Raw genomic sequence first — 57,032 nt, 5'->3', positions numbered from 1 at the left:
CGAACGGGTTGCCGTCGCGGTCGCCGCCGATCCAGGAGCCGAAGCGCAGGGGCACCTGGCGTTCCTGCAGGTCGGCGCCGTGGGCACGCAGCTCCTCGCGCAGATCCCCGAGGAAGCCGGGCATCGTCTGGCGGTAGAGCTGGCGCAGGTAGTAGAGCACGTTGCGCGACTCGTCCTGCGGGGTGGGCCGCTGGCGGCGCAGCTCGTCGGTCTGCCACAGCGACTCGATGAGCTCGGAGAGGCGATGGTCCTGCAGGCGCCTCTCCGAGGTGCCCTCGACCGTGTCCTTCTCGAGCAGATCGGAGAGCTTGCGCAGTTTGGTGAGGACCGCCCGGCGCGAGGCCTCCGTGGGGTGCGCGGTGAAGATCAAGCGCACGTCCAGGGAGTCCATGGCCTCCTGCAGCCCGTCGGAGCCGACGGACTCGTGGACCGCCGCGACGGTGCGCGGGACCCACGATTCGGCCGTGGGGCGCTCGCGCAGGGCACGCACGCGGTAGACCTGCTCGGCGGCATTGGCCAGCAGGAAGTACTGCGCGAACGCGCGGGTGAGGGCAGTGGCCTGCTCGAGCGGCAGCTCGGCCAGACGCTCCTGGACGTCCTGGGCCTCGGCCTCGGAGTGGGCCGACTTGGCGTCCTTGGTCAGCTTGCGGACCTGCTCGACGAGTTCGAGCATCTCGGGACCGTGCTGATCGGCGAGAGTGCGACCGAGCAGGGTCGAGAGTCGACGGACCGTCGCGCGCAACGGGGCATCGATATGGGGATCATCGCCGACGACGGGGAACTCGCTCGTCAAGGTCGGTACGGCAATGGCATCGGAATCTGGCACGGGGCCTCCTGGGTCGGCGGCGCAGCTCAGCGGCCGCCGACAGCTGGGGCGACCGCTTCGGCGCGGAACGAACGGGCACAGACTATCGCGCTGGACGAGCAGAACTCGTCACGGCCCGATCTGCGGACGGGACGGCCGGAGGATCCGCGGCGGCGAGGCGTAGGGCGGGACGCCGCGGATCCCTCGGTGGACGGCTCAGAGCACCGCGCGCAGGAAGTCCTGCGTGCGCTGGCTCTCCGGCGAGCTGAAGATCTTCTCCGGCGCTCCCTCCTCGACGATCCGTCCCTCGTCGAACATCATCACTCGATCCGAGACGTCCCGGGCGAACTGCATCTCGTGAGTCACGATCAGCATGGAGATGTCGGTCTCCTCGGCGATGTCCTTCAGCACGGTGAGCACCTCCCCCACCAGCTCGGGATCCAGCGCCGAGGTGACCTCGTCCAGCAGCAGGACCTCGGGGTCCATGGCGAGCGCACGCGCGATCGCCACGCGCTGCTGCTGGCCGCCGGAGAGCTGCGAGGGGTTGAAGTCCCGCTTGTCCGCCATGCCGACCTTCTCCAGCAGAGCCTCTGCCTTGGGGATCGCCTCGGCCTTGGACAGGCCCATCACGTGGAGGGGCGCTTCGATGATGTTCTCCAGCACCGACATGTTCGGGAACAGGTTGAAGTGCTGGAACACCATCCCGATCTGGGTGGTCGTACGACGGCGGACCTTGTCGGGGACCCTCTGGCGCTTGCCGCCCCTGTCCTCGTACTGCAGCGGATCGCCGCCGACGAAGACGTACCCGCCGGTGAGCTCCTCGAGCGTCATCACCAGGCGCAGGATCGTCGTCTTGCCGGAGCCGGAGGGCCCGATCAGGGTGACGCGCTCCCCCTTGGCGACGGTGAAGTTGAGGTCGTTGAGCACGGTGTTGTCACCGAACTTCTTGACTACGTCGCGGAATTCGATATGCGGAATTCCGGGCTGTCCAGCATTGTCAGCGTTGTCAGGCAAGTTTCTTCTCCAGTCGTCGGATCAGGAGGGACGTCGGGTAGCTCGCGACCAAGAAGATCAGGCCGGCCAGGGTGATCGACTCGGTGTAGCGGAACGTATCCCCTCCGTAGGTCTGGGCGACCCGGACCATCTCCGGGATGTAGATGACCACGAAGAACGGCGTCTCCTTGAACATGGAGATCGCGTAGTTGCCCAGGGCCGGCAGGGTGTTGCGGATCGCCTGCGGGATGACCACGGCCCGCCAGGTGCGCGCAACGGGCAGCGACAGCGCGGTGGCCGCCTCCCACTGCCCCTTGGCGACCGAGTCGATGCCGGCGCGGTACACCTCGGCCATATAGGTCGTGTAGTGGATGCCGAGCACCCAGATGCCGATCGCGAGCGTCGATTCGATGTAGGGCGACAGCACCAGGTTCGCGAACACCAGCTGCACCACGAGCGGGGTCATCCGGATGAACTCCACGACCCAGGTCACCGGGTTGCGGATGATGGTCGGCGCGATCCGTCGGATGATCGCGACGACCAGGCCCAGCACGACGGCGATGAGCGTGCCCAGCACGGTCGCCAGCAGAGTGATCTTGAATCCCTGCAGAAGCAGCGGGAAGACGGTCGCGGCGTGGTTCCAGTCCCACCATGACGGGTTCATACGAGAGCACCTCCCTTGACGACGCTGCCCGGGGCACGGAACAGCATCCCCCAGGACTTCGACAGGGCCGGTCCGCGACCGATCTTGTGCTTCGCCCTCACCTCGAGGGCATTCATGATGATCACGATCACCCAGGCGAGGAGGTAGTAGGCCAGCAGGGCGAACAGGAAGGCGAACCAGGTGCCGGTCTGATCACGGACCTGCTCCACCCGGAAGTAGAGGTCGTACAGCAGCACGGTGCTCACGATCGCGCTGCCCTTGAGCAGCTGGATCCAGAGGTTGGACAACGACGGGAGCATCAGGGCCCACGCCTGCGGGATGATCACGCGGAACATGCCGCGCATCGGGCTCAGGCTGAGCGCGCTGATCGCCTCGTACTGGCCGCGGGGCACCGAACCGATCGAGCCGCGCACCACTTCGGCGCCGTAGGCGCCGTAGTTCAGCCCGAGCGCCAGGACGGCGACGACCAGCGGGGCGAGCCGCCAGCCGAACGGATAGGGCAGCTGGGGAAGCACGAACGCCAGCCAGAAGAGCTGGACGACGAGCGAGGTGCCGCGGAAGAACTCCACGAAGATGCGCGCCGCGATGCGCACGGCGGCGTACTTCGCGACCTGCGCGATGCCGAACACGATGGCGATGACCAGGGCCAGCAGCCCGCCCAGGGCGGTCGCCAGAACGGTGGCCTGGATGCCGTCGAGGATCTGCGGCATCCGGGCCACGAGGATCTCAAGATTCGGTCCGAGCTTCTCGAAGAAACCGATCACACCATCCATCGGTGGATCACCTCCTGGTCATGCGCCGCTCCGGCGCGTCCCGAGAAGGAACGCGCCGGAGCGGGATCGACATGAGGATCGGGCATCACTGCAGGGAGGAGAGATCGCCGTCGCAGAGGATCTCCGCGGTCATCTCCTTCGGCGGGAGCTCCTCCTCCGTGAACCCGAAGTCGCCCACGATCGAGAGGTAGCGCTCCGGATCGCTGATGATCTCCGCGAGCTTCTCGTTGTAGGCATCGAGCAGGGAGGTGTCCGCCTTGCGGAACACGGTGCCGCCGGCGCCGACCTGCTTGACCCCGTCGATCTCGGCCACGAAGCTGTCGGTCACCTCGAGGTCGTTGTTCGAGTTGTCGGCCAGCCAGTTCAGCGAGATCGCGGTGAGTGCGAAGGCATCGGCGTTGCCGCTGTTGATCGCGTCCACGCCGTCCTGCGGGCCGCCGACCTCGATGCTGTCGAGGTCGAGGTCCTTCGCGTAGGTGCTCTCGATGGCGCCGCTCATGGTGGCGACCTTGAGGCCGGAGTCGACGAAGGACTGCATGTCCTTCAGACCCTCGGGGTTGCCCTTGGGCACCATGAGCGCGGTCGTGTACTGGAACTCCGGCTCGCTGAAGGCGGCCTCGGCGCAGCGCTCCGGAAGGATCGACATGCCGGCGCTGACCGCGTCGAACTGCTGGGAGTTCAGGCCCGGGATCAGCGAGTTCCAGTCGGTGAGCTTGCCCTCGACCTCGTCGATGCCCAGCTCGCCGAAGATCTCACGGTGCATGGCCACGGTCGCACCGGTCAGCTCGCCGTTGTCATCGAAGCTGTACGGGGCCTCACCGGCGAAGCCGACGGTGATCTTCCCGGCGTCCTGGAGCTTGCTGAGCAGGTCGCCCCCGCCGCCGTCGCTGGTGTCGCCCCCGCCCGTGCTGGTCTGGCTGCAGGCGGCGAGGCCTCCACCCAGCGCTGCGGCGGACAGGACGAGTCCGCTTCCTCGGAAGAACGATCGACGGTTGTACATATTGGGACTCCCTCTCGCTGGGCGACGGACCGTCGGACGGTGGCGCATGCTCGACGGCGTGCGCGGTGTCCGACAATCTGATGTCTGGATATCGGATTCCGGACAAGCGTATAGGCGTCGCCGATCCTCTGTGCACAGGACCACCATTCGTAACGGGGTCGTGACCCCGAGGTGAACGCCGACCACGGCCCGCACGCCTCTCGCCGCGCCGACGGGAGTGAGGCGAGCGACTGGCGAGGCCCGGAGGGAGGCGTTCGGGCCTCCGCCCGTTCTACGATGACGCCACGCGAGGACCGTGCGGTCCGCGCCGGAACAGGAGGACGGCGATGACCTTTCGCCAAGAACGCGTGCAGCTGCCGATGATGCAGCCGCTGCGACGGCCCTCGATCATCGATCAGGCCGAGCTCGAGCTGCGCAACGCGATCTACTACGGCGACCTGCGCCCGGGTGATCCCGTGCCCGAGGTGCAGGTGTCCCGCCAGATGGGCATCTCCCGCTCCTCGCTGCGCGAAGCCTGCCAGCGTCTGGTCCGCGACGGTCTGCTCACGCAGGTGCCCGGCCGCGGCCTGTTCGTCACCCACATGGATGCCGAGACCATGTCGGACTTCATCGACTACCGCCTCGGGATCGAGATGCAGGCGGCGACCATCGTCGCGGACCGGATCACGGCCCTGCGCAGAGCCGGGGACGACGCCGGGGCCGACCGACTGGTCGCGCCTCTGCGCGTCTGCATCGAGCGCTCCCGGGCGGCGCTGGCCGCCGAGGAGGTCATCGAGGCGGGCAATGCCGATCTCGATCTGCACCAGCAGCTCGCGGAGATCGCTCAGAACCGGTTCCTGGGCGCGGCGATGAACACGATCGTCATCCTCACCCGGATGGGCAGCTTCTCCGACCCGCTCGGCTTCGGTGTGCGCGCCGATCTCACGAGCATGCACGAGTCGCTCCTGGACGCGCTCTCCCAGGGAGACGGCTCCCGGGCGCGCGCGCTGCTGCGGGAATCCCTGCAGGAGCTCGCGAGCAGGCTGCGCAGCGGTGTCCAGGCCGACGTGGTGCGCGACCCCGACCTGCTCGAGAGCTCCGGCCCGGAGTGGACGACCCTCGCGGAGACCCCCGAGTGAGCACGACCGCCGACTGCGTCGGCTGAGAGCCGGGTCCAGCCCGGGTCGCCCTGAACCAGGCGCGTCCACCCAGAACCGGCCGGCACGGCACGGCACGGCACGGCACGGCACGGCACGGCACGAGAACGGCCCCTGAACTGCGATCTGATCGCAGGTCAGGGGCCATTCTCCTCGGCGGAGACGAGAGGATTTGAACCTCCGAGGCGATTTTGGTCGCCTACTCCCTTAGCAGGGGAGCGCATTCGGCCGCTCTGCCACGTCTCCTGGCGCCCCGCACTGAGCAGGGCACGCCGGAACAGCATACGGGAGCACGGCGGGTGCTCCAAAGCGGAAGCGAGCAGATCACGTCACATTGACGGATCGAGAGCTCCCGGACCGTCCCGTCGGCCGTCTCAGAGGCCCAGCTTCTCCTGCAGCAGCGCGATGTGCTTCGGGGTTCCCACGCGGTACTTCACGAAGGTCAGGATGCCCTCGGCGTCGATCGCGAAGGTCGAGCGGATCGTGCCCTGGACCTTCTTGCCGTACATGTTCTTCTCGCCCCAGGCGCCGTAGGCCTCCATCACCTGATGGGACTCGTCGCCGGCGAGCGTGTAGGGCAGCTCCTGCTTCTCCACGAAGCGATCCAGCTCGGCGATCGGATCCGGGGAGATGCCCACCACTCGGTAGCCCGCGTCGAGGAACATCTGGTGGTTGTCGCGCAGGTCGCAGGCCTGCTTGGTGCACAGCGAAGTGTTCGCGGCCGGGTAGAACCAGAGCAGCGCCGGTGCGCCGCGCAGCTCGGACAGGCTGACTCGCCCTCCCCCGGCGGTGGGCAGATCGAAGTCGGGGGCCTGGTCGCCGAGGGCGAGCTTCACGGGTGCGGCGGTCATGTCTCTCCTGAGGATGCGTCGGATGAGGGCGGGGCGGGCTGCGCCGGACGGACTGCGGGCAGCAGGATGTGCGCTGCGGACTGCGCGCACGATCCGGGTCGAGGCTATCGGGCGGCTCCTGCGCGATCGCCGGAGCGGAAGCGCCGATGCTTCAGATAGGTCTGGCGGAACAGCCGCTCGGCGTGGCGGTCGCCGAGCAGCAGCAGCTTCCCGGGCGCCGACGGGATCGACTCGGTGTCGTAGCTGAGGGTGCCGTCCTCGTCCCCCACGGCGACGATGTGGCAGCCCGTGCGGCGGTGCACCTCGGCATCGCGCACGGACCGTCGCACCAGGGAGGAGGGCCGCGGCACGAGGAACAGCTCGTTGCCCTCGGCGACCAGCACCCGGTGGCTGAGTCCGGCATGGTTCCACAGGTCGGTCGCACCGATCGTCGCGTAGGACAGGACCCCGTCCGCTCCCGCCCGGTAGAGGGTCGCGACGTTGCGCTCGTAGGTGGCGCGGGAGACGACCTGCAGCTCGGGCCGCAGTCGTCGGCAGAACAGGGTGAGGTAGACGTTCAGGTCGTCATCGCGCGGGGTGACGAGCACGGCGGACGCGCTCTCCAGGCCTGCCCGGCGCAGGATGCGCTGATCGGCGGCGTCGCCGTCGATGACGCGGTAGCTCGCGGTGCCCTCGAGGGCGGAGTAGGAGTTCTCCACCCGCCCGGGCAGCTGCTCGACGATCGTGTTCGGCAGTCCTTGCGCGGTGAGCTCGCGCGAGGCGGAGCGTCCCACCCGGCCGCCGCCGAGGATGATCACCGGGTCCTCGGACTGCTCATGGACCTGGAACTGCTCGTCGTAGGCGGCGAGCTCCGGTGCCTCGCCGGCAAGGATCAGCACGGTGGAGTCGGTGATGGTCGACTCGGGCTTCATCGGGCGCAGCCTGCCCTTGCGCAGCAGCGCCAGGATCCGCACGCAGCAGCGCAGCTCGCCGATCGCCTGCTCCAGGGTGAGCCCCACGAGCGCGGTGCCGCGTGCGGCGGCCTCGGCGATGATCGTCTCGCCGAAGCTGCCGATGCGATGCACGCGGCCGGTCGTGCCCAGAACGCGCCCGGCCATCTCCCGACCCAGCACGGCGCCCAGCTCGAGCACGTGGTCGGAACCGGCCAGGGAGAGCACGTCGGTGGAGACCGGCTTGCTCGCGGTGACGGCGACGGGGACGTCCCCGGAGACCTGGCGGACGGTGAAGGCGACGTTGGTGTTGGCCGTGTCCGAGAGCGTCGAGGCCACCAGGCGGGCCCGGTCGGCACCGGCGTTGCGGTAGGTCTGTGCGGAGTCCAAGGGGCCGACGACGACCTGTCGACCCTGGTCATGCAGCAGCCCCGCTTCGACCGGGTCCTCCACCACGAGCACTGCGGGCACCCGCGAGCGCTCGGCGCGAGCGGCGAAGGCCTGGGTGACGGCGTCCGACCCCACGAGCAGGACGTGATCGCGCAGCAGGGCGGGAACCTTGCGCGGCGTGCGGGCCATGCGGCGGCGGTCCAGCCACGGGGTGACGACGTACTGGATGACGAAGAAGGGCAGCAGCACCAGCATGTAGACGACGCCGCTGAGCAGCACGATGATCGAGAGCAGACGGCCCAGATCTGACTCGAACGTGACATCGCCGTAACCGAGCGTGGACATCGTGGTGATGGTCCAGTAGACGGCGCTGATCCAGGAGAAGTCATGACCCTCGAGGCGCATGACCCCGAGGAACGCCGCGGCGTAGACGACCACCATCAGAGCACCGACCGCCACGATCAGCAGCCCGGCGCGCGACCGACGACGGGGGCCCGGGGCCCGTTCAGCGCGGCGGCGCACAGCCTCCGACAGCTCCATGGCGATCCTCTCGACCAGATCCGGCACCGACGCGAACCGTCGATGCACCACGCGGAAGCGTAGGCCCGCTCCCCGGCAGGAGGCCACCGTCGCGAGCCCGGTGCGGCCCAGAGCACCATGCTCCGCAGCTCACACCGGTGAGGACTCTCTCCCCGGCAAGCTCTGGCAACGCCCATCGGTGCAGATCATAGCCATTTTCAGGGCGTTCGTCCGACCGGACGGCGAGAACCTTCGTGCACGAACCACAGTAAGTTCCCCAGAGGAATTTACCCGGGATCGTCGGCAGTGTGACGCGGCCCGCTGCTGACCCGTCGGCCCCCGCTTCCGGCCCGTCACACCCCATCTCCCCGTCACCCCCGCTGCCGACCCGTCGACCCCTCGGAGGACCCCATGGCCCTGCTCCACGTCCTGTGGATCGCCCTCGGCATCGCGCTGATGCTGTGGCTGAACATGAAGTACAAGCTCAATGCGATGCTCGCGCTGCTCCTGGCGGCACTGTTCACCGGTGTCGCAGAGATGGTCTCGGTCTCCGCGGGCTGGCTGCCCGGGGACGCGATCACGCTCGGCTCGCTGCTGGAGACGATGACCACGGGCTTCGGCAGCACGCTGGGGTCCCTCGCGATCCTCGTCGTCTTCGGCGCAGTGATCGGCAAGCTCATGGTCGATTCCGGGGCCGCCACCCAGATCGCCCAGACGCTGATCGCCACGCTCGGCGTGCGGTGGGTGAAGGTCTCCCTGGTGGTGTGCGGACTGGTCTTCGGGTTGGCGATGTTCTACGAAGTCGCTTTCATCGTGCTCGCACCGCTGATCATCGCGGTCGCCCATGAGGCGAAGCTGCCCTTCATGAAGCTCGCGATCCCGGCGGTCGCGGCCACCACGACCGCGCACTCGCTGTTCGTGCCGCAGCCCGGCCCGGTGGCCCTGGTCGATGCCTACGGCGCGGACAACGGCATGGTCTACATCTACGGGATCCCCGTCGCGATCGTGACGATCGCCGTGACCGGTTGGGTCCTCCCCCGCTTCCTGGGCACTCTCGACTTCGCCATCCCCGAGATCATGCAGGCCGACGAGGCGGTCGCCCCGGAGGACCGCCCGAGCTTCGCCGTCTCGCTCCTCACCCCGCTGATCCCCGTCGCGATCATGGTGGGCGCGACGGTCGCGAACATCTGGCTGGTCGAGGACACCCTGGCGTACGACATCGTGAACTTCGTCGGATCCTCCGAGGTGGCGATCACGATCGCGATGATCGCTGCCTTCGTCCTGTTCGGCACCGCGCAGAAGCGGGACTTCAGCTGGGTGATGGAACGGTTCGAGGAGGCCGTGAGGGCCATCGCCATGGTCGTGCTGATCATCGGTGCCGGCGGCGCTCTGAAGGAGGTCATCATCGACACCGGCATCGGCGACTTCATCGGCACGCTGATGACCGGGGTGGATGCCAACCCCTACGTCATGGCCTGGTTGATCACGGTGCTGCTGCGACTGGCCACCGGTCAGGGCGTGGTCTCCGCGATGACCGCCGCAGGCATCATCGGCGCTGCGGTCATCGACCCGTCCACCGGCGCGATGACCGGCGGGATCGACCCGGCGCTCCTGGTGCTCGCCACGGCGGCCGGCTCCAACACCTTCACCCACGTCAACGACGCAGCGTTCTGGCTGTTCAAGGGGTACTTCGGGCTCTCCGTCAAGGACACTCTGAAGACCTGGGGCCTGTTCCAGCTGTGCAACTCGCTGGTGGGGCTGGGCATGGTGCTGCTGCTGTCGGTGTTCGTGGGCTGAGGACCGCGACCGTCGAGCGGCCGTGCACGGCCGGCGCCCGCGCTGCGGGCTCCCGACGCCGGGGACCTCTCCGCTCGGAGTGCTCGGGTCGCTCATGGGCGACGGCTACTCGCGCACGACGACCTTCGCGGTCGATCCGCGCGGGACGAACCGGGTGGGCAGGCCGAGCCGGGCGTGCGCCGAGGAGCCGCCGTCGGGGCCCTCCGCCCCGTGCTCACCGTCTCCCCCGTCGGCCCGCGCTCCCGCGTGCACGTCTCCGTCGTGAAGCAGGTCGACGGCTGCGACCCCCATGTCGTAGCGCGGCACCTGCACGGTGCTCAGTCCGGGCGTGACCAGCGCTGAGAACTCGATGTCGTCCCAGCCCACCACGCTGATCTCGCCGGGCACGTCCACTCCGAAGCCGCGCAGACGCTCCATCAGGGCGAGCGCCATGAAGTCGTTGTAGACGAGGACTGCGGTGACCTCGGTGAGCAGCAGGGCCTCGGCGCCGCGCCGGCCGCCCTCGACCGTCGGCGCGAAGGAGCCGATGTCCGTCCACTCCATGCCGATCTCCTGACACACACGCTCGATCACCGTGCGGCGCACGGAGTCCGAGCGGCTGATGCTCGGGCCGCCCACGTAGCCGAGGTGGCGGTGGCCCATGCGATGCAGATGCCGGATGGCGGAGGGGATGCCGGGGACGGGATCCGCGAAGACCCCCGGCAGCACCGGGGAGACCCGGTTGACCAGGCTGAGCGGGACGAGCCTCGCGGCCTCGCGCAGGACGCCCTCGTCCATCCGGCTCGAGCACAGCACGATCCCGTCGACCTGAGGCGCGAGGGTGCGCACGAGCGGCAGCTCGCCGTCCGGCGCTTCCCCGGCGTCGGTGATCAGCAGCTGGGCGCCGAGCTGATGAGCGCGCGCCTGAGCACCCTTGAGGACCGCCGGGAAGAACGGGTTCTCGAGGTCCGGCACGATCACGCCGTACACTCCGGACCGGCCCGTGATCAGGGCGCGGGCGCTGCGGTTGGGGCTGTAGCCGATCTCCGCCGCGGCGGCGAGCACCTTCTCCCGCGTGGCCTCTCCGACCAGGTCCGGGCGCTGGAAGGAGCGGGAGGCGGTCGCGATGGAGACCTCCGCTCGCGCCGCGACATCCTTCAGGGTCATGGCCATATGGGTCCTCTGCGTGTCCTCTGCATCTCGTCTACGTGCCGTCCAGCGGCCGCCTGCGTGCCTCGTGCCGCTGCCGTCGCTGCTGCCGTGCAGTCCGGTCCGCTCCGCGTCGCGCCGGACTGCGGACTGCGAACTGCGGACTGCGGAGTGCGGAGTGCGGAGTGCGGACTGCAACTTTTGCACCACTCCGGAATCCTAGTCCACGGACGACCCCTCCACGTGGAAACTGTGGATGCAATCGTTTACGCTGTAGAGACGGCCCTGCGCACCGGCAGGGCACTGGAATCACGCACTGACCCGCCGCCGCCGTTGTCGCAGCCCCGAAGGAGCACCATGAGAGCACTGCAGGTGACCGAACCGGGCTGCGCCGAGGTCGCCGAGGTCGAGGCGCCCCGCCCTGGCCCCGGCGAGGCTCTGCTCCGCGTGCGCTACGCGGGGATCTGCGGCTCGGACATCCAGACGTTCCGCGGCACGCAGCCGTTCGCCAGCTACCCCCGCGTGCCCGGTCACGAGTTCTCCGCCGAGATCCTCGAGATCCACGGCGCTGACGACGCTCGCGACGCTGGCGACGCTGACAACGCCGCCCGGTCAGCCCGGTTCGCTCCCGGAGACATCGTCACCGGCGTGCCCTACTTCGAGGACGACACCTGTTATTCCTGCCGCCGCGGACTGGTCAACGCGTGCATGCACAACGAGACGATGGGCGTCCATCGCGACGGCAGCTTCCAGGAGCTGATCACCATGCCGCTGGACCGGCTGCACCGGGCCGACGGCGTGGACCCTCGGGACCTGGCGCTGGTCGAGCCGTTCTCCATCGGCTATCACGCCGTGCTGCGGGCCGGCGTGCGCGAGGGCGAGCGGGTGCTGGTGCTCGGCGCGGGCGCGATCGGTCTGTTCACGATGCTCTCGGCGCGCACCCGCGGCGCACGCGTGTGGGTCGCCGATGTCGTTCCCTCCCGGCTCGAGCTGGCCGCATCCCTCGGCGCCGAAGGCACCGTCGACCTCTCGTCCACCCCGCTCGCGGACGTGATCGCCGGCGCGACAGGCGGGGACGGCTTCGACGTGGTCTGCGAGGCCACCGGGCTGCCGGTCTCCTTCCTGAATGCGATCGAGGCGGCCGCCGTCGGCGCGCGACTGGCGCTGATCGGCAACGGCACGGCCGAGGTGACCTTCAATCAGTCGCTGCTGATCAAGAAGGAGCTGACGGTGCTGGGCTCCCGCAACAGCCGGGACGTCTTCCCCGCACTCATCGAGCTGCTCAGCACCGGGCAGGTGGACGTCTCCCCGATCCGCACCGCCATCGTGCCGTTCACCGAGGCCCGCACCGCGCTCGAAGAGGCTGCCGGCGGGTCCACCAGCGAGGTCAAGGTGCTCCTGGAGTTCCCGAACGGCCCCTGAGCGATCGCCTGTCCCCCTCCGCCCGCATACCCGCTCCTCGCGGCCCGCGCTGCATCCCGCGCCTGCCGCGCATCCCCCACCTCGATCCCGACCACCCCACCGAAACGGAGAACCCCATGACCCTGCGCAACGATTCCCTCGAGGCGAGCATCCGCTACGACGGCTCCGCCCGTTCCCTGCAGCTCGTCGCCTCCGCGGCCGACGCCCTGACCGCCTTCGAGGGCCAGGCCTCGGCGGCCGGCGACAGCCACGTGCTCACCGGGCCGCTGTCCACCGCGAACGCCCGCGCGCTGCAGACTGCCTTCCCGGCTCTGCGCCCCCAGAAGATCAGCGGCCACCGCACCTCCGTCGGCACCGGTGACCGCACGGGCCTGGCCACCCCCGGGCAGGCCCGCGCCTTCGCCACCCAGGGTCCCGGCGTCATGCCGGTCCTCGCCCAGCAGTCGATCCGCGAGATGGACCGTCTGGGCCGCAGCGCCCGGTCCGTCATGGACGACGCCGTCTTCGGCCTGGTCGAGGCCGGGTGGGAAAGCGGCTTCGGCGCCGACTGCGACCACATCAAGACCACCGAGGGCATCGACCGCGGTCTCGAGGCCGGCTTCGTGATGTTCACGCTGGATCCGGGCGATCTGGTCGCCGACGTCACCGCCGGAGTCTCCGCGGCCGACGCCGAGGCCCTCCCCTGGGACCAGCTCGAGGACTCCCTGGAGGACCTGAAGAAGCGCTATGTCGGCATGACGCTGGACGTCGGCCACTCCCAGATCGAGGTCACCGAGCAGGACGTCCTCACCGCCGCCGTGAAGTACGGTCGCGCGGTCGTGGAGTCGATGCGCCTGTACCGCCACGTGACGGACAATGCGCAGCACGAGGTCGAGATCGAGTTCGCCGTGGACGAGACGAAGTGGCTGACCACCTTCTTCGAGCACTTCTACCTGGCCTCCGAGCTCAAGCGCCTGGGCGCCTCCTGGTTCAGCTTCGCACCGCGCTATGTCGACGGCTTCGAGAAGGGGCTGGACTTCCTGGGCGACACCGAGGAGCTTCGCCTGAACCTCGAGGCGCACCACGCGATCTCCGAGCAGTTCGGCGGCTACAAGATCTCCCTGCACTCCGGCTCGGACAAGTTCTCGATCTACCCGCTGTGCGTCGAGGCGACCCAGGGCCTGGTGCACCTGAAGACCTCCGGCACCAGCTACCTGTGCGGTGTCGAGGTGGTCGCCGCCCACGATCCGGAGCTGTTCTCCGCCATCTGGGACATCTCCCGTGCCTCGTACGTGAAGGCCCGCGCGAGCTACCAGGTCTCCGCGCACGAGGACCGCACCCCCACCTCGCTCGCCGGGGTGGACCTGCAGGAGCTGATCCGTTCCTCCGATGCGCGTCAGATCCTGCACGTGGGCTACGGCGATTCGCTCAACGGCACCGACGCTGCGGGCGCCTCGATCCACGACCGCTTCCTCGCGGTCGTCACCGAGAACCAGGCCCAGCACAGCGACGTCCTCGCCGCTCACATCGGCCAGCACCTCGCCCCCTTCGCGGCGGCACCGACCGGTCGCTGAGTCAGCCTGTCCGGAGCCCGGTGCGCAGCGGAGACGCTGCACACCGGGCTCCCTGCTCCGGGTTCCGGATTCCGAGCTCCGCGGTCCGGGTTCCGGGTTCCGGGCTCCGGGCTCCGGGGTCCGGGGTCCGGGTTCCGCAGCCACCCGGCGAGCAGCGACTGGTCCGTGATGTGATCACGCACCGGCCGCTGCGATGCGCGGGCACGGCGCAGCGGGTGCCAGGATGGAACCTCGGATCTCGAGAGGAGCAGCGCATGCTGGGAGCTATCGTCGGCACGGCCTTCTGGTGGGCGGTGTACCTGGTGGTGTTCCGCCGCGACCGCCGACGGGTGCGCAACGGGGTGCTGCTGCTGATCGCGCTGCACTCGAGCATCTCGACCCTCGCACGCCTGATCTCGACCGCCCTTCCGCTGGGCGATCTGCTGGTGCTCGCCGGCGGCGGCCTCGCACTGCTGGGCGTGCTGGTGCTCGGTGTCTTCATGATCTGCAACGGACTGACCATGGTGCGCAAGGAGGGCCGCTCACTGGGCAACCTGCTCTCCGGGCTCGTGGGGATCGCGCTGCTCGCGGCCCCGGTCGCCTCGGCCTCCCTGGTGGTCACCCTGAACCCGATCGGTATCGGCGCCGGAGCCCTGCTCGCCCTGCTCTCGCTGCACATCGGGCTCGCATTCCTGGTCTTCCTGTGCGCCTCGGTCCCCTACCAGCTGTTCCCTCGGCAGCTGGACACCGAAGGGATCATCATCCACGGCTCGGGCCTGATCGACGGGCAGCCCCCGAAGCTCCTGCGCAACCGGCTCGACCGCGGCGTCGCCGAGCGCGAGCGTCTGCTGAGCAAGGGCCTGGACCCGCTGCTGATCCCCTCGGGCGGCCGCGGCGAGGACGAGCCGCGCGCCGAGGGCGAGGCCATGGCCGAGTATCTCCTGGAGGACGCCGGGATGCCGGCGGACCGGGTCCATGCCGAGACCGAGTCCCGCACCACCGAGGAGAACCTGGTCTTCTCCCATCGGATCCTCGATGCCACCGGCCACCAGGCTCCGTACATCGTCACCACCAGTCGCTACCACGCCTTCCGGGCCGCACTGCTGGCCCGGAAGCTCGGCTTCGCCGACGAGGCGATCGGAGGACCGACGGCGTTCTACTTCGTCCCCAGTGCCACGGTGCGCGAATTCCTCGCGATCCTCTCGTACCGCAAGGTCTGGCTCACGGTGCTGTTCCTGCCGTCGATCGCGTTCGTGATCCTGCTGGTGCGCGCGGCCCTCCTCAACGTCTGAGGCACGCGACGCTCACTGCCCGGCATTTCGGCACCTGTCCACGCGGCCCCAGCTGTCCTGCCTCCCGGCTCCCTGCTGTGCTGGGTCCCGGGGCTCACGTCCGCGCGATCACCCCAAGATCGGTGCGCACCCACCAGGCGCCGCTGTCGCGACGCTCCTGCGCCGACGCATAGCGGTACTCGAAGTACCTCACCCGCAGGCCCGTCGGCGGCGCCCCGTCGAAGGGATCGGTGCGCAGGAGCCGACGGATGTCGGGATCGCCGTCCAGCAGCTTGCCCAGCAGCGCCATGAACCAGTCCTCCGCGCCGGGCCGCAGCGCGAGGAACCACATCTGCCAGTCCAACCGCAGGTGGTAGGGCGCGAACTGCCGGGATCGGCGGCGCACGTCCCCCGGTTTGCCCCGGAACTCGTAGGGCCGCCAGGCCTCCTCGTCGGCCGTCTCCGGAGCGGGATCCTGGGTGCCCTCGATGACGACCTCGTACCGCCGCGTCGTCATCGATCCGAAGGCGCCGTAGGCGTTGACGAGGTGGAAGCGGTTGAAGCTCGCGTTCATCAGCTGGTGCGAGGAGAAGAGGTTCAGCAGCGGCTTCCAGCTCAGCACCGCCAGCACGATGCACACGGCGAGGATCAGCAGATGCCACCACAGCGGCGAGTCCGTCGGCCCGGAGCTTCCCAGGCCGCCCCAGCCCCACCCCGGGAACGGGCCGCCGACCAGCCAGCGCAGGAACGAATCGCTGACGGCGGAGAACGCCACCAGGATCGTCAGCCAGTTCAACCACGCGTAGTTCCCGGTCAGGACGAGGAACAGCTGGGAGAGGATCACCAGCGACGCCCCGATGGAGGCGACCGGCTGCGGCAGCAGGATCAGCCAGATCGCGCCGAGCTGCACCGCGTGGCTGCCGAGCACCTCGAGCCGGTGCCACCAGCGCGGCCTGCGGTGGGCGAAGCGGCTGAGCGGACCGGGCATGGGCTGGGTCTGATGGTGATGGTCCATGGCGGTGAGGTCCCGCCAGGCGGAGTCGCCGCGGATCTTGATCATCCCGGCGCCGAACTCGAGGCGCAGCAGCATCCAGCGCAGGAACCACAGCACCAGCAGCGGCGGTGCGACCTCCTGGGAGCCCAGAAAGCCGACGACGGCCCCGCACTCCAACAGCATCGACTCCCATCCGTAGCCGTAGAAGGTGCGGCCGACGGAATGGATGGACAGGTACAGCACCCACATCAGGAGGAACACCGGGATGGTGCTCCAGGCGGGCCCCTGCTGCGGCAGCCCCAGCATCACGCTGACCCCGAGCAGCATCCCCACCAGGCACATCACCCGCAGCAGACGATCGCTGTAGGGCGTCAGTCGCCAGCGGAACAGGGTCGGGCCGCCGCGCCCGGCGGTGCGGGCGAGGTAGTCGGGAGCGGGCAGCAGTCCGCGCTCCCCCAGCAGGGCCGGGAACTGGTTCAGGGTGGACAGGAAGGCGAGCACGAACACGGCGGCGACACCGCGGAGGATCACCTCGCGCGCGATCGTGTAGTCGTGCCCGTCCAGGAACCCGAGCCAGCTGGTCCACTCCATCGCGCTCACCTCCCCGAGTGCGGCGTCCGCCTCCGAGCATGCACCGCCGGGCGCGGCCTGTCACGCCGCGCCCCGGTCAGAAGAGCTGCGGGCCGAGCGCGGTCCACGCCCACCAGGTGCACACAGCGAGGACCACCACGTAGCCGGTGATCCACAGCCAGCCCGGGATCGGCGTCAGCTGGGCCAGCTGGGCGGGGTCGTCGCCCCGGCCGCCGCCGGTGATCACGGCGCCCAGATGCTTCCAGGCCCCGATCAGCAGGAACACGCCGATCACCAGGGTGACCAGGGCGGTCACCGAAGGGCTCCCCCACCACCAGGTCGCGCCGACGGCCAGGGCGGAGAGGAGCACGGCCAGCACCGTGTGCACGGAGCGGGTGAACACGAGCGAGAGCACCAGCACCACCAGGGCAACGAACAGCGCCGTGCTCGCCCAGCCCTGCAGGGCGACCTGGACCAGCACCGCGCCGAGGAGCGCGGGCGCGGGATATCCCGCCCAGGTCGAGGCGATCCGGCCGAACCCGCGCCGCGGCCCCACCGTCACCGCGTGCCCGGACATGTCGCCGCTGACCACGAAACCGGTGAAGCGCCGGCCCATCAGCATCCCGATGATCGCGTGCCCGAGTTCGTGCACGATCGTCACCGCAGGTCGCGCCAGGCGCCACAGCGTCGGGACCGCGACCACCACGAGGGCGGCGGCGAGCGCGAGCAGCACCCACCAGCCGGGGTCCGGCGCGGTCGTGGGCGTGATGCGCTCCCACACCGCCCGGGCGAGATTCTGCAGATCCATGCCGCCATGGTGGCAGGTGCGCCCTCGGGACGCCTGGGAGCCGGTGCGCGGGGCACGGCGAGATCCACGGGATCGCCCGTCCGTCGCCTGCGGCCTGCGCAGCATGCTGCGTGCCAGACTGTGCGGATTCGTCGATGATGACTCGAGAGATCAGGTGGCCTGCACGATGACGGACCTCGACCCTGCCCTCGCCCGCTGGATCACGGCCCCGGCCGAGGATCCCCAGAACCCCCTGCTGCGCACCACCTTCGAGCTCTCCTCGCCGCCGCTGTCCGCGCGCCTGCTGGTGACCGGCCTGGGCGCCTTCCGCGCCTTCGTCGGTGAATCCCCGTTCCGCAGCTCGCGCCTGGACCCGGGACTGACCGACCCGCGCCGCCGGGTGCTGGTCTGCGAGGCGGAGGTCTCCTCGCTGCTCGGCGTGGGCGAGAACGTCCTGGGCATCGCGCTGGGCCGCGGCTTCCACGCCATGGACACCCTGAATGTGTGGCGCTGGGAGCAGGCGCCCTGGCGCGGGCCCGTGCGCGCCTGGGCGCATCTGCGGATCGAGCAGGCCGACGGCACGTCACGGGTGATCAGCACCGACGAGAGCTGGCGGACGGCCCCGGGCCCGGTGCTGCACGACTCGATGTACGAGGGCGAGGTGTTCGAGGGCCGGGAGGATCCGACGGCGTGGCTGCGGGCCGACTTCGACGACTCCGACTGGGAGCCGGTGCTCGTGGACCGGCCGCGGACCGGAGCGCGCCGCACGGCACCGATCCCGGAACCGCGGATGCAGCTGCAGGTCCAGGAGCCGGTCGTGATCCAGGAGGAGATCACCCCGGTCGTGGTCCCCGGCGGTGAGCGGGTGGTGCTCGACATGGGACAGGTGATCGCCGGCTGGTGCCGGTACGAGCTGACGGGGCAGGATCCGCTCGAGTTCACGGCCGTCCACGGCGAGAAGCTGCGCGCGGACGGCAGCGTCGATGCGGACAACGAGCACATCCACGCCGAGCGCTTCCAGGAGGACAGGGTGCGCCTGAGCATCGATGCCCGCTCCTTCGAGCCGCAGTTCAGCTACAAGGGCTTCCGGTACGTGGAGCTCTGGTCCCACCTCGGCTCGTTGCAGGACCTCCAGGTCACCGGCCTTCTGGCCCATGCTGATCTCGAGGTGGCGAGCATGCTGACCAGCAGCGACGAGTACCTCGAGCGCTTCGACGCGGCGATGCGGGCCTCGCTCGCGAACAACATGCACCACGTCCCCACCGACACCCCGATGCATGAGAAGAACGGGTGGACGGGGGACGCGCTGACGGGTCTGCGTGCGATGACGGCGAGCTTCGACATGCGCCGGATGCTGCGCAAGTGGATCGCGAATCAGGTGGACGGTCAGCGGGCCGACGGCTCGCTGTCGGTGATCGCCCCGAACCCCGGCTGGGGCTATGAGGAGCTCTCCCCGGCCCCGGAGTGGACCACGCTGCTGCCGGTGCTGCTGGACGAGCTCGCCAGCGAGTACGGCGAGGTCGATGTGGTGGGCGAGCACGCCCAGGCCGCTGCCGCCTACCTCGCCCATGAGTGGGATCGGCGGGATGAGGACGGTCTGATCAGCGGTGTCCTCGGCGACTACCTGACGCCGGGCAGTCCCGGGCCCGCCCCGGAGGACAAGCGCCTCAGCGGCAGCCTCTTCGTCGCCCAGGGTCTGCGCGCCCTCGCTCATGCCCTCGAGCTGGTCGGCGCCGACGCCGAGACCGAGCCGGATGCGGCCGTGGGTGCCGTGGCGAACAACCCCTGGACCACGGAGGGCCCGGCCACCGCAGCACCGTCGGGCGCTCCCGACGCCTCGACCTCGGCAGCGCCCGGTGCTCTGCTCTCCCCCGACCAGCTGCGCGAGCAGGCTGCGACTCTCGAGGAGGCGGTGAACACCGTCTTCCTCGACAGCGAGCGCGGCCGGTACCGCGATCCGGGCGAGGACAGCTATCGCCAGACCAGCAATCTGCTGCCGCTGGCCTTCCACATCGTGCCGGAGGCGCAGGTCGAGGCGGTGGTGGCTCATCTCGTCGCCGACATCGAGGCGCGCGGTGATCACCACGACTGCGGCCACATCGGGGTGCGGTACCTGCTGCCGGTGCTCTCGGAGCACGGGCACGGGGCGCTGGCGATGCGGGTGCTCAGCAACCCCACCGCGCCGGGCTGGAAGGCCTGGTTGGACGCCGGGAACTCGACGTTCATGGAGATGTGGCAGGACCCGCGCTCCTGCTCCCACTACTTCATGGGCACTCCGGCCACCTGGATCCATGAGCACGTGGCCGGTCTGCGGCGCGGTCCCGAGGGTTGGCAGGAGTTCGTCGTCCAGCCCGATCCCGAGGTGTCGGTCGGTCGCATCGACCTGATCCGCGCGACGATCTTCGGAGAGATCCGGTTGGAGGTGGATCGTGGGGCGTCGACCATGACGCTCGCAGTGCCCCCGGGCACTCGCGCCCAGGTGCGGCTCCCGGACGGGGAGCGGACGCTCGATGCCGGGCAGCACACGATCAGGTGGTGAGCCGCAGCAGGTGGTGATCCTCGGGCGACCAGCGGCTGTACGCCGGCCGGCCGGACAGGCGACGCGGACAGACGACGACGCCCGCCGGGCCCGGCATGCAGCCGGACTCGACGGGCGTCGAGGTCTTGACCGGGATCCGCTCAGCGGACCCGTCGGTCGTCAGTGCCGATCAGAGATCGGCCGAGGCGCTCAGATGCCGCGGATGTTCACTGCCTGCATGCCCTTGGGGCCCTGCTCGGTCTCGAACTCCACGCGCTGGTTCTCCTCCAGGTCGCGGCGGCCGGTGCCCTGAATCGCGCTGAAGTGCGCGAAGACGTCGGCGGAGCCGTCCTCGGGGGCGATGAAGCCGTAGCCCTTGTCGGAGTTGAACCAGGTGACGATGCCAGTAGCCATGGCGATATTCCTTCGTTGTCGTGAACCACGTTCGTGGCCCGGGTATCCGTGGCGACGGCGCCGCCCCGGATGGGTCGCACCCCAGGCGTCACAGCGACCGATACGGTCACCGCTGCCCGAAAGGGGTGCATGTGCGGCCTCGAGGGCCGCCTGAGCCGCGGCCAGCGACATGAAGTCGCCGATGCGGCCGAATGAGGGCCCGAAGGCCGTGTGGGCCGGTGCGTCAGCAGCAGGGCTGACGACATGACCGGCGAACTCCCCGGCGAGCGTGGCGACATGGACGTCGTCATCGGCTCGGAGCCAGGAGAGGGTGGGGTGCGCTGCAACGGCCAGGGATGCGGCCATCGGCGCGGACGAGAGGGGTGACGTCGCAACGTCGTCAAGCGTGGGCAGTGCGGAGGCGGTGATGAATACTCAGTTTCGTAGGTGGTTCTGCGCGACCGTCGTCGGTCGCCTCCGAAAGAGGCATCCAGCGCCGTGCGGCCCTCCGCCCCAGCACCCGTGCTCCACCACCCGAGGGTGTGGCGTGTGCTGTCCCGCCGGAGCGGAATCGTGCGAACGACTACGAGGAGACTACGGCATGCCGGGGATGCTCCGCTCCCCGATGTGACCCACCCTACGGGCGGCACGACGTCCCGACCCCTGGCGGCACCCTCTTTCACGGCACTGGCCTGCACAGTCAGTGTCGCGCGCACCATGCGATCCGCGCCCTCGGGGCACGACGACCGCTCGGTCCGTCGACCGGGTGCTCGCCGGTCGGCGCTCATTCCTCCCAGCCCACCTCACCGGCGTCCTTGTCCGCTCGCCATCCCCTCCAGACCGGATGACGCAGCCGGCCGTCCTCGGTGCGCTCGGTGTACTGCACCTCGCCGACGAGGTCCGCGCGCACCCACTCGGCGTCCCGACGATCCGCAGCGGGGATGTCCGGGACCGGCGGGGTCTTCCGGGTCCGGGAGCGCAGCGTGCTCGCGATCTGCTCGAGGTCGTGATCGGTGAATCCGGTGCCGACCCGGCCGGCGTAGCTCAAGGTCCCCTCCGCATCCGGCACGGCCAGCAGCAACGATCCGATGCTGCCCGAACGCTCACCCTTTCCATGACGCCAGCCGACGACCACCACCTCCTGGTGCCGCGCGTTCTTGATCTTGATCCAGGTGCGCGATCGTCTGCCTGGCTGGTACACGCTCGCTTCCTTCTTCGCCATGACCCCTTCGAGCTGCAGCCGCTGGGACAGCTCGATCGCATGCTCGACATCGCCGTGATCAGCATGGGGCAGCTGCACGTGCTCGGAGGGCTCGACCGTCTCGAACAGGGCGTCGCGACGCTCGCGGTACGGGCGGCGCAGCAGCGATTCGCCTCCCCGGACCAGCAGGTCGAAGAGCATCACGTGCACCTCCACGTCCTGGCGGACCCGCTGGACGTCCCGCTCGCGGGTGAGGCCCAGCCGCTGCTGGAGCCTGGAGAAGGACGGCCGGTCCTTGCTGTCCAGAGCGACCACCTCACCATCGAGCACGGTCTCGCCCGCGGCGAGCACGTCGGCGTCGACGGCCGCCGACAGCTCGGCGAGCTCGGGGAAGGTGGCCGTGATGTCCTTGCCTCCGCGGCTGGTCAGGCGCAGGCCGTCGCGGGTGAGGGTGGCGATGACGCGCATCCCGTCCCACTTCATCTCGAAGGCCCACTCCTCCTCGTCGCGGATGTCCTCCCGGCTGCCGAGGGTGGCGAGCATCGGGGAGATCGGCTCCTCCGTCCCCGGCGTGCCGGAGCCGGAGGCCGAGGCGCCGGGGCGGGACGACGTGCCTCTCCGGCCGGAGGATCCGCGCCCATCGGGGCCGGAGGGGCGGCCGCTGCCGCCGGATGCCGGACGGCTTCCCGTCGTCTCATCGGCGCCCGGCTGCTCCTTCATCAGGTGCAGCAGCCAGTTGGCCTGGGCCTTCTCCTTCGCTGCGGAGGTCTTCGCCCTCCCCATCCCGCCGCTGTGGATGAAGGCGAACCGTCGCGGCACGCCGCCCAGGCCCCCGTCGTCCCGCCCGTGGCAGACGGCGATCACCTCCTTGCCCTCCCGCCACTTCTCGACCTCGATGGTGCCGGTGTCCCAGAGGATCACGTCCCCGCCGCCGTACTCGTCCTGCGGAATGGTTCCCTCGAAGGTCCCGTACTCGAGCGGGTGGTCCTCCGTCTGCACGGCGAGGCGGTTGACGTCGACGTCGAGCGGCGGACCCTTGGGCACGGCCCAGGAGACGAGCACACCGTCGTGCTCGAGGCGGAAGTCCCAGTGGAGGCTGGAGGCGTGATGCTCCTGGATGACGAACATGGGGGCCTCGTCGTCCAGCGCGCGCTGCGCCGCCTCGGCGCCGACGTCGGGCTCCGGCACGGGCTCGGGGGTCTTCCCGGGATCGCGTTTGGAGCGGTAGACCTCGAGCCGGTCCCGAGCCCGCTCCGCCGACGGGCCGGGCTCGGCGGTGGCCCCTGCACCTGTCTCGGCGCCGAGCGGCGCCAGCGGGTCCGTGCCCTCGTCGATCCGGTCGAGCACCTCGGTGAACTCGAGCTGGGCGAGGTCCGAGCTCTCGATCTCCTCCCAGCTACGCGGGGCGGCGACCGTGGGCCGCAGCCGTCCGCGCAGCGAGTACGGAGCCACGGTGGTCTTGTGCCCGTTGTTCTGGGACCAGTCGACGAGCACCTTGCCCGTCCGCTGCGTCTTCTTCTGGGTGCTGACCACGTCGTCCGGATGGTCGGCCTCGAGCGCGCGGGCGAGTTCGTGGGCGACCTGGTCGACCTCGTCGGCGGTGCTGGCGCCGTCCAGCGGCGCGTAGAGATGGATGCCCTGGGAGCCGGAGGTCACCGGATACGCCTCCAGGTCCATGTCGGTGAGGATCTCGCGGCACCACTGCGCGACCTCCGCGCACTGCGGCAGTCCGGCGCCCTCGCCGGGATCGAGGTCCAGCACCAGTCGATCGGGGTTCACCGGCTCGAGGTCCCCATCGACCCGCCACTGCGGGGTGTGGATCTCGAGCGCCGCGAGCTGGGCGAGCCAGACCAGCACGGCGGTCTCGTCGACCAAGGGGTAGGTCGAGGTCCCCTCGCGATGCTCCAGGTCCACCCGCGGCACCCAGTCCGGCGCGAAGTCCTCGAGGTCCTTGCGGAAGAACACCTTGCCGGGATGCTCCGTCGTGCCCACGCCGTCGACCCATCGTTTCCGGGTGGCCGCACGGCGCGTGATCTGCGGGATCATCACCGGCGCAACGCGGCGGTAGTAGTCGATCACCTCGCCCTTGGTGGTGCCGGTCGAGGGGTAGAAGACCTTGTCGAGGTTCGACAGCTTCAGCGTGCGCCCGTCGATCTCGACCTTCTGCTCATCGGTAGCCATGGAGATACTGTGCCCCCGAACACACGATCCGTCACGGGGACGGTGCAGGCACGGCCTACCGATCGTTCCTGGCATGTGCCGTGAGTCCGTGATGTCATGAGGCATGCGTGCGATATGGAGCGGTGAGATCACGTTCGGGCTCGTCAACGTCCCGGTGAAGCTGTACGGCGCGACGCGCTCCCACGACATCTCCTTCCACCAGGTCCACGACGAGGACCACGGCCGCATCCGCTACGAGCGACGCTGCGAGGTGTGCGGGCGAGAGATCGACTACGAGCACATCGACAAGGCCTACGACGACGGCGACAAGACGGTGGTCCTCACGGACGAGGAGCTCGACGCCCTGCCCGCGGAGGAGAGCGACGAGATCGACGTGGTGCAGTTCGTGCCGTCGGACCAGGTGGACCCGATCCTGCTGGGCACCTCGTACTTCCTCGAGCCGGTGGGTCGCTCGGCGAAGGCCTACGTGCTGCTGCGGCGCACCCTCGAGAAGACCGAGCGCACGGCGATCGTGACCTTCACGCTGCGCACGAAGACCCGGCTCGGGGTGCTGCGGATCCATGAGGACCTGCTGGCTCTGCAGACGCTGCGCTGGCCCACCGACCTCAAGGAGGTGGACTTCGCCCCCTCGAAGTCGAAGATCTCTGCCAAGGAGATGGAGATGTCCTCCGCACTCGTGGAGCAGTTCAGCGGCGACTTCGACCCCGAGCAGTTCTCCGACGAGTACCAGGCGCAGCTGCGCGAGCTGGTCGACGCCAAGCTCGAGGAGGGGGAATCCGTCGACACCGACGAGACCTTCGGCAAGGAGCGCTCGCAGGAGGGATCCGACGAAGGCGGCAAGGTCATCAGCCTGATGGACGCGCTCGAACGCAGCGTGCAGAAGCGCAGAGGCGATACGTCGAAGTCCGGCGGCTCGACGACGAAGTCCGACGGGTCGACCAAGAAGTCCGGCCCCACGAAGAAGTCCGACGGCTCGACGAAGGCGTCGGACTCCTCGAAGAAGTCCGGAGGCACGTCGAAGAGATCCGGCGGAGCAACGAAGTCCGGCTCGTCCACGAAGAAGACCGGGACCGCGAAGAAGACCGGCACCGCGAAGAAATCCGGCAAGAAGTCCGCCTGAGCCTCCTGTCGGGGCCCTCGAGTAGCGTGACGCAGGTGAGTGAGTCACCGAGCGATCAGCGACAGGGCGATCAGCCCACGGCCATCGAGGTGCGCGGCGCCCGCGTGCACAACCTCCGCGATCTCGACGTCGACGTGCCCCTGCACGCGGTGGTCGGCATCGCCGGGGTCTCCGGCTCCGGGAAGTCCTCGCTCGCGATGGGCGTGCTGCATGCCGAAGGGTCGCGTCGTTATCTCGAGGCGCTGTCCACCTACACGCGTCGCCGCATGTCGCAGGCCCCGCGGGCGGACGTCGACGAGGTCACCCATGTGCCCGCGGCCCTCGCGCTGCGTCAGCGGCCGGGGGTGCCCGGGGTGCGCTCCACGTTCGGCACCTCGACCGAGCTGCTGAACGTGGTGCGGCTGATCTTCTCGCGCCTGGCCTCCCACGTGTGCCCGAACGGCCATCGCCTCGACCCGACGATCGACGTCGCCGCGGAGGTGCCGATCTCCTGCCCCGAGTGCGGGGAGCAGGTGAGCCCGCCCGGCGCGGAGCAGCTGGCCTTCAACGCCGAGGGCGCCTGCCCGCGCTGCACCGGCACCGGCGTGATCCGCACGGTCGACGATTCCTCCCTGGTGCCCGACCCGACGAAGACCCTCGACGGGGGCGCCGTGGTGCCCTGGTCGATGTTCGGCTTCAACGTGCAGCCGGACATCGCGCGCGAGTTCGGAGTGCGCACCGACGTGCCCTGGCAGGAGCTCGAGGACTGGGAGCGGGAGGTGGTGCTCGACGGTCCCGAGGAGAAGAAGCACATCGCGGTCACCAGCAGGAAGGGCCTGCACGAACTAGATTTCACCTTCCGCAACGCTCGCCTGACCGTCACCGAGGAGCTCAAGCGCGCGGACACCGAGAAGCGGCTGTCCCGCGTGTCCCGATTCCTCACCGAGGGCACCTGTCCCGACTGCCGCGGCACGCGCCTCCGCCCGTCGGCCCTCCTCCCCCGCGTCGCCGGGATCGATCTGGCCGAGGCCTCGGCGAAGACGCTCGATGAGCTGATCGCCTGGGCTCCCACCGTCATCGACCCGCTGCCGGCGGAGATGCGGTCGATGGCGCGAGCGCTCGTGGCGACGCTGCAGTCCATGGCGGACCGTCTGGTGCAGCTCGGGCTGGGCTACCTCGCCCTGGACCGTGCTGGCTCCTCGCTCTCCACCGGCGAGCTCCAGCGGGTCCAGCTCGCGCGGGCGGTGCGCAACCGCACCACGGGCGTCCTGTACGTGCTCGACGAGCCCAGCATCGGCCTGCATCCCTCGAACATCGACGGTCTCCTCGCCCTGGTCGGCGATCTGCTGGCCGATGGGAACTCCGTGGTGCTCGTCGACCACGATGCGCAGGTGCTGCGCGCCGTGGACCATCTGATCGAGATCGGCCCCGGATCGGGGCGCGACGGCGGCACGGTGATCGCCTCCGGGACGGTCTCGGAGATCGAGGCCTCGAAGGACTCCCAGCTGGGCGGCTTCCTCGACGGCCGGGAACCGGTGGTCGTGCGCGAGCAGCCCGCGAGCGACGTCTTCGCACCGGGCTGCCTGCGCCTGCGCACCGCCGAGGTGCACACGGTGCACGCGCTCGAGGTGGAGATCCCGCGCGGACGCTTCACCGCCGTCACGGGCGTCTCGGGCTCCGGCAAGACGACCATGGTGCTCGAATCCCTGGTGCCGGCGCTGCGGGCACGGCTCGACGGCGCCACGCTGCCGGCCCACGTCGTGGACCTCGAGGACGAGGGGATCCGGCGGGTGCACCAGATCGATGCCACTCCGATCGGGGTGAACGTCCGCTCGACGGTGGCCACGTACAGCGGGGTGCAGGACGACCTGCGCCGGGCGTTCGCTCGGACCGACGCGGCCCATCAGCGGGGCCTGAAGCTCGGCGACTTCTCCTACAACACCGGGTCCCTGCGGTGCCCGCGCTGTGAGGGCACCGGACGGGTCTCGCTGGACGTGCAGTTCCTGCCGGACATCGACATCGACTGCCCGGACTGCGGCGGGCACCGTTACGGCCCGGAGGCCGACGACATCCTGCGCCCGCGCGCCGACTCCGCCGTCGGGATCTCCCTGCCGCATCTGATGTCGCTCACGGCGAGCGAGGCGATCGAGGCCGTCGGCGACATCGCCTCGGTGCGCAAGAAGCTGCAGGCGCTGATCGATCTCGGGCTCGGCTACCTCACGCTCGGCGAGGACACCCCGGCGCTCTCGGGCGGCGAGGCCCAGCGCCTCAAGCTCGCCGGGCAGATCGACCGCCGTCAGGACGATGCGCTCTTCGTGTTCGACGAGCCGAGCGTCGGCCTGCACCCGCGGGACGTGCGCACCCTGCTGTCGGTCCTGGATCGTCTGGTCTCACGCGGCGCGACCGTCGTGGTCATCGAGCACGACCTGGACATGATCGCCAACGCCGACCACGTGATCGACATGGGCCCCGGGGGCGGCGAGGACGGCGGGCGGATCGTGGCCACCGGCACCCCGGTGGAGGTCGCCGCCGTCGAGGCCTCGGCCACCGGCCGGTATCTGCGCGGCCACCTGCACGGGCAGCCGTGAGCCCCGCGCCTTCCGGGACGCCGCCGCGGTGACCGGGCTGTGGCATGGCGACCGGGCGATGCCGAGCCGTCTCGCCCGAGGGAACTGTCTCGGACGGCCTGGCATTGACAGGGACCGTGCGGGCTCAGCCCTCCGCGACCCCGCCTCCCGACGACGCGGCTCGCAGGCGCTCCCACGCCAGAGTGGCCAGCAGAAGAGCCTGGTCCGCGAGCACCGAATCGTCGAAGCGGGCCTGCGGCGAGTGGTTCGAGGCGGGCATGTCCGCCGGATCGAAGTCCTTCGCGGCGCCGACGAAGCCGTAGGCGCCGGGGACCTCCGCGAGCACGCGGGAGAAGTCCTCGGAACCGGTGCGCGGATTCTCCAGCTCCTGGTAGCGGTCCTCGCCGAAGAGGTCACTGGCCGTCTGCGCGAAGGTCTCCGCCTCGACGGCGTCGTTGATCGTGGCGGGCAGCACGTTGCGCATGGTCGCGCGCACCGTGAGCCCGTGGGCGCGGCCGATGTCGGTGACGAAGCGGGGCAGCTCGTCGACCAGCTGCAGGGTGACCGCCGTGCTGAAGGAGCGCACCCCGGCTCGGAAGTGCGTCTGGTCGGGGATGATGTTCGGAGCGCTGCCGGCATGGATCTCGCCGACGGTGAGCACCACCGGATCGAAGGCGCTGTAGCGGCGCGTGACGTGCGCATACAGCGCAGAGATCATCTCGGCGGTCGCGGGCACCGGATCCAGCGCCTCATGGGGGCGCGAGCCATGCCCTCCTCGGCCCACCACACGCACGTCGAGCACGGAGTACGCAGCCATCAGGGTGCCGGGGCGGCCGGTGACGAGTCCGGTGCGCACGTCGGCGGAGACGTGCACGCCGTAGGCCGCGATCGGCCGTTCGCCGGCCGCATCGAGCACGCCCTCGCGCAGCATCACGCCGGCGCCGTCGTACCCCTCCTCGCCGGGCTGGAACATGAAGATCACCGATCCGGGGAGCTCCTCCTGTCGCGCGGCGAGCAGCCGAGCCGCACCCACCAGGCCGGCCACATGGAGGTCGTGGCCGCAGGCGTGCATGGCGCCGTTGGTCGAGGCGTAGGGCAGTCCGGTGTCCTCCACGAGCGGGAGCCCGTCCATGTCTCCACGCAGCAGCACCACCGGGCCGGGACGGCCGCCCCGCAGCACGGCGACCACCGAGCTGGTCTCGGTGCCGAGCGTGATCTCGAGGTCGAGACCGGCGAGCGCCTCGAGCACGAGCTGCTGCGTCATCGGCAGCTGGAGGCCGATCTCGGGCGCCGCGTGCAGTCGCCGACGCAGCGCGATCAGGTCGTCGAGGAAGCTGTCGTCACCGGGGGCGAGCTCGGTCATGGGAGGGTCCTTCCACTCGGGCAGGGGATGCTCCATCCTGTCCCGTTCGCCCTTCTCCTGCCACCGCATCCCGCCGAGCGCCCTTCAGACGCCGACGACGACCACCCAGAGGACTGATCACCATGCATGCACGCACCCTCATCATCACCGGCGCCTCCGACGGCATCGGCGCCGCCGCCGCCCGACAGCTCGCGGGTCAGGGGGACCGCCTGCTCCTGGTGGGCCGGTCCCCCGAGAAGACCGCGGCAGTCGCGCGCGAGGTCGACGCCGAGCACTTCGTCGCCGATTTCGCTCGCCTGGAGGACGTGCGCCGTCTCGCGGACGAGCTCTCGGAGGCCACCGGCGAGCACGGCATCGACGTGCTCGCCCACAACGCGGGCGGGATCTTCGGAGACCGCACCCCCACCGTCGACGGCTTCGAGAAGACGTTCCAGGTCAACCATCTCGCGCCGTTCCTGCTCACCCATCTCCTGCTGCCGCGCCTGCTCCCCGGGGGCGCGTCCGTCGTGACCACCTCGAGCGTGGCGCACCGACTGTTCGCGCACCTCGATCTCGAGGACCTGGACAACACTCGGCGCTACTCGCCCCGCAAGGCCTACGGGGACGCGAAGCTCGCGAACGTGCTGTTCACCCGGAGCCTGCACGAGAAGTTCCACGCCGACGGGATCTCGGCGGTCGCCTTCCACCCCGGGCTGGTGCGCACCAGCTTCTCCGCCTCGTCCGCCAGCTGGATGCGCTGGCTCTACCACTCGCCGCTGGCGCGCCTCCTGCCGATGATCAGCCCCGAGCAGGGAGGGGCGATCCTGGCCTGGTTCCTCACCGGGACCCCGGGCTCCACCTGGACGTCCGGTCGCTACTACGACCAGGACCGGCCCACCGGGCGCATGAATCCGCAGGCGGACGACCTCGCGCTCGCCGAGGCCCTGTGGCAGCGCAGCGCGGAGCTGGTGGGCCTGCAGAGCGCCGGCTGAGCACCGCCGGCGGACCACCCCGCCCCACGCATCTCCCTCAGATTAGGCTTGCCTTCTCAGAGCCGACCCCGGTCTCGCCCCCTCGACCTCCTCGTCCCGAAGGCCACATGCCGTTCTTGCCCACCAGCGCTTCCCTGCTCCGGCGTGCCGTGCGCCGTCGCCTGGGCTTCGTGATCCCCGGACTGCTGCTGATGTCCACCTGGCAGCTCTGCGAGGCGATCGTGCCGATCTCCATCGGCCTCATCGTCGACCACGCGATCGTGCCCCGGGACCGCATCGCCCTGCTGATCTCGATCCTTGCGCTGCTGGCGCTGTTCGCCGTGCTGTCCTTCGCCTACCGCTTCGGGGCGCGGCGGATGAACACCGCACAGCAGCTCGAGGCCCACGACCTGCGGGTCGAGGTCGCGCAGCATGCCCTGCTCACGCGCGGTGCGCTCACGGGCCGTCGCCCCGGCGCGGTGCTCTCGCTCTCCTCGGCGGATGCCGACGTCACCGCGATGCTCTTCCGACAGATCGCGTCGGGCGGCTCCGCACTGATCGGCATCGCCGGCGCCTCTGCCTACCTGCTGTGGGCAGACCCCCTGGTGGGGCTCGTCGTGATGCTCGGCGTGCCGCTGGCCCTCCTGCTCGTCGCCGGCCCCTCCCGTGTGATCTCCCGGCGCAGCGGTGACCAGCAGGCGGCTGTCGCCGAGGCGGGAGCCGTCGCGAGCGACACCATGGGCGGGCTGCGGATCCTCAAGGCCGTCGGCGGCGAACGCTGGGCCTCGCAGCGCTATCAGCGCGCGTCCGCCGGGGCGGCGCGGGCGGGCATCCGCACCGCCGACGTCTCCGGCCGGGTCTCGGCGCTCGGCGTGCTCAGCGTGGGCCTGATCCTCGCGGGCGTCGTGCTGGTGGCGGGCTGGCGGGTCACCACCGGAGATCTCAGCGTGGGGCAGCTGGTCTCGGTGATCGGGGTCGCCGTCTTCTTCTCCGAGCCCATCCAGACGCTCACCATGACGATGACCGTCTTCGCCCGCTCCCACGGCGCGGCCGGGAAGATCGCGGAGTTCCTCCGCGGCGGCGAGCAGGAGGATCCGACAGGCCCGATGCCGTCTGACGCGACGGTCCTCCTCGACGCCCTGGACCTCGGCCTGGAGGCTCCCCTCGACCTGCGGATCGACGCCGGCTCGCTGTGCGTCCTGGACGCCGCGGATCCCGTGGTGGCCGGCCGCCTTGCCCGGGCCCTCGCAGGTGGCGCGGGCAGCGAGCACGTCCTCGTCGGCGGCATCGCCCGCAGCGCCATCGCGCGCCCCCGGGCGGGCACGATCATCAGCGCCCCGCATGCGGCGGACCTCTTCGCCGGCACCCTCCGCTCGAACATCACGATGCTCCACGACGGCGAGACCCCGGTGCCCGAGTCGGTGCTCGCCGCCTCGGCCACCGACGAGGTGCTCGGCGTGGTCACCGGCGGCCTGGACCACGAGGTGCGCGAAGCCGGCAGCAACCTCTCCGGCGGGCAGCGCCAGCGGATCGCCCTGGCCCGGGCGCTGTACGCCGACCCCGAGGTGCTCGTGCTCGAGGACCCCACCAGCGCCGTCGACTCGGTCACCGAGTGGCAGATCGCCCGTGGCGTGCGACGGGAGCGCATTGGACGCACCACGATCGTGCTGACCTCCTCCCCCGCCTTCCGCGCGCTGGCCGACGACGTCCACGAGATCCCCGGTGCTCCGGTGGCGACCGCGCACGCCCCGGCCCTTCCCCACGACTCCGCCGGGGGCACCCGATGATCCTGCCCACCGCCTCCGGGCGACGCGTCCTCGCCACGCTGCGCCCCCTGCTCACCGGTCACGTGGGCCTGCTGCTCCTGATCGCCGGCGCCGGGCTGGTGACCGCCTTGGCCGGGCTCGTCGGCCCGTGGGTGGTCGGCGGCCTCGTCGACGAGCTGCGCGTGCGCACCTCGATGCGGCCCGTGCTCGAGGGCGCCGGATGGATCCTCGCCTCGGGTCTCGTCGGCGCTCTGGGCACGTGGCTGGGTCGCTGGTGGATGGGGGCCCTCGCCGAACCGACCGTCGCCTCCCTGCGCGAGGACGTGCTCGACGCCGCCCTTGCGGTGGACTCCTCCGTCGTCGAGGGCGGGGGCCGCGGCGACCTGGTCTCCCGGGTCGCCGAGGATTCCCGGGTGGTCACCGAGGCCGCCTCGGTGATCCTGCCGATGTTCCTGCAGTCGCTGTTCGTGGTGGTGGTCTCCGCTGCGGGCATGACCGCCGTCGACTGGCGGCTGGGGCTCGTCGGCCTCCTCGCCGTGCCGATGTACGCCCTGACGCTGCGCTGGTACCTGCCGCGCTCCGGGCCGATCTACGCCCGTGAGCGCATCGCCTTCGGGGTGCGCTCCCAGCGGATGCTCGGCGGCATCGGCGGCGCCGCGACGCTGCGCGCCTACGAGCGGGAGCACATCGAGCTGGCACGGATCGACAGTGCCTCGGCCGACGCCCGCACCCTGTCGATCGACGTGTTCCGCTTCCTCACCCGCGCGTTCTCCCGTAACAACCGGGCCGAGGCTGTGGTGCTCGCGGCGCTGCTGGTGGCAGGGTTCCTCCTGGTCGAGGCCGACGGTCTGACGGCGGGTGGGGTCGCGACGGCCGCGCTGCTGTTCCACCGCCTGTTCAACCCGATCGGTGCCCTGGTGGGGATGTTCGACGAGATCCAGTCCGCCGGCGCCTCGCTCTCGCGGATGGTGGGCGTGATCGACCTGCCCGCGAGGCCCGCACGACGTGCACTCGCCGCGCCTCCGGAGGCCGTCTCGGACAACGGGCCGAAGGATGTGCCGGGTGACGTTCCGGATGGCGCGCCGGATGACCGCGCCCTCGTGCTCACCGGCGTCGGCCACGCCTACGAGCAGGACCATCCCGTGCTCTCCGCCGTGGACCTGCGCATCGCCCCGGGCGAGGTCGTCGCGGTCGTCGGCGCGACCGGCGCCGGCAAGTCCACGCTCGCGCAGATCGTGGCCGGCACCGTCCCTCCCACCGACGGCACGGTGCGCCTGGGTTCGACGATCGTGCGCGACCTGCCCCCGGACGAGCTGCGCGCTCGGATCTCGATGGTCAGCCAGGAGGTGCACGTCTTCAGCGGCTCGATCGCCGAGAACGTGCGTGTTCCCCGCCCGGAGGCGCCCGATGACGACGTCCTCGCCGCGCTGACGGCCGTCGGCGCGCACTGCTGGATGCGCACTCTGCCCGAGGGCGTGGAGACCGTGGTGGGCGATGGCGGGCACTCGCTCACGGCGATGCAGGAGCAGATGCTGGCGCTCGCGCGCATCGTCCTGGCCGATCCGGAATTCGTGATCCTCGACGAGGCCACCGCCGAGGCCGGCTCCTCGGGCGCGCGCGATCTGGAGACGGCGGCGGGGGCGGTGCTCACCGGCCGCGGCGGCCTGGTGGTCGCCCACCGGCTCTCCCAAGCCGTCACCGCCGACCGGGTGCTGGTGATGGCGCACGGCCGCGTCGTGGACTCCGGGACCCATGAGGAGCTCAGCCGGGGAGACGGGCTCTACGCGACGCTCTGGGAGGCGTGGACCGCGCGCTGAGCGCCCGCCGCTCGGACGAGGTGGAGGTGTCCCGCGGGACCAGGCAGGATGGGGGCTCCGCACACTCCCCCGATCTGCATCAGGAGCCCTCATGAGCGCTGTCGTCGTCACCGCCGTCTTCTATCCCAAGCCCGGCCGGAAGCAGGAGCTCGCCGACGCCATGCAGCGCGGCATCGCCGCCGTGCACACCGAGGAGGGCTGCGAGCTGTACTCGATCCACGACGCCGAGGACGGCACGATCACCATGATCGAGAAGTGGTCCTCCGTCGAGGCGCTGGACACCCACGGGGACAGCGATCAGGTGAACATCTTCCGTGCCGACATCGCCGACCTGGTCGAGAAGCCGGCCGTGGTCACCCGCATGACCCCGATCCCCGCCGGCACGGAGGCCCAGGGGCTGCTCTGAGCGGACGGCTCACCGCAGAGGCGGCCGACGGGGACCCTCCCGTCGGCCGCCTCCGTCGTCCTGGCGCCCCCGCCCAGTCCACTCGCCCCACCCGGTCGCGCGGCTCGGTCGCCCCACCCGGTCGCGCGACTCCGTCCGCGCTTCTCGCACGCACCCGCACCTCAAAGTGTACTCATCGCGTGATACGGTCCGTACCATTCAACTGATACGGATCGAGGTTCCTTCCGATGTGGCTCCTGCTCTTCCCCGTCGTCGCGGGCGTGCTCGGCGCGGCGCTGCTGCGACTCGTCCTGCGTGCGAAGCGTCCCCGCCTCGACCGCCCCGCCGCCCTCGTGACCGCTCTGGCGGCCGGCGCCTCCTCGCTGATCATGATCGTGTTCTCGACCTCCACGGTGATCCCGATGTACGTCGCCGACGTCCCGTCCTTCCCGTGGGAGACGTACGGCGCCGTGCGCTTCGTGCTCCCGCTGACCCTCGGGATCCTCACCGTGCTCCTGCTCGGACTGCCCGCTCGCAGCGGGCGCGCCGGCGGTGCCCAGCTGACGCGGCGCACCTGGACCTCGTTCCTGAGCCGGCCATGGGTGGCGATCCTGGGGATCGTCCTCGCGCTCGTCGTCATCCTCACCCTCTCCGCCGGTGTGGTCTCGCAGCCCGACGAGGACGGCCGCTTCACGCGCTACGTCATCGAGCTGGGCAACGGGGGCGCGGAGACCGACTTCTACGGATGGCACTACTCCATGGCCCCGATGATCGCCCTGGTCATCCTGGTCGTGGCCACGGTGAGGGCCTGGGCCGGCATCGCCCGACCTCCCCACCCCGAGGACGTCGAGCAGGACATCGCCCGGCGCCGTCTGCGGAGCACGAACGTCGCCCGCATCACGACCGGAGCGCTGCTGCTCCATCTCGCCGCGATCCTCCGCGACCTGGAGTCGACGTCCAGGCTGAGCCTCACCGTAGGTGCCGAATCGGGAGAGCACTTCTCCACGGGGTCGGCCTTCTCCGACCTGGCACCCTTCCTCGAGTACGGCGCCCCACTCGTCGCGGCGATCGGACTGGGACTCTGGGTCCACACCGCGCTGACCGCGCTCCCCGCCTCCGCGGGCTCTGCAAGCGCTGCAAGCCCTGCAGGCTCTGCAAGCTCCCGTCGCGAGACGGCATGATCATCGAGATCTCGCCGACCGGCGGGAACCCGTCCGAGCAGATCAGCGACCAGATCGCCGGGCTGATCACGACCGGCGCTCTCGCCCGCGGGGATCGCCTGCCCTCCGTCCGTCAGCTCGCGACGGACCTGCAGGTCGCCCCCGGCACCGTCGCGAAGGCCTATCGCTCCCTGGAGGCCGGCGGGCTGATCGTCTCCCGTGCCGGCTCCGGGTCCCGGGTGAGCGACCAGGCCTCGCCCGTCTCCCCCGACGTCGCCCATGCCGCCCGCCGCCTCGCCGCGAGCTCGCGCGAGGACGGCCTCGACCTGGGCGACGCGATCCGGGTGCTCCGCGCGGTGTGGTGAGCGCGGTGTAGTGAGCGCCGTGCGGTGAGTCCGCGCCTTTGTGTCCGCAGATCACGCGTGGCGTGCACGCGCCACCGGGCAGGGGCAGACTCGAGGCATCCGCACCGAGCGAGGAGTCGCCCATGAGCACCACCGCCCAGACCTCTGACAGCACCGCGAAGACCACCTGGGAGGGCTTCCGTCGCCGGCGGGACGAGTCCCTGGCCGCTCCCCACGGCATCCTCGCCCAGGTCGGCCTGCACTGGATCGACCCGACGGCCGGGCCGCAGCAGGTCGGCGATGTCCCCGGCTCCTGGGAGGTCGTCGACGACCGTCTCGTCGCGACGTTCCCCACCTCGGAGGTGAGCCTGCTCGCAGGATCCCCCGAGGTGGAGGCGCACGCGGACGGCGAGAGCACCACCGCGACCGTGCTCGCCGCGGGTGACGTGCGCCTGGCCGGCTTCGGGCAGGACGTGCAGATCGATGTGATCCGCCGTGGCGGACGGATCGGCCTGCGACTGCTGGATCCGGCCGCGCCGCGTCTCGCCGCCTTCGACGGCGTGCCGACGTTCGCCTACGACGCCGCCCAGGTGCTCACCGGCACGTGGCGGCGTGACCCCACCACCGTCACCGTCGGCACGGCGATGCCCTGGCTGGAGGCGAAGCTGCCCTCCCCCGGTGTGGCCGTGCTCGACGTGGCGGGCAGCGAGGTCGAGCTGGTGCTCACGGGCGAGGCGAGCATCCTGTTCACCGACGAGACCTCCGGCGCGGAGAGCGCCGACTGGCGACAGGTGCGGGCGGAGCTCGACGGTGATCAGGTGCGGGTGGACCTCAACTACGCGCTGAACTTCCCCTCCGCCTTCAGCGCCTGGGGCACCTGCCCGAAGCCGCCCGCAGGCAACCACCTGCCCCTCGCCGTGCGCGCGGGCGAGTCGCGCGTCGAGCAGACGGAGCGCTGAACGGCCGTCACCACCTAAGATCGCGGGATGCCCGAGCACCCTGTCGACGCCCCGGACCCGCGCTCGAGCACGCCGTCGAGCGACAGCACCAGCACCAACACCAGCACCAGCACCAGCACCAGCACCAGCACCAGCACCAGCACCAGCACCAGCACCAGCAGCGAGAACCGTACGCGCTCCACTCCCTGGGCCCGTCGCGGCGACGTGCCGTGGGGTTCAGTGCTGCGCAACGTCGCCCTCGTGCTCGCGGTGCTGGTCATGCTCTGGCTGGCGCTGAACGTGCGCCTGCCCTCCCTCGAGGAGCTGCGCGAGGACTTCGCCGAACTCGGTGCCTGGGGGCCGCTCGCCTTCATCGGCGCCTATGCGGTGGTCGCGCTCACGCCGATCCCGGTGACGATCATGGCCGTGGTGGCGGGCCTGCTGTTCGGTCTGCCCGGCGGCACGGTGCTGTCGATGATCGGAGTGGTGATCGGCTGCTGGGGCGGCTACTGGATCGCCCGCGGGCTCGGCCGCGAGACGGTGATGCGGGCACTAGGCTCCCACGCCGAGATGATCGAGGACCGCTTGGAGAACGGCGGCTTCTACGCCGTGTGCACGGTGCGGCTGATGCCCGGGATCCCCTATTGGCCGGTGAACTACGGCAGCGGAGCGCTCGGCGTCTCCAGCCGCGACTTCCTCATCGCGACCGCGCTCTCCGCCCTGCCCGGTCAGGTCTCCCTGATCGCCATCGGCGCGTTCCTCGGGAGCCCGACCGTCCTCAACGGTGCCGTGGTGGTGATCTCGTGGATCGCGGTGATCATCCTGACGGTCCTCTCCTACCGTCGCTGGCGGAGATCGCTTCCTTCCACCGAGTAACCTCGCCGCCACCGGTTCTGCGCCCTCACCTCGGAGAACTCCCGCACCGAGACTCGGGGCGGGCGGGCGATTCCGGGCCACCCGGACTACACTGCTGGCACGCCGACGGAGCATTCCTCTGATCCCTGACGGGGACCGCCCCGCCTGGCTGCGGCGCGCCGACCGGAGCGCTCCGCCGCCCGAACGGGACCCCGGCTGGCGGTCCCCAGTTGCCACCGAGGACGTGTCATGACTACAACGACCGAGGCCAAGAGCGGTTTCAGCCCGCGCGTGGCGTTGCAGAAGGTCGGCACCTCACTGTCGAACATGGTGATGCCGAACATCCCCGCCCTGATCGCCTGGGGAATCCTCACCGCCTTCTTCATCGAGGACGGCTGGACGCCGAACGCGCCGCTGGAGAGCGCCGTCGGCCCGATGATCCACTATCTGCTGCCACTGCTCATCGCGAACACCGGCGGCCGGATGATCTACGAGGCGCGCGGCGCCGTGGTGGGCGTCATCGCCACCATGGGCGTGATCGCGGGCTCGGACTGGCTGATCGCGCAGGACAATGCCGCTGCCCTCGAGAAGTGGCTCGCCGCGGGCAACGCCGAGAGCGCGTTCGAGGCACTGCCCGAGGTCCACATGTTCATCGGCGCGATGATCATGGCACCGCTCGCGGCCTGGATCATGAAGAAGCTGGACCAGCTGTGGCAGGACCACATCCCGGCCGGCTTCGAGATGCTCGTGAACATGTTCTCCGCGGGGATATTCGGCTTCATCGCCCTGGTGGCCGGATTCTTCGGCCTCGCCCCGCTCGTGAACGGCCTGATGACTCTGCTGGCGGAGGGCGTCGCCGCGCTGATCAACGCGCACCTGCTGCCGGTGGTGTCGATCCTCATCGAGCCGGCGAAGGTCTTCTTCCTCAACAACGCGATCAACCACGGTGTGCTGACCCCGCTGGGGATCTCCGATGCCGGCACCAATGGCAAGTCCGTGCTGTTCCTGCTCGAGTCGAACCCCGGCCCCGGCGTCGGCATCCTGCTCGCCTACACGTTCTTCGGCCGGGGCGCCGCACGCGCCTCCGCGCCGGGCGCCGCGATCATCCAGTTCTTCGGCGGCATCCACGAGATCTACTTCCCGTACGTGCTCATGAAGCCGATCCTCATCCTCGCGGCGATCGGTGGCGGCATGGCCGGCGTGGCGGTCAACGTCGCCTTCGGCACCGGCCTCATCTCCCCGGCCGCTCCGGGCTCGATCCTCGCGATCTTCGGCGTCGCCGCGCGCGACTCCTATCTGGGCATCGCCCTGGCCGTGCTCGCCGCCGCAGGGGTGAGCTTCCTGCTCTCCACCCTGTTCCTGAAGATCGGCAAGCAGGACGACGGCGACATCGCCTCGGCGACCGCCAAGATGGAGCAGATGAAGGGCAAGAAGTCCTCCGTCTCGGGTGCCCTGACCGGCGCTGGTGCCGGCGCAGCAGCGGCCGGAGCAGCCGGCGCCGCCGGTGCGGCCGACGGCTCCGACCATACGGGCCCGATCTCCAAGATCGTCTTCGCCTGCGATGCCGGCATGGGCTCCTCCGCGATGGGCGCGACGGTGCTGCGCAAGAAGGTGCGCGCCGCCGGCTTCGACGACGTCGAGGTCACCAACAAGGCGATCTCGAGCCTGAACGACGAGTGGGACGTGGTCGTCACCCAGAAGGAACTCACCGACCGGGCCCGTCAGCGCACGGGCTCCGCCATCCACGTGAGCGTGGACCAGTTCATGAACTCCCCGCGCTACGACGAGGTCGTGGAGCTCGTGGACGCGCGCAACAACCCCGACTCCGCCGACGACGCACCGACGGCCGACGCGGAGGCGGCTGACGCCGGTGCCGGTGCGCCCGCTGCAGCGGCCTCCGGAGCCCACGGCCGACGTGCCGCGGAGCGCCCGGCGGAGGACTCCGCTGCGGCGGCACCGGGCACGGCCACTCCGGCCGACGCCGGGGCCGAGCCCGACACGGGCGAGGGAACCGAGATCCTCTCCCCCGACAGCATCGTCCTGACCGGCACCGCCTCCGATTCCGCCACCGGCATCGACGAGGCCGGGGCACTGCTGGTCGCCGCCGGCGCGGTGGACCAGGGCTACGTGGACGCCATGCACGCGCGCGAGGCCACGGTCTCCACGTTCATGGGCAACGGCCTGGCCATCCCCCATGGCACCAACGACGCGAAGTCCACGATCAAGCGCTCGGCCATGTCGTTCGTGCGCTACCCCGAGGGCATCGAGTGGAACGGCAACTCCACGAAGTTCGTGATCGGCATCGCCGGGGTCGGCGACGAGCATCTCGTGCTGCTCCAGAAGGTCGCGATGACCTTCTCCGATCCCGCCCAGGTCGAGCGTCTCGAGCAGGCCACCAGCGCGCAGGAGATCCTGGCGATCTTCGGCGACGAGAAGGAGTGAGCGCATGAGCAAGGCAGTCCATTTCGGTGCAGGGAACATCGGCCGCGGTTTCGTCGGCCTGCTGCTGCACGAGGCCGGCTATGAGCTGGTGTTCGCGGACGTCGCCGACGCCCTGATCACGCAGCTGCAGGAGACGGACTCCTACGAGGTTCGCACCGTCGGCCAGAACGCGGCGACGACCGTCGTCGACGGCTTCAGCGCGATCAACTCGACGAACGAGCCCGAGGGCCTGACCGAGCAGATCGCCTCGGCGGACATCGTCACCACCGCCGTCGGCGCGCACATTCTGCGCTTCGTCGCGCCGAACATCGCCGCCGGGATCGCGGCCCGCCCCGCCGGGGCGCCCCGCCTCGCCGTGATGGCGTGCGAGAACGCGATCAACGCGACGGATCTTCTGGAGCAGGAGATCCGGGCGAACTATCAGGGCGAGGACCTCGACGAGAAGGCGCTGTTCTCGAACACCGCCGTCGACCGCATCGTGCCGGTCCAGGCCGAGGACGCCGGACTGGACGTCACGGTCGAGGACTTCTACGAGTGGGCCGTCGAGCGCGGCCCCTTCGGCGGCCAGGAGCCCGAGGTCCCGGGCATCACCTGGGTGGACGACCTGGGCCCGTACATCGAGCGCAAGCTGTTCACGGTGAACACGGGCCATGCGACCGCCGCCTGGCACGGCTGGGCGGCGGGCCACGCGAGGATCGCCGAGGCCATCGCGGACCGGGCCGTCGCCCAGCAGGTCGAGGCGGTGCTCGAGGAGACCTCGGCGCTGCTGGTGGCCAAGCACGGCTTCGCCGAGGACGACATGGCGAGCTATCGCACCAAGGTCCTGGGCCGCTTCGCGAACGAGGCGCTCCCCGATCCGGTCGAGCGGGTGGGGCGGGCGCCGCTGCGCAAGCTCTCCCGGCACGACCGCATCGTGGGCCCGTCCGCGGAGCTCGCCGAGCGCGGTCTGGGTTCGGAGGGCCTGCTGGCCTCCTTCTCGGCAGCGCTCGCCTTCACCCCCGAGAGCGACGACGAGGTGACACGGCTGCAGGAGATCCTGCGCACGCAGGACGCCGACGCCGCCGCCTCCGAGATCACCGGTCTCGACACCGACCATCCGCTCTTCCCCGCCGTGCGGGAGGCGATCGCCGCACGGCAGTCGGCCCTCTGAGGGCGAGCGAGCCTCCGTTCACCGGGCTCACTGGCCAGCCCGGTATATTCCACGATGACACCACGACCGTTGGTCCCCGACGCGGGCGACCGCGTCACCTCACCCGTCGCGCACCGCGCGGCGGCTCGTCGAAAGGCACACACCATGGCAGAGCGCACCGTCACGATCGCCAGCGCCTCCGGGCTCCACGCGCGCCCCGCGGGCATCTTCGCGCAGGCCGCCGGCGAGCAGCCCGCGACCGTCACCATCGAGAAGGCCGGCGGCAACGCCGTGCAGGCCTCCAGCATGCTCATGCTCATGACCCTGGGCGCCGGCCACGGCGACGAGGTCACGCTGCGCGCCGAGGGCGAGGGCGCCGAGGAGTCCGTCAACGCTCTGGCGGACCTCCTCGAGAAGGATCTCGACGCCGAGGAGTGACCGCTCGAGGTCGGCATCACGCCGGCCTCGCGAGAGCATCAGCACGAAACCCCCGATACGCACCGGAGACGGCGCATATCGGGGGTTTCGTCGAGCGGGGCTCAGCGCCTCACCCGCTCATCGGCCCGCGGGCTCGCTCACAGCCCCAGCTCGCCGAGGATCGGCAGCCCCGCGCGCACGAGGCTGTTGGCCTCCTCCGCGGTGCGAGCGGCGACGGCCTTCGCGGCCAGCTCCTTGGCCTGCTCGAGCGTGACCGTCGAGAGCACCTTGGCGACCGCGGGCAGGGAGCGCGGGGTCATCGACAGGCTGTTCACGCCGAGCCCGACGAGCACCACGGCGAGACCGGGATCCCCGGCCGCCTCGCCGCACACGCCGACGGGCTTGTTCGCGGTCTCCCCGAACGCTTCCGGATCGCCGCCGGCGACGCGGGCCCCGTCGCAGGTGGCTCCCACCAGGGCGAGCACGGCCGGCTGCCACGGGTTGTTGAGGTGGGCGAGGGAGCCCAGCTGACGGTCCGCGGCCATCGTGTACTGGGTGAGGTCGTTCGTGCCGATGGAGGCGAAGTCGCACGCGGCGAGCTGGCGGTCCGCGGTGATCGCGGCCGAGGGGGTCTCGACCATGATCCCGGCCGGCTCGAGGCCCCGCTCACGGCACAGGGCCACGAAGTCCTCGGTGTCGGTGACGGTGGAGATCATCGGCGCCATCACCCAGGGCTTCGCGTCGGACTGCGCCGCGGCGGCCGCGATCGCGTCGAGCTGGTTGGTGAGCACCGAGCGCTTCTCCCACGAGGTGCGGAAGGCGCGCACGCCGAGCGCCGGGTTCGGCTCGTCGGCGTCGGTGAGGAACGGCAGGGGCTTGTCGGCGCCGGCGTCGATCGTCCGCACGACGACCTTCTTCCCGGGCAGGTGCGCGAACGCCTCGACGTACGCGGCGGTCTGCTCCTCGACCGTCGGCTCGTCCTCACGGTCCAGGAACAGGAACTCGGTGCGGAACAGGCCCACGCCGTCGGCGTTCGCCTCCGCAGCCTTCTCGGCATCCGCCGCGCCGCCGATGTTGGCGAGCAGCTGCACCCGGGTGCCGTCCTCCAGGACGCCTCCCCCTCCGTCATAGGTGAGCGGGTTCTTCTGCAGCTCGGTCCACGCCTCGGCGAAGCGGTGATGCTCCTCGGTGACCTCATCGGTGATGGTGCCCAGGCCCGCGTCGACGAACACCTCGGTGCCGTCGGAGAACTCGTGGATGCTCTTGGCGGCGACGATCGCGGGCAGGCCCAGCTGGCGGGCGAGGATCGCGGTGTGCGACTGGGGGCCGCCGTCGGACGTCACCAGGGCGAGCACGCGCTCCGGGTCGAGGGTCGCGGTGTCGGCCGGGGCGAGATCGATCGCGGTGAGCACGAAGGGCTCCTCGACGTCGGGGATCCCGGGGGCCTGCTCGGAGCGGAGCTCGGCGACGATCCGCGAGCGCACGTCGCGCACGTCGGTGGCGCGCTCGGCCATGTAGCCGCCGAGGCCCTCGAGCATGGAGGCGACCTGATCGCCCGCCTCCCAGACGGCCCGTGCCGGGGACTTGCCGCCGGAGAGCACGAGGCCCTGCGCGGTCTGGGTGAGGGAGGGGTCCGCGGCCATCTGCGCGGTGGCCTCGAGGATCTTCTTCCCGTCGCCGCTGGCCCGCTCGGCCAGTCGGATCAGCGCGGCCTGCACGGCGGCGGCCGCGACGGGGATCCGCTCGGCCTCGGCCGCAGGGTCCGCGCCCTCGGGCAGGGTCTCCTTGGCGGCCGGCTCGGCCACCGGCGGCGCCATCGCGCGGATCGTGCCGACCACTCGGCCGGGGCTGACTGCAACACCTGTGTACTGGGCCATCGCTGCTTCTCCTTGCGGGATCCATGGGCGCGTCGCAGGGGGAGGCCGGCGCTCTGGCACCGTCACCTGACCGACCCGGTTCGACGACAGCTTCATCGTACGCGGCGCAGACCCGACTCCCTCCGGCGGCGAGGCCCTGCCCGCACCTCGCAGGTGCAGTCCCTACGATGACGCGATGAACGTCATGGCATGGGAGCACCTGAGCGAGCCCGATCTCACCGGTCGCACCGTCGTGATGACCGGTGCCAGCGACGGCCTGGGCCGCGAGGCGGCGCTCCAGCTGGCCCGCTGGGGCGCGGATCTGGTGCTGCCCGTGCGCACCCGGCTCAAGGGGGAAGCGGTCGCCGCACGGATCCGCCGCGAGACCGGCCGGCCGCACTCGGTGGAGCTGACGGCCCTGGACCTCGCAGACCTCTCCTCGGTGCGTGAGGGGGCCGCGCAGATCGTGCAGGCCGTCGGCGAGCGCGGCATCGATCTGCTGATCAGCGTGGCCGGGACGGTCTCCCGCCATCGGGAGGAGACCGCCGACGGCTTCGAACTGATGACCGGGGTGAACGCGCTGGCGCCGCTGCTCCTCACCGAGCTGCTGCTGCCGCACGTGCGCGAGCGGGTCGTGGTGGTCGCCTCGGGGGCGCACACCGTCGGACGGATCGACCTGGACGACCCCCACTTCCGGCGCGGCGGCTGGTCTCTGCGCGCCGGCTACGGCCGCTCCAAGCTCGTGACGATGCTGTGGGGCCTCGAGCTGGCCGAGCGCCTGCGCTCCGGCCGCACCGGGGTGGACCTGCAGCTCGTGCATCCGGGATGGGTGCTCACGAATCTGCAGAACGCGACCGGCTCCCCGCGTCTGGACCGTGTGGTCACCGAGGTGACCCGACCGATCGCGATGCCCGCGGAGCAGGGCGCCGCGTCGGTGCTGTTCGCGGCCACCCAGCCGCTGCCGCCCGGCTCCTACATCGGGCCGGACGGTCCCGGGGGTCTGCGCGGGAGGCCGACGTTCCTGCGCCGCTCCGCGGACGCGCTGGACCGGGACCTGGCGCGGGACGTCACGACCTGGGCCCGGGCGGAGATCGGCCGCTCAGAGGGTGCCTCTGAGCTGGACCTCTAGAGCGTGAAGCCCGCCGGGAAGGGGTCGGTCGGGTCGAGCAGCAGCTGCGCGGTGGCGATGATCCAGGCGCTGCCGGTGATGGTGGGGACCACGGCGTCGATCTCGCCGACCCGGGTGCGCTCGACGAGGCGTCCGGTGAAGGAGGTGCCGATGAACGACTCGTTGACGAAGTCGGTGTGCAGGTCGAGCTCCCCGCGAGCATGGAGCACGGCCATCAGCGCGCTGGTCCCGGTTCCGCCCGGTGAGCGGTCCAGCCATCCCGGATGGTTGATCAGCACGTGGCGGGTGCGCCGGGCATCGGAGCCCGGTGCGAGCAGGACCACGTGCTCGCAGCCGGAGAACCCGCTCTCCGGATGGGTGAGCGGGATCTGCTCGTCCACGGCGGCCATGATCGCCGTACCGGCCGCCACCAGGCGTTCCGCTGCCGCATGCTCGAAGGGGATGCCGAGGTCCTCGAGGTCCACGAATGCGTAGAAGTTCCCGCCGAACGCCAGGTCGCAGATGAGCGTGCCGTACCCGGGCACCTCGACGGTCGCGTCCAGCGCATGGACGTAGGAGGGGACGTTGCGGATCGTGGCGGAGGTGGCCTTGCCGTCGGCGACCTGCACATCGACGGTGATCAGGCCGATGGGCGCGTCGAGGCGCAGTGTCGTGACCGGTTCCGTCACCGGCACCATCCCGGTGTCGACCAGCACGGTGGCCACGCCGATCGTCCCTGCGCCGCACATCGGCAGCACGCCGGTGACCTCGATGAACAGCACACCGTAGTCGGCGTCCGGACGGGTCGGGGGCTGCAGGATCGCGCCGGACATCCAGCCGTTGCCGCGCGGCTCGCACATCAGCAGCGTGCGCAGGTCGTCGGAGTTCTCCAGGAACCAGCGGCGCCGCTCGTCCATGCTCTCCCCGGGGAAGGTGGGCACTCCCCCGGTGACGACGCGGACGGGCAGACCCTCGACATGGGCGTCGACGGTGTGGATGACTCGGGTGCTTCTCATGCGTTCTGTGCTCCTGGTGGTCGCGATGGACGATGGGCGCCGCCGGCCGCGCACCGGGCTCAGCCGGCGAGCAGCGCCTGGTAGAGGTCCTCGGGCAGATCGATCCGGGTGCGCGGGGGCTTGCGTCGGCCGAAGTCGACGCCGTGCTCGGCGGTCAGGCGCTGGAGGTGCTCCTCGACGCGCTCCTCGTACCGCGGGTCCACTGCGGTGGGATCGATCGCGGCGATGAACAGGCCCAGGTCGGGCGGTTCGGCTCCGGTGTCGAAGGGGGCGGCATCGAGGGAGAAGGAGCCGCCGGACATGGCCGCGAGCATCTCGATCATCATCGCGATGTTGGCCCCCTTGGCCCCGCCGAACGGCAGCAGCGCTCCGGCGAGCGCCGCCGTGGCGTCCGTGGTCGGTTCGCCGTCGGGGCCCAGCCCCCACCCGTCCGGGATCGGTTCCCCGCGCTGGGCGGCATCACGGACCTTCACCCAGGCTGCCGCGCTGCTGGCCTGGTCGAACACCCGCGGGCCGTGACGGTGGGGCAGGGCGAAGGCGAGCGGGTTCGTGCCGGCGACGGCCGCGCGGGCCTCGTGCACGGCCATCAGCGGCGAGGAGTTCCCGCACACCAGGGCGACCAGTCCCTCCCGGGCGAAGCGGGTGGCGTACAGGGCGAGTTCACCGGCCGGGTAGGAGTTGAAGGTGGTGAGCACGGCGATGCCGCAGTCCCGGGCCGCCTCGACCAGGGCGCCGGCCGCACGATCGACGGCGAGCTGCGCGGTGCCGTGGTCGGCATCGACCCTCACCACGGCGGCGCGGGGTCGGTCGATCCGCGGGGAGGCGTCGCCCTTCAGACGGCCCTCGCGGAGGGCAGCGAGGTAGTCGAGGAGGTGCGCGGCGCCGACGTCCCGCTTCCCGCGACGTTCTGCCGCGACCGTCGCCTCGGCGAGGCTCGTGGACATCTCGGGCGAGCCACCGGCCGCGAGCACCGCGTCACGGCAGAGCACCTGGAGCGCCTGCGGCGTGAGGCGACGGGAGCCGGAAAGATCAGTCGGGGCCGGCAGGGCAGGCGGGGCAGGCATGTCGGTCATGTCCTGCCAGGCTATCGGTCCCCCGACGCGGTGGGCCGAGCCGTCCGCGCGGCCCCACGCTGGATCACCCACCACAGCAGAGAGGACAATGGCCCGAACCCACACGACGTGGGGTCGGGCCATGCCGATGTCCAGCGACATCACAGGGCGGAGGGTGCGGGATTCGAACCCGCGGTACGGGGTGACCGCACAATGGTTTTCAAGACCATCTCATTCGGCCGCTCTGACAACCCTCCCGGTGCCCGGAGACACCTGAGGAGTCTACCGGGAGCCGGGCAGGCTCAGCGCACCTGCGTCCGTCGCACCAGCAGCACCCAGGTGCCCGCCGCAACCAGGCCTACCGCGGCGATCACGCCCATCCACGAGCCCCAGCTGAGCGTGAGCAGCTCCAGCAGTCGCCCGCCGAAGCCGTCCACCAGGACGATGCCGGCCACGATCGCCACTCCGAGGAGCCCCAGGAGGCTGCCGGAGATCCACAGGATCGGCTGGCCGAAGCGCAGGAAGGCGGAGGTGATAGCGGCACCGAGGAACAGTACGGCCACGATCAGCAGGAAGGTCTGGACGAAGGTCTGCCAGGAGGCACCGGTGCCGGTGTAGAACACGTCGAAGAAGCGGATCCCCAGGCCGAACCCACCGGTGGCGGCCTCGACCGTCTTGCCGAGGGTGACCAGCAGCGCGTAGGCCAGTGCGTTGCCCAGGAACAGCAGGCTCTGCCCGGCCGCGAATTCACGGCGGGTCACTCCCAGGCCCAGGGCGAGCGGGAAGTATTGCCCCATCGAGACGAAGCCGTAGCCGATCAGCGGGCCGAGCAGGGAGAAGATCGCTCCGCTCCAGGTCATGCCCTCATACATCTCCGCTCGGACCTCGGCCCCCTGGGTGCCGACGATCGCACCGATGGAGAGCACGATGACCAGTGCGATGACCATCACGAGGAGTGGCCAGCCGTAAGCCTGCATGCGGTTGACGAAGTGCATGTCTATGACGGTGCGGTATCGCATGTCGGGGTTCCTCTCAGCGGGCCGCCGCGGGCGCTGCGGCGGTCGTGCGATGGACGATGTAGTTCTGCAGGGACACCGGCGCCACGTCGAGCCCAGCGGCGCGAGCAGCTGCTGCGGTCGTCTCGCCGTCGGTGAGAATGGTGGCGGTGGCGAGAGCTCCGATGCGGGCTTCGTGCAGCACCTCGGACCTCGCCGTGAACTCCTCGACCTCGGCCAGGCGCCCGGAGACCTCGATCGCGGCGCCCTGCAGGGCATCGGCCTCCTCGTCGAGCATGACCCTGCCCTGGTCCAGCAGCACCACGTGCTCGAGGAGGTTGGAGACCTCATCGATGTGATGGGTGGACAGGACGATGGTGCGCGGATGCTCGGCGTAGTCGGCCAGGAGGCGATCGAAGAACAACCGGCGGGCTACGGCATCCAGGCCCAGGTACGGCTCGTCGAAGAACGTCAGCGGGGCCCGCGAGGCGAGGCCGATGATGATGCCGACGGCCGATAGCTGCCCTCGGGAGAGCTTGCGGATCGCCCGCTTCTCGGGGAGCCGGAAGTCAGCCACCAGATCAGCGGCCAGGCCCTGGTCCCATGCCGGATAGAGCTTCTGCGCGATCCGCAGCACGTCGCGGGGACGGAAGCCGTCGGGATACTTCTGGCTCTCCTGGATGAAGCAGGTCCGAGAGAGGACTCCGGCGTTCTCCACGGGGTCCTCCCCCAGCACCTGCATGCTCCCGGAGCTGGCGAAGATCTGAGCGGTCAGCAGTTTCATGAGCGTGGTCTTGCCGGCGCCGTTGCGTCCGAGCAGGCCGTGGACGCGGTTCTCCTCGAGGGAGATGCTGACCTCATCGATGGCGGCGACGTCGCGATAGTGCTTGCTGAGGTCCCGGGCTTCGATGGCGTTCATCGGGACGCCTCCTTCGTGATCATCTGGACGAGTTCGTGGGGCGGGATGTCCAGCCGAGCGGCTTCGCGCAGCAACGGGACGAGATAGGTCCGGGTGAAGGCCTCGCGTCGCCGTCTGCGGAGCAGCTCGACCGCGCCGGGGGCGACGAACATCCCGACACCGCGCCGCTTGACCAGCACGCCGGCGTCGACCAGACGGTTCAGGCCCTTGCCGGCGGTGGCGGGGTTGATGCGGAGGAAGGCGGCGAGCTCATTGGTCGACGGCACGGGCTCGTCCTCCACGTAGGTGGCATCGAGGATCCCCTCCTCGATCTGTTCCGCAACGGCGATGAACAGCGGCTTCGACTCGTCCAGCACACCGCCTCCAGGTCGGATCGTCGGGGCCGAGCCTCCAAAGGTTGCTCGGTTCATTACTCCACTAATGAACCATGGAACCGAGGAGCCGTCAACCCCTTCCCGGGCCCTGCTCCGATCCGGAGCATCCACCGCGCACGCCGGCGTCGACAGCGTCATGGCCCATGGCAACTAAGCTGACCGAACCCGCCCCCGAGGGAGAGGACATCCCGCATGCGCGCCATACTGATCGAGTCCGACGGCGCCGACGCCCGCCTCGTCGAGGACGCCGACGAATCCCTGCTCACCGGCGATGTCGAGCTGGACGTGCTGTGCTCGAGCTACAACTACAAGGACGGGATGGCGATCGCCGGCAAGGGCATCGCCCGCAGCTTCCCGCTGATCCCCGGCATCGACCTCGTGGGCCGGGTGACCGCCGCCGAGTCCGGGCCGTACTCCGCCGGCGACCTGGTGGTGCTCAACGGCGACGGCATCGGCGAGTCCCTCCACGGCGGTTTCGCGACCCGCGCCCGGGTGCGGCCCGACGCCCTGGTGCGGCTCCCGGCGGAGATCTCCCCCGAGCGCGCGGCCGCGATCGGCACCGCCGGGTTCACGGCGATGCTCGCCGTGCTGCGCCTCGAGGACGGCGGCGTCGAGCCCGGCAACGGGGACATCCTGGTCACAGGCGCTTCGGGCGGAGCCGGCTCGGTCGCCGTCGCACTGCTCGCGGGGCGCGGCCACCGGGTGGTCGCCTCGACCGGTCGGGTCGAGGCGAACACGGAGTACCTCCGTGCCCTCGGTGCGGCCGACGTCATCAACCGTCGCGAGCTCTCCGAGGAGCCCGGACGTCCGCTGCAGTCGAAGCGCTGGGCCGGCGTGATCGACGGCGTGGGCAGCACGACGCTCGCCAATGCACTCGCCCAGACCGCCTGGGGAGGGACGGTCGCCGCCTTCGGCCTCGCGCAGGGCCCGGACCTGCCGACCACCGTGCTCCCGTTCATCCTGCGCGGCGTGACGCTCGCCGGCGTCAACTCGGTCGACGCTCCCCTCACCCTGCGCGAACGGGCCTGGGACGCCCTGGCCCGGGAGCTCGACCTCGACCAGCTGGATGCGATGACGACCAGCATCGGGCTGTCCGAGGCCGTCCCCTATGCCGAGCGGATCCTCGCCGGCGAGGTCCGCGGCCGCACGGTCGTGGAGGTGACCCAGTGACCATGCGCGCGATCGCCATCACCGAGGACCACCAGCTCGAGCTCGTCGAGCTCCCCGAGCCCGTCCCCGCACCCGGCGAGGTGCTCGTGGACGTGGTCGCCGCGGGCGTGAACCGGGCCGACGTCGCCCAGACGGCCGGCAAGTACCCGCCGCCGCCGAACACCTCCGAGCTTCCCGGCCTGGAGGTCTCCGGCCACCGCCGGGACACCGGGGAGCCGGTCCTCGCGCTGCTCGCCGGTGGCGGCTACGCCGAGGTCGTCGCGGTCCCCGAGGGACAGCTGCTCCCGGTGCCGGAGGGCCTGGACCTGGTCGACGCGGCCGGCGTGATCGAGGTGTGCGCGACCGTGGTCTCCAACCTCGTGCTCGAGGGCGCTCTCGCGGAGGGCGAGACCGTGCTGATCCATGGCGGCACGGGCGGCATCGGCACCGTCGCGATCCAGCTGGCGCGGCACCTCGGCGCACGGGTGCTCACCACCGTCGGCTCCGACGACGGGGTCCACCAGGTGCGTGACCTCGGGGCGGACATGGCCTGGAACCGTCGCACCACCGACCTCCTGGAGGCGGTGCGCGAGACCGGCGGCGCCGACGTCATCCTCGACATCGTGGGCGGCCCGGCCCTCACGGACAACGTGGGGATGCTGCGGGAGCACGGCCGTCTGGTCATCATCGGCACCCTCGGCGGTGCGCACGGCGAGCTGCCGATCGGGATGCTCATGGGCAAGCGGGCTCGGGTCATCGGCACCACGCTGCGCTCCCGGCGCACCGAGGAGAAGCGCGAGATCCTCGAGGCCACCGAGGCCCTGGCCTGGCCGTTGCTGACGGACGGCTCCCTGACGGTCCCGGTCCATGCGCGCTTCCCCCTCGAGCAGGCCGCCACGGCCCACGAGGTGCTCACGACGGGAGGGCACCTGGGCAAGGTGATCCTGGAGGTCGCGCCGCGGACGAGCTGAACAGGTCCCGACGAAGCCGGCTCAGCGCAGCAGCGTCTGCAGCACGAGCACGGTGCCGTCCTCGTAGACGGAGTCGGTGACGATGTCCGCGACATCCTTCACGCCCTGCGGCGCCTGGCCCATCGCGACCCCGACGCCGGCCCACTGCAGCATCTCGGTGTCGTTGAAGCCGTCGCCGACGGCGACGGTGTGCTCCAGCTGCACCCCGAGGCTCTCGCGCACGGTCTCCAGCGCGGTGGCCTTGGAGACGCCGGGGGCGGCCATGTCGAGCCAGGCCGTCCACCCGATCGAGTACTCCACGCCGTGCACGCCGGATTCCGCGATGACCCGGCTGAACTCCTGCGGGGTCAGATCGGGGACGTGCACCACCACGCGCACGGCCTCGAGCTCGAGGAGGTCGTCCAGCGGTCGCTCCTGCGCCTGCACACCGAAGCTCGAGTCCTGGAACCCGGTGGTGGCGTGGAAGGACCCGTCGGCCTTCTCGACCGCGTAGTGCGCGTCGGGCGCCACGTCGCGCAGGGTGCGCAGGGCGTGGCCCGGCTGGAAGACGCGGGTGTCGATGATGCGGTAGCCGCCGTCGGCCTCCGGATCCAGCTCGAGGGTGACCGCGCCGTTGGAGCAGACGGCGTACCCGCTGGTGATGCCTGCGGCCTGGACGATCGGCAGCGTCGCCCCGAGGGAGCGACCGGTCGAGATGACGACGACGTGCTCGTTCGCGGCCTTCTGCAGCACGCGGCGCATCGGCGGGGACATCACACCGTCGTGGTCGACCAGCGTGCCGTCGACGTCGAGCCCGATCAGCAGACGATTCCCGGGCAGGGAGACGAGGTGCTCCTCGAGCCGAGTGCGGGTCGCATCGCGATCGGTGAGCTCAGCGGTGGGGTTCATGCCGCCGAGTCTGTCACCGGCATCTGACACCCGGGTGAACCGGCGGTGACGCAGGCGGTCGCGCAGACGGCGCAGGACGCTGGTTCCGGGGAGGTGGGTCACGTCAGGACACGACCTCGAAGACCTCGCGGCCGCCGAGGTACGGGCGGAGCCCCTCGGGGACCACGACGGAGCCGTCGGCCTGCTGGTGGTTCTCGAGGATCGCGGCGATGAACCGGGTGGTGCCGAGGGTGCCGTTGAGGGTGGCGACCGGGCGCAGCCCGTCGTCCGTGCGCTCGCGGATGTTCAGCCGACGCGCCTGGAACTGGGTGGTGTTCGACGTGGAGGTGAGCTCGCGGTAGGTGTTCTGGCTGGGCATCCACGCCTCGCAGTCGTACTTGCGGGCGGCGGAGGTGCCGAGGTCGCCGGCAGCGGTGTCGATGATCCGGTAGGGCACATCGATGCGGGCCATCATCTGGCGCTCGAGATCAAGCAGGCGCTCGTGCTCCTCGTAGGAGTCCTCGATGCGGCAGTAGCTGAACATCTCGACCTTGTGGAACTGGTGCACCCGGATGATGCCGCGGGTGTCCTTGCCGTAGCTGCCGGCCTCGCGGCGGTAGCAGGCGCTCCAGCCGGCGTAGCGGATCGGACCGTCGGCGAGATCGAGGATCTCGTTCTTGTGGTAGCTGGCCAGGGCGACCTCGCTGGTGCCGACGAGGTACAGGTCGTCGTCCTTGTCCAGGTGGTAGACCTCGTCCGCGTGCTCGCCGAGGAAGCCGGTGCCCTCCATCGACTCCGGCAGCACCAGGGTCGGGGTGATCATCGGGGTGAAGCCGGCCTGAGTGGCCTGGTCGATCGCGGAGTTGAGGATCGCGAGCTCGAGCTGGGCGCCGACGCCGGTGAGGAAGTAGAAACGGGCGCCGGAGACCTTCGCGCCGCGGGCCATGTCGATCGCGCGGAGCCCCTCGGCGATCTCGAGGTGGTCCTTGACGTCGAAGTCGAAGCTCGGGTTCTCGCCGACGGTCTCGCGCAGCGCGAAGTCGTCCTCGAGGCCCTCGGGGGCGCCCTCGGAGAGGTTCGGGATGGCGCGCAGCGCCGCGTCGCGGGCCGCGATGGCCGCTCCGGCTTCCGCCTCGAGACGCTTGACGTCGGCGGAGAGCTGCTTGACCTCAGCCAGCAGCGCCTGCTTCTCCTCGCCCTTCGCCTGCGCGACCTTCTTGCCGAAGGCCTTCTGCTCGGCGCGCGCGGATTCGAAGGATCCCGTCGCCTCGCGCCAGTGGGAGTCGGCCGCGAGCACGGCGTCGACGATGGCGGGGTCTCGTCGGCGCGCCTTCTGGGCGTCGCGGACGGCATCGGGATTCTCGCGCAGGAGCCGCAGATCGATCATTGCACCAGGGTACCTGCGCCGCGGCGGTCACCGGAGGGCGGCAGGCTCAGTAGTGTGACCTCATGGATCACACACTGCTCGCACTCAGCATCGCCTCGGTCGTGATCATGGTCGTGGCCGTCGTGCTGCTCGTGGTGGTGCTGCGTCACCTGACCCGGCATCGTCGCGAGATCTCCGCCCTGCGGGAGACTGCTGAGCGGTACGAACGCGAACTGGCGCCGCAGCGCTCCGCGGGCGACGGCTCCGACGACGCGGCGGGCGGCGACGCCGCCGACGCCGGCGCCGGGATCGAGCCCGCGGTGCGGAAGGTCGGTGTCGTCCTGAACCCCACGAAGTTCGACGACACCGAACTCTTCCGCCGCCGCGTGCGCGAGGTGGTCGGGGGCCTCGAGGGGGCCGAGGTCCGCTTCTACGAGACCTCGGTCGATGATCCGGGCCGTGGCCAGGCGCGGCTGGCGCTCCAGGACGGTGCCGATCTGGTGATCGCGGCCGGCGGCGACGGCACGGTGCGCCTGGTGGCGTCCGTGCTCGCGGGCAGCGAGGCGCTGATGGGCATCATCCCCTCGGGGACCGGCAACCTGCTGGCGCGCAACCTGGACATTCCTCTCGAGGATCCGGCGGGCGCGATCACCGCCGCGATGGCCGGCCAGGACAAGCGGATCGACGTGGGATGGCTGCGCACGGGCGGATCCGTCTCCGAGGCAGCCTCCTCCGCCGAGCAGATCTTCCTGGTGATCGCTGGCTTCGGGGCCGACGCCGAGATGATCGGCCATACCGATCCGACCTTGAAGCGGCGCCTGGGCTGGGTCGCCTACGTGGTCGGCGGCGTGCGCACGATCCTGGGACGCTCGGTCGACGTGGTGCTCGATCTGCCCGACGGCACGCGGCACGCTCACAAGGCCCGCACGGTGCTGCTGGGGAACGTGGGTCGGCTGCCCGGCGGCTTCGTGCTGATGCCGGGGGCGACGGCGGACAACGGTCGCCTCGAGATCGTGGTGGCGGGCTGGCGGGGCGCTGCCGGCTTCAGCCAGGTGCTCACGGAGGTCGTCACGCCGAAGCTGGTCCCCCGCGGCCGGTTCGCCCAGGCCACGAAGCTGTCGACCATGGAGCGCTACCAGGCCAGCGAGGTGCGGGTCGCGACGACGAAGGCGCAGCCCGTGCAGCTGGACGGCGATACCGATGCGGAGGCGACCCATCTGATCGCGCGCATCGATCCGGGAGCCCTCCGGCTGCGGGCCCCGGCGGGGACGGATCCGTCCCAGCCCTGATCAGGCGTCGGGTTCCGGCCGGGCATCGACCGCCGTGGGACTGCCGGCCCCCGCGCCTTCGACCTCGGAAGCCGGTGTCACCATCGCCGTGAGCTTCTCGATCCAGGCGTGCGCCTGGTCGTAGGTGGCGTCGGCGAACTCCTCGCGAGGCTCCGGGGCCTGCCCGTCGATCCGCGGATACGACCCGAGGAAGTGCACGACGGGGCAGATCCGGTGCAGCGCACGGAGGGACGCGGCGACCCGACGGTCCTCGATGTGGCCCTCGGCGTCGATCGAGAAGGAGTATCGGCCCAGGAAATCGCCGATGGGGCGGGATTCGATCCGGGAGAGGTTCACGCCGTTGCTGCTGAACATCTCGAGGGTCTCGAGCAGGGCACCGGAGCGGTTGTGCGGCAGCTGCACCACCAGGGTGGTCTTGTCGGCACCGGTGCGCGCAGGGATGCGGCCCTCGCGGGTGACGAGCACGAATCGGGTCTGTGCGCCGGAGTTGTCCTCGATCTGCTCGGCGAGCACGGTGAGCCCGAAGTGCGCGGCGGCCAGCGGGGAGCAGACGGCGGCGCGGCCGTGGGCCTCCTCCGAGCTCATCGACGCGAGGTCGCGAGCGGCTGCTGCGGTGGATGACGCGGTGGCGACGTTCGCTCCGGGCACGTTCTCGCGCAGCCAGCCCTGCACCTGGGCCTGCGCGTGCGGGTGGGAGGAGACGACCCGGAGGTCTTCGAGCGCGGTTTCCGCACGGGCAGCGAGCACGAAGGTGACCTGCACGATCTGCTCGGCGACGATCGTGATGGAGTCCGTGGCGGCCAGGACGTCGAGGGTGCCGGAGACCCCGCCCTCGACGGAGTTCTCGATCGGCGCGATGAGCGCGTCGATCTCGCCGGCGAGCAGGTCGGTGGTGGCGGTCGCGACGGCCGCGAACGGCACCTGCTCCACCGTGTCCGTGAACTCCCGGGGCATGACCTCGAGGGCCTGCAGGAGTGCCTGGTGGGTGAAGGTGGTCTCGGGGCCGAGGAATCCATACCGCATGGGATCCAACAGTACTGGCCCGGACGCTGTCCCCGACCGAACCCGATCCGGTCGAGACGAGGTCGACGTGCTTCTGCCTCAGAAAGCCGGCACGCTCCTGGTTCAGAACGGCGGGTCGGCGTCGTAGCGGGTGCCACGGGGGCGTGCCCCAGACCGGTTCGACGCAATAGCCGATGTCGAGAGCGGGATCGTACGGGCCCGCTTCTCGCTCGAAGCGCTCAAACTCGCCCATCCGCTCGAGGGCATCGAGTTCGAGGGTCCATTCGTATTGCGCCCAGGAGTCCGCGAGCGCTGCGGCGATGATGGGAGTGACGAGATCCGTGCGGGGAGCGATGGTGACTTCGGCGCGCGTGGGTGTGCCCACCGTCCAGGTGGTGGAGCCGTCCGGGTTGCGCACGGGATCGGTGCGCCCCTTGGTCTTGGCATCGTGGTGCGCCCAGTGCAATCGATGAAGGTTCTCGATGCTGGTGGGCCCGCCCCGTTGTGGGTCGGAGTGGTCGAACTCCTCGATGTGGTCGTTCTCCGCATCGGAGCTGGTGGTCCGGGTGCATCCGGGCGCTGCGCAGACGGGATCTCGGAGACGGAGGTGCTCGACCATCGCCGCGGTGGGACGGTACTGGTCCGCCGGGAGGGGCAGGAACTCCCCCGTCGTCGGATCGGTGAGCACCCGGTGCCAGACCTCCTCGCCGGCGGCGAGCCGTCGGGCCATGTCCGCGGGCAGCGGGATCACACCGTCGTAGGTCGCCGGCGCGTCGTCCAGGCCCATCAGGGTCAGCACCGGCACGACCACGTTGATGCGATGGCGTTCACGGGGCACCTCGACGCCCGCCGTGTCGAGCATGGTGCGGGTGATCAGTGCATACCTGATCGCTGCGAGCGACATCGCAGACCCCGCAGCGGCCGTGTCGCCGTCGAGGTCGAAGGGGACCGGGCTGCCGTCCTCGAGCGCGTGACGCTGCTGCGCCTGGACCGCCCGCGCACTGGTGTCGAGGCGGCGGGCAAGACCCAGGATCTCGTGGAGCGGTCCGGTGATGCGCAGGCAGGCGGTGCCGTCGTCCTGTGGGGAGCGCTCGAGAGCGACGTCGCGCATATCTTCCGGACGAGGGCGTGCCCCGTCAGCATCGAACCATGCGACGAGAAGCCGAAGGCTCTCCAGGAATCGTGGTGCAGGAATGGAGGCCAGATCCCACGCGGATACTCGCTCGTCCACTTCTCCGCGTTGAAATGCCGTCAGCTCGCGCACGGATCTCAGGAGTCTGTCGAACCATTCCGCGGGCATATCTCCCGCCGCCAGGCGACCGAAGACCAACGGCATCTCGTCCACCGCGATATGAGCGTCACGCAGCAGCGTCGCCGCTCGCGAGGTGGTGGTGCGCAGAGCGATGGCGATCGCGAGATCCGCTTCTTCGCGGTCGTCGACGAGGTCGGGATCACCCCTGTCCACCCAGAAGTCCGCAACTGTCCGCAGCAGATGAGCGCGTGCTCTCGAGGCCTCGCGCTGCATCCCCATCAGGCGGGTCGCCGCTGCCGCGTCGGCCGATCCGGACTTGAGCCCGCCTCGCTTGAGCAGGGACTTCTCGGTAAGAGGCGTCCTGGCCTGCACGCGCGGTCGGGGCGGCTCCACCCCGTCGGCACGCTGGACCCCCTGGCGTGTGCGGGACGTCCGGGACGTCCGGACGGACGGCGGCATGGACTCGCCCGGCTCATGCTCCAGCAGCGTCATGACACTCACCCCTCCCCCGAGACGGTCGAACCGGTGGTCGCTCGTTCCGCCGCACCCACGACGCGACGCCGAGAACCTCCACACCCTTTTTGCTATGCGTCCATTTTATGGTTTCGAGTGGTTACTCGCAAGCAATTTATCGATGTCGTAGAGATTGTGGATAACGTGGGCTGGGGAGGAAAGGTGACCCCCATGAAGCGCTTCAACGGCGCAGATGACGGCGATGTCAAGGCGTCGA

46 protein-coding genes and 2 tRNA genes (1 of these 48 running past the window's edge) are annotated in these 57,032 nt (G+C 70.4%); 24 read left to right on the top strand and 24 right to left on the bottom strand.

The window, feature by feature from the left end:
- From ppc to CIK71_RS03500, 5 genes are all read right to left on the bottom strand, one after another.
- On the bottom strand, positions 1–826 hold the start of the coding sequence (gene ppc / locus CIK71_RS03520; protein WP_096163805.1) for a phosphoenolpyruvate carboxylase. It extends 2,003 nt beyond the left edge of the window; only the first 826 of its 2,829 coding nucleotides appear in the window; its start codon is at positions 824–826; its stop codon lies beyond the left edge, outside the window.
- A 195-nt stretch (positions 827–1,021) separates the two neighbouring features.
- On the bottom strand, positions 1,022–1,819 hold the full coding sequence (gene ehuA / locus CIK71_RS03515) for an ectoine/hydroxyectoine ABC transporter ATP-binding protein EhuA (RefSeq protein WP_275542203.1): 798 nt from the start codon (positions 1,817–1,819) through the stop codon (positions 1,022–1,024).
- Entirely contained in the window at positions 1,812–2,462 is a 651-nt protein-coding gene (ehuD, locus tag CIK71_RS03510) for an ectoine/hydroxyectoine ABC transporter permease subunit EhuD (protein WP_096163804.1), read from the bottom strand. Before ehuD ends, ehuA begins: the two co-directional genes overlap by 8 nt.
- On the bottom strand, positions 2,459–3,235 hold the full coding sequence (gene ehuC, locus CIK71_RS03505) for an ectoine/hydroxyectoine ABC transporter permease subunit EhuC (protein ID WP_096163803.1): 777 nt from the start codon (positions 3,233–3,235) through the stop codon (positions 2,459–2,461). Before ehuC ends, ehuD begins: the two co-directional genes overlap by 4 nt.
- An 85-nt stretch (positions 3,236–3,320) precedes the next feature.
- Positions 3,321–4,235, bottom strand: coding sequence for a transporter substrate-binding domain-containing protein (locus CIK71_RS03500; protein ID WP_096163802.1), 915 nt, complete (start codon positions 4,233–4,235; stop codon positions 3,321–3,323).
- Between the two features lie 326 nt (positions 4,236–4,561).
- Between CIK71_RS03500 and CIK71_RS03495 the strand changes: the two genes are divergently transcribed.
- A complete protein-coding gene (locus tag CIK71_RS03495) occupies positions 4,562–5,353 on the top strand; it encodes a GntR family transcriptional regulator (RefSeq protein ID WP_096163801.1) in 792 nt (263 codons plus the stop codon).
- A gap of 175 nt (positions 5,354–5,528) precedes the next feature.
- Here the strand turns inward: CIK71_RS03495 and CIK71_RS03490 are convergent.
- The 3 genes from CIK71_RS03490 to CIK71_RS03480 all read right to left on the bottom strand — a co-directional run bounded on the left by CIK71_RS03490 (position 5,529) and on the right by CIK71_RS03480 (position 8,132).
- Positions 5,529–5,617, bottom strand: a tRNA-Ser gene (locus tag CIK71_RS03490).
- 128 nt (positions 5,618–5,745) lie between these two features.
- On the bottom strand, positions 5,746–6,222 hold the full coding sequence (locus CIK71_RS03485; RefSeq protein WP_096163800.1) for a peroxiredoxin: 477 nt from the start codon (positions 6,220–6,222) through the stop codon (positions 5,746–5,748).
- Positions 6,223–6,326: 104 nt separating this feature from the next.
- Positions 6,327–8,132 (bottom strand): potassium channel family protein, encoded by a 1,806-nt coding sequence (locus CIK71_RS03480; RefSeq protein ID WP_241964025.1) that lies wholly within the window; start codon positions 8,130–8,132, stop codon positions 6,327–6,329.
- A gap of 339 nt (positions 8,133–8,471) precedes the next feature.
- Here CIK71_RS03480 and gntP point away from each other — a divergent pair, with 339 nt between their 5' ends.
- Positions 8,472–9,857: a gluconate permease GntP gene (gene gntP, locus CIK71_RS03475; RefSeq protein WP_096163799.1), complete on the top strand. Its 1,386-nt coding sequence runs from the start codon at positions 8,472–8,474 to the stop codon at positions 9,855–9,857.
- 105 nt (positions 9,858–9,962) lie between these two features.
- Here gntP and CIK71_RS03470 read toward each other — a convergent pair whose 3' ends face one another.
- Complete coding sequence (locus tag CIK71_RS03470) at positions 9,963–11,003, bottom strand: LacI family DNA-binding transcriptional regulator (protein ID WP_245857276.1); 1,041 nt, start codon at positions 11,001–11,003, stop codon at positions 9,963–9,965.
- Between the two features lie 339 nt (positions 11,004–11,342).
- Between CIK71_RS03470 and CIK71_RS03465 the strand changes: the two genes are divergently transcribed.
- The 3 genes from CIK71_RS03465 to CIK71_RS03455 all read left to right on the top strand — a co-directional run bounded on the left by CIK71_RS03465 (position 11,343) and on the right by CIK71_RS03455 (position 15,231).
- A complete protein-coding gene (locus CIK71_RS03465) occupies positions 11,343–12,407 on the top strand; it encodes a zinc-binding alcohol dehydrogenase family protein (RefSeq protein WP_096163797.1) in 1,065 nt (354 codons plus the stop codon).
- A gap of 116 nt (positions 12,408–12,523) precedes the next feature.
- Positions 12,524–13,960, top strand: a complete 1,437-nt coding sequence (locus tag CIK71_RS03460; protein WP_096163796.1) for a tagaturonate epimerase family protein — start codon at positions 12,524–12,526, stop codon at positions 13,958–13,960.
- A gap of 254 nt (positions 13,961–14,214) precedes the next feature.
- Positions 14,215–15,231: a YdcF family protein gene (locus tag CIK71_RS03455; protein ID WP_096163795.1), complete on the top strand. Its 1,017-nt coding sequence runs from the start codon at positions 14,215–14,217 to the stop codon at positions 15,229–15,231.
- 94 nt (positions 15,232–15,325) lie between these two features.
- Here CIK71_RS03455 and CIK71_RS03450 read toward each other — a convergent pair whose 3' ends face one another.
- Together CIK71_RS03450 and CIK71_RS03445 are read right to left on the bottom strand one after the other, a co-directional pair.
- Positions 15,326–16,795, bottom strand: a complete 1,470-nt coding sequence (locus CIK71_RS03450) for a lipase maturation factor family protein (RefSeq protein ID WP_096163794.1) — start codon at positions 16,793–16,795, stop codon at positions 15,326–15,328.
- 76 nt (positions 16,796–16,871) lie between these two features.
- On the bottom strand, positions 16,872–17,582 hold the full coding sequence (locus CIK71_RS03445; RefSeq protein ID WP_096163793.1) for a M50 family metallopeptidase: 711 nt from the start codon (positions 17,580–17,582) through the stop codon (positions 16,872–16,874).
- A gap of 166 nt (positions 17,583–17,748) precedes the next feature.
- Between CIK71_RS03445 and CIK71_RS03440 the strand changes: the two genes are divergently transcribed.
- Positions 17,749–20,100, top strand: coding sequence for a family 78 glycoside hydrolase catalytic domain (locus CIK71_RS03440; RefSeq protein WP_176485523.1), 2,352 nt, complete (start codon positions 17,749–17,751; stop codon positions 20,098–20,100).
- Between the two features lie 189 nt (positions 20,101–20,289).
- Here the strand turns inward: CIK71_RS03440 and CIK71_RS03435 are convergent, their stop codons facing one another.
- Entirely contained in the window at positions 20,290–20,493 is a 204-nt protein-coding gene (locus tag CIK71_RS03435) for a cold-shock protein (protein ID WP_096163791.1), read from the bottom strand.
- 763 nt (positions 20,494–21,256) lie between these two features.
- Entirely contained in the window at positions 21,257–23,854 is a 2,598-nt protein-coding gene (locus CIK71_RS03430) for an ATP-dependent DNA ligase (protein WP_096163790.1), read from the bottom strand.
- Between the two features lie 103 nt (positions 23,855–23,957).
- Here CIK71_RS03430 and ku point away from each other — a divergent pair, with 103 nt between their 5' ends.
- Positions 23,958–24,974: a non-homologous end joining protein Ku gene (ku, locus tag CIK71_RS03425; RefSeq protein ID WP_096163789.1), complete on the top strand. Its 1,017-nt coding sequence runs from the start codon at positions 23,958–23,960 to the stop codon at positions 24,972–24,974.
- A 35-nt stretch (positions 24,975–25,009) separates the two neighbouring features.
- The gene (locus CIK71_RS03420) at positions 25,010–27,541 is read left to right on the top strand and encodes an excinuclease ABC subunit UvrA (RefSeq protein ID WP_096164207.1); all 2,532 of its coding nucleotides are present in this window, start codon (positions 25,010–25,012) and stop codon (positions 27,539–27,541) included.
- A 124-nt stretch (positions 27,542–27,665) separates the two neighbouring features.
- On the opposite strand, the gene CIK71_RS03415 is transcribed toward CIK71_RS03420, so the two are convergent.
- Positions 27,666–28,883 (bottom strand): M20 metallopeptidase family protein, encoded by a 1,218-nt coding sequence (locus tag CIK71_RS03415; RefSeq protein ID WP_096164206.1) that lies wholly within the window; start codon positions 28,881–28,883, stop codon positions 27,666–27,668.
- 122 nt (positions 28,884–29,005) lie between these two features.
- Between CIK71_RS03415 and CIK71_RS03410 the strand changes: the two genes are divergently transcribed.
- The 11 genes from CIK71_RS03410 (at position 29,006) to CIK71_RS03355 (ending at position 41,107) form a co-directional block, all read left to right on the top strand.
- A complete protein-coding gene (locus CIK71_RS03410) occupies positions 29,006–29,854 on the top strand; it encodes an SDR family NAD(P)-dependent oxidoreductase (RefSeq protein WP_096163788.1) in 849 nt (282 codons plus the stop codon).
- Positions 29,855–29,961: 107 nt separating this feature from the next.
- On the top strand, positions 29,962–31,620 hold the full coding sequence (locus CIK71_RS03405; protein ID WP_217990142.1) for an ABC transporter transmembrane domain-containing protein: 1,659 nt from the start codon (positions 29,962–29,964) through the stop codon (positions 31,618–31,620).
- Positions 31,617–33,416, top strand: coding sequence for an ABC transporter ATP-binding protein (locus CIK71_RS03400; RefSeq protein WP_096163787.1), 1,800 nt, complete (start codon positions 31,617–31,619; stop codon positions 33,414–33,416). The genes CIK71_RS03405 and CIK71_RS03400 overlap by 4 nt, the downstream gene beginning before the upstream one ends.
- 91 nt (positions 33,417–33,507) lie before the next feature.
- Positions 33,508–33,822, top strand: a complete 315-nt coding sequence (locus CIK71_RS03395; RefSeq protein WP_096163786.1) for a putative quinol monooxygenase — start codon at positions 33,508–33,510, stop codon at positions 33,820–33,822.
- Positions 33,823–34,049: 227 nt separating this feature from the next.
- On the top strand, positions 34,050–34,982 hold the full coding sequence (locus CIK71_RS03390; RefSeq protein WP_096163785.1) for a hypothetical protein: 933 nt from the start codon (positions 34,050–34,052) through the stop codon (positions 34,980–34,982).
- Positions 34,979–35,326 carry a GntR family transcriptional regulator gene (locus tag CIK71_RS03385; RefSeq protein WP_096163784.1) on the top strand — a complete coding sequence of 116 codons (348 nt, stop codon included), beginning with the start codon at positions 34,979–34,981 and terminating at the stop codon, positions 35,324–35,326. Before CIK71_RS03390 ends, CIK71_RS03385 begins: the two co-directional genes overlap by 4 nt.
- 122 nt (positions 35,327–35,448) lie before the next feature.
- Entirely contained in the window at positions 35,449–36,264 is an 816-nt protein-coding gene (locus CIK71_RS03380) for a DUF1684 domain-containing protein (protein WP_096163783.1), read from the top strand.
- A gap of 27 nt (positions 36,265–36,291) precedes the next feature.
- Positions 36,292–37,119 carry a TVP38/TMEM64 family protein gene (locus CIK71_RS03370; protein ID WP_245857275.1) on the top strand — a complete coding sequence of 276 codons (828 nt, stop codon included), beginning with the start codon at positions 36,292–36,294 and terminating at the stop codon, positions 37,117–37,119.
- 228 nt (positions 37,120–37,347) lie between these two features.
- Entirely contained in the window at positions 37,348–39,540 is a 2,193-nt protein-coding gene (locus CIK71_RS03365) for a PTS sugar transporter subunit IIA (protein ID WP_096163781.1), read from the top strand.
- A gap of 4 nt (positions 39,541–39,544) precedes the next feature.
- Positions 39,545–40,690, top strand: a complete 1,146-nt coding sequence (locus tag CIK71_RS03360; RefSeq protein ID WP_096163780.1) for a mannitol-1-phosphate 5-dehydrogenase — start codon at positions 39,545–39,547, stop codon at positions 40,688–40,690.
- A gap of 144 nt (positions 40,691–40,834) precedes the next feature.
- Positions 40,835–41,107 carry an HPr family phosphocarrier protein gene (locus CIK71_RS03355; protein ID WP_096163779.1) on the top strand — a complete coding sequence of 91 codons (273 nt, stop codon included), beginning with the start codon at positions 40,835–40,837 and terminating at the stop codon, positions 41,105–41,107.
- A 137-nt stretch (positions 41,108–41,244) separates the two neighbouring features.
- Here the strand turns inward: CIK71_RS03355 and ptsP are convergent, their stop codons facing one another.
- The gene (gene ptsP / locus CIK71_RS03350; RefSeq protein ID WP_096163778.1) at positions 41,245–42,963 is read right to left on the bottom strand and encodes a phosphoenolpyruvate--protein phosphotransferase; all 1,719 of its coding nucleotides are present in this window, start codon (positions 42,961–42,963) and stop codon (positions 41,245–41,247) included.
- A 175-nt stretch (positions 42,964–43,138) separates the two neighbouring features.
- Between ptsP and CIK71_RS03345 the strand changes: the two genes are divergently transcribed.
- Entirely contained in the window at positions 43,139–44,071 is a 933-nt protein-coding gene (locus CIK71_RS03345) for an SDR family NAD(P)-dependent oxidoreductase (RefSeq protein WP_217990141.1), read from the top strand.
- Here the strand turns inward: CIK71_RS03345 and CIK71_RS03340 are convergent.
- From CIK71_RS03340 to CIK71_RS03315, 6 genes are all read right to left on the bottom strand, one after another.
- Complete coding sequence (locus CIK71_RS03340) at positions 44,068–45,066, bottom strand: proline racemase family protein (protein WP_096163777.1); 999 nt, start codon at positions 45,064–45,066, stop codon at positions 44,068–44,070. The two genes, CIK71_RS03345 and CIK71_RS03340, sit on opposite strands and share 4 nt — an antisense overlap.
- A 59-nt stretch (positions 45,067–45,125) precedes the next feature.
- Positions 45,126–46,139, bottom strand: a complete 1,014-nt coding sequence (locus CIK71_RS03335; protein WP_176485521.1) for an Ldh family oxidoreductase — start codon at positions 46,137–46,139, stop codon at positions 45,126–45,128.
- 148 nt (positions 46,140–46,287) lie between these two features.
- Positions 46,288–46,375: transfer RNA gene (locus tag CIK71_RS03330), tRNA-Ser, on the bottom strand.
- 45 nt (positions 46,376–46,420) lie between these two features.
- Positions 46,421–47,137, bottom strand: a complete 717-nt coding sequence (locus CIK71_RS03325; RefSeq protein WP_096163775.1) for a hypothetical protein — start codon at positions 47,135–47,137, stop codon at positions 46,421–46,423.
- Positions 47,138–47,150: 13 nt separating this feature from the next.
- Complete coding sequence (locus CIK71_RS03320; RefSeq protein WP_096163774.1) at positions 47,151–48,032, bottom strand: ABC transporter ATP-binding protein; 882 nt, start codon at positions 48,030–48,032, stop codon at positions 47,151–47,153.
- Entirely contained in the window at positions 48,029–48,442 is a 414-nt protein-coding gene (locus CIK71_RS03315; RefSeq protein ID WP_377805363.1) for a GntR family transcriptional regulator, read from the bottom strand. The genes CIK71_RS03320 and CIK71_RS03315 overlap by 4 nt, the downstream gene beginning before the upstream one ends.
- Before the next feature lie 156 nt (positions 48,443–48,598).
- On the opposite strand from CIK71_RS03315, the gene CIK71_RS03310 reads away from it, so the two are divergent.
- Both CIK71_RS03310 and CIK71_RS03305 read left to right on the top strand, forming a co-directional pair.
- The gene (locus CIK71_RS03310; RefSeq protein ID WP_096163772.1) at positions 48,599–49,576 is read left to right on the top strand and encodes an MDR family oxidoreductase; all 978 of its coding nucleotides are present in this window, start codon (positions 48,599–48,601) and stop codon (positions 49,574–49,576) included.
- A 2-nt stretch (positions 49,577–49,578) separates the two neighbouring features.
- Positions 49,579–50,526, top strand: a complete 948-nt coding sequence (locus CIK71_RS03305) for an NAD(P)H-quinone oxidoreductase (RefSeq protein WP_176485520.1) — start codon at positions 49,579–49,581, stop codon at positions 50,524–50,526.
- 21 nt (positions 50,527–50,547) lie between these two features.
- Here the strand turns inward: CIK71_RS03305 and CIK71_RS03300 are convergent, their stop codons facing one another.
- Both CIK71_RS03300 and serS read right to left on the bottom strand, forming a co-directional pair.
- A complete protein-coding gene (locus CIK71_RS03300) occupies positions 50,548–51,414 on the bottom strand; it encodes an HAD family hydrolase (RefSeq protein ID WP_096164202.1) in 867 nt (288 codons plus the stop codon).
- A gap of 103 nt (positions 51,415–51,517) precedes the next feature.
- On the bottom strand, positions 51,518–52,780 hold the full coding sequence (gene serS, locus CIK71_RS03295) for a serine--tRNA ligase (protein WP_096163770.1): 1,263 nt from the start codon (positions 52,778–52,780) through the stop codon (positions 51,518–51,520).
- Between the two features lie 62 nt (positions 52,781–52,842).
- Between serS and CIK71_RS03290 the strand changes: the two genes are divergently transcribed.
- Complete coding sequence (locus CIK71_RS03290) at positions 52,843–54,048, top strand: diacylglycerol/lipid kinase family protein (protein WP_096163769.1); 1,206 nt, start codon at positions 52,843–52,845, stop codon at positions 54,046–54,048.
- Here CIK71_RS03290 and pheA read toward each other — a convergent pair whose 3' ends face one another.
- Positions 54,049–55,071, bottom strand: a complete 1,023-nt coding sequence (gene pheA, locus CIK71_RS03285) for a prephenate dehydratase (protein ID WP_096163768.1) — start codon at positions 55,069–55,071, stop codon at positions 54,049–54,051.
- 448 nt (positions 55,072–55,519) lie between these two features.
- Here pheA and CIK71_RS17435 point away from each other — a divergent pair.
- Positions 55,520–57,032: hypothetical protein (locus tag CIK71_RS17435; protein WP_217990140.1), on the top strand; the 1,513-nt coding region annotated here is incomplete at its 3' end.

The organism is Brachybacterium alimentarium (genome assembly GCF_002332425.1).
Taxonomy (GTDB): Bacteria; Actinomycetota; Actinomycetes; order Actinomycetales; family Dermabacteraceae; genus Brachybacterium; species Brachybacterium alimentarium.
The sequence above is the reverse complement of the archived record's forward strand: the minus strand, read 5'-3'. Positions and strand labels throughout refer to the sequence as shown.

Excerpts from the sequence above, each read along its gene's own strand:
- ehuD (WP_096163804.1), bottom strand. The coding sequence starts at position 2,462 with ATGAACCCGTCATGGTGGGACTGGAACCACGCCGCGACCGTCTTCCCG.
- ehuC (WP_096163803.1), bottom strand. The coding sequence starts at position 3,235 with ATGGATGGTGTGATCGGTTTCTTCGAGAAGCTCGGACCGAATCTTGAG.
- CIK71_RS03500 (WP_096163802.1), bottom strand. The coding sequence starts at position 4,235 with ATGTACAACCGTCGATCGTTCTTCCGAGGAAGCGGACTCGTCCTGTCC.
- CIK71_RS03495 (WP_096163801.1), top strand. The coding sequence starts at position 4,562 with ATGACCTTTCGCCAAGAACGCGTGCAGCTGCCGATGATGCAGCCGCTG.
- CIK71_RS03485 (WP_096163800.1), bottom strand. The coding sequence starts at position 6,222 with ATGACCGCCGCACCCGTGAAGCTCGCCCTCGGCGACCAGGCCCCCGAC.
- gntP (WP_096163799.1), top strand. The coding sequence starts at position 8,472 with ATGGCCCTGCTCCACGTCCTGTGGATCGCCCTCGGCATCGCGCTGATG.
- CIK71_RS03470 (WP_245857276.1), bottom strand. The coding sequence starts at position 11,003 with ATGACCCTGAAGGATGTCGCGGCGCGAGCGGAGGTCTCCATCGCGACC.
- CIK71_RS03465 (WP_096163797.1), top strand. The coding sequence starts at position 11,343 with ATGAGAGCACTGCAGGTGACCGAACCGGGCTGCGCCGAGGTCGCCGAG.
- CIK71_RS03460 (WP_096163796.1), top strand. The coding sequence starts at position 12,524 with ATGACCCTGCGCAACGATTCCCTCGAGGCGAGCATCCGCTACGACGGC.
- CIK71_RS03455 (WP_096163795.1), top strand. The coding sequence starts at position 14,215 with ATGCTGGGAGCTATCGTCGGCACGGCCTTCTGGTGGGCGGTGTACCTG.
- CIK71_RS03450 (WP_096163794.1), bottom strand. The coding sequence starts at position 16,795 with ATGGAGTGGACCAGCTGGCTCGGGTTCCTGGACGGGCACGACTACACG.
- CIK71_RS03445 (WP_096163793.1), bottom strand. The coding sequence starts at position 17,582 with ATGGATCTGCAGAATCTCGCCCGGGCGGTGTGGGAGCGCATCACGCCC.
- CIK71_RS03440 (WP_176485523.1), top strand. The coding sequence starts at position 17,749 with ATGACGGACCTCGACCCTGCCCTCGCCCGCTGGATCACGGCCCCGGCC.
- CIK71_RS03435 (WP_096163791.1), bottom strand. The coding sequence starts at position 20,493 with ATGGCTACTGGCATCGTCACCTGGTTCAACTCCGACAAGGGCTACGGC.
- CIK71_RS03430 (WP_096163790.1), bottom strand. The coding sequence starts at position 23,854 with ATGGCTACCGATGAGCAGAAGGTCGAGATCGACGGGCGCACGCTGAAG.
- ku (WP_096163789.1), top strand. The coding sequence starts at position 23,958 with ATGCGTGCGATATGGAGCGGTGAGATCACGTTCGGGCTCGTCAACGTC.
- CIK71_RS03415 (WP_096164206.1), bottom strand. The coding sequence starts at position 28,883 with ATGACCGAGCTCGCCCCCGGTGACGACAGCTTCCTCGACGACCTGATC.
- CIK71_RS03410 (WP_096163788.1), top strand. The coding sequence starts at position 29,006 with ATGCATGCACGCACCCTCATCATCACCGGCGCCTCCGACGGCATCGGC.
- CIK71_RS03405 (WP_217990142.1), top strand. The coding sequence starts at position 29,962 with ATGCCGTTCTTGCCCACCAGCGCTTCCCTGCTCCGGCGTGCCGTGCGC.
- CIK71_RS03400 (WP_096163787.1), top strand. The coding sequence starts at position 31,617 with ATGATCCTGCCCACCGCCTCCGGGCGACGCGTCCTCGCCACGCTGCGC.
- CIK71_RS03395 (WP_096163786.1), top strand. The coding sequence starts at position 33,508 with ATGAGCGCTGTCGTCGTCACCGCCGTCTTCTATCCCAAGCCCGGCCGG.
- CIK71_RS03390 (WP_096163785.1), top strand. The coding sequence starts at position 34,050 with ATGTGGCTCCTGCTCTTCCCCGTCGTCGCGGGCGTGCTCGGCGCGGCG.
- CIK71_RS03385 (WP_096163784.1), top strand. The coding sequence starts at position 34,979 with ATGATCATCGAGATCTCGCCGACCGGCGGGAACCCGTCCGAGCAGATC.
- CIK71_RS03380 (WP_096163783.1), top strand. The coding sequence starts at position 35,449 with ATGAGCACCACCGCCCAGACCTCTGACAGCACCGCGAAGACCACCTGG.
- CIK71_RS03370 (WP_245857275.1), top strand. The coding sequence starts at position 36,292 with ATGCCCGAGCACCCTGTCGACGCCCCGGACCCGCGCTCGAGCACGCCG.
- CIK71_RS03365 (WP_096163781.1), top strand. The coding sequence starts at position 37,348 with ATGACTACAACGACCGAGGCCAAGAGCGGTTTCAGCCCGCGCGTGGCG.
- CIK71_RS03360 (WP_096163780.1), top strand. The coding sequence starts at position 39,545 with ATGAGCAAGGCAGTCCATTTCGGTGCAGGGAACATCGGCCGCGGTTTC.
- CIK71_RS03355 (WP_096163779.1), top strand. The coding sequence starts at position 40,835 with ATGGCAGAGCGCACCGTCACGATCGCCAGCGCCTCCGGGCTCCACGCG.
- ptsP (WP_096163778.1), bottom strand. The coding sequence starts at position 42,963 with ATGGCCCAGTACACAGGTGTTGCAGTCAGCCCCGGCCGAGTGGTCGGC.
- CIK71_RS03345 (WP_217990141.1), top strand. The coding sequence starts at position 43,139 with ATGAACGTCATGGCATGGGAGCACCTGAGCGAGCCCGATCTCACCGGT.
- CIK71_RS03340 (WP_096163777.1), bottom strand. The coding sequence starts at position 45,066 with ATGAGAAGCACCCGAGTCATCCACACCGTCGACGCCCATGTCGAGGGT.
- CIK71_RS03335 (WP_176485521.1), bottom strand. The coding sequence starts at position 46,139 with ATGACCGACATGCCTGCCCCGCCTGCCCTGCCGGCCCCGACTGATCTT.
- CIK71_RS03325 (WP_096163775.1), bottom strand. The coding sequence starts at position 47,137 with ATGCGATACCGCACCGTCATAGACATGCACTTCGTCAACCGCATGCAG.
- CIK71_RS03320 (WP_096163774.1), bottom strand. The coding sequence starts at position 48,032 with ATGAACGCCATCGAAGCCCGGGACCTCAGCAAGCACTATCGCGACGTC.
- CIK71_RS03315 (WP_377805363.1), bottom strand. The coding sequence starts at position 48,442 with ATGAACCGAGCAACCTTTGGAGGCTCGGCCCCGACGATCCGACCTGGA.
- CIK71_RS03310 (WP_096163772.1), top strand. The coding sequence starts at position 48,599 with ATGCGCGCCATACTGATCGAGTCCGACGGCGCCGACGCCCGCCTCGTC.
- CIK71_RS03305 (WP_176485520.1), top strand. The coding sequence starts at position 49,579 with ATGCGCGCGATCGCCATCACCGAGGACCACCAGCTCGAGCTCGTCGAG.
- CIK71_RS03300 (WP_096164202.1), bottom strand. The coding sequence starts at position 51,414 with ATGAACCCCACCGCTGAGCTCACCGATCGCGATGCGACCCGCACTCGG.
- serS (WP_096163770.1), bottom strand. The coding sequence starts at position 52,780 with ATGATCGATCTGCGGCTCCTGCGCGAGAATCCCGATGCCGTCCGCGAC.
- CIK71_RS03290 (WP_096163769.1), top strand. The coding sequence starts at position 52,843 with ATGGATCACACACTGCTCGCACTCAGCATCGCCTCGGTCGTGATCATG.
- pheA (WP_096163768.1), bottom strand. The coding sequence starts at position 55,071 with ATGCGGTATGGATTCCTCGGCCCCGAGACCACCTTCACCCACCAGGCA.